The following is a 43,392-nucleotide window of genomic DNA, read 5'->3' as shown; positions in this document are numbered from 1 at the left end:
ATGATGGGAAACCATCACGTACGGTGTGATGTGGGGGAAAAGGCGGAGATAATATCAAACCCTTACCTATCACAATAAATTGTTACTGAGGCTGATGAAACAGAAACGATTTTGTATGGAACGTTAGATATAAAGAAAATTTCTGAAGTGCGTAAAGGGATTCCTGTTTTTTTTGATCGTCGTCCAGAATTGTATGCGACAAAAAAATGTTGACAAACAAATTTTATTCTTGGTATAGTCAGAAACGAAAATAATAAATTCAGACAACTGTATATACTCTTATCAAGAGCAGGTGGAGGGATTTGGCCCGATGAAACCCAGCAACCGACCGTAATACCATTGTGAAATGGGGCGCATGATTGGCGCCTAGTAAGGCACGGTGCTAATTCCAACAGAAAGAAACTTTCTGGTAGATAAGAGGGGAGAAGTGAATCTTCAAACCTCTTTCGGTGTAGAAAGAGGTTTTTCTTATGGTGAAAAGCCCTAATATATTAGGGGGAATCAAAGTGGGATACAAGCAGCTAACAGAAAAAACGGCCGTAACATATGCGAAAGAGAATGGTTATTTTTCAGAAGAGGCAGTTGTTACTTGTGAAGAAATTGGTGATGGGAATTTAAATTATGTGTTTCGTTTGCATGATGGGAAGAAGGGGCTCATTCTTAAGCAGGCTCTTCCATATGCGAAGGTAGTAGGAGAAAGTTGGCCGCTATCTTTACGCCGTGCAACAATTGAAAGTGATGCATTGCAAATTTTTGCGAAATATGTTCCAGAATATGTTCCGAAAGTATATGGACACGATGAAACGTTAGCAATCATTGTTATGGAAGATTTATCAGCATTAACGATAACAAGAAAAGGATTAATAGCCGGAGAAGATTATCCGTTATTATCTCGGCATATTGGCTGTTTTTTGGCCCGTGTTCTTTTCTATACATCAGATTTTGGATTGCAAGCAGAAGAAAAAAGATTGTTAGATAGTCAATTTGTAAATCCAGATTTATGTAAGATTACAGAAGACCTTGTATTTACTGATCCATTTGCAAATTATGAAACAAACGAATATGAAGAAGAATTACAAGATATTATTGACGAACTTTGGTGTGATAAAAATTTGAAGCTACAAGTAGCACAGTATAAATATAAATTTTTAACAAGAAAAGAAGCGTTAATTCACGGTGATTTACATACGGGAAGTATATTTTCTTCCTCTTCCGAAACGAAAGTGATTGATCCAGAATTTGCGACATTTGGTCCGCTTGGATTTGATTTAGGTCAATTTATTGCGAATTTATTAGTAAATGCGTTGTCGCGTGAAGAGAATAAACGCAGTGTATTATTTTACCACATCGAACAAACATGGAGCGTTTTCGTAGAAATATTTACAAAACTATGGATGCTTGAAGGGATAGAGCCATACACGCGAGAAAAACAATGGTTACCAATTGTACTGAAAAATATATTCGCTGATGCAGTTGGGTTTGCGGGATGTGAGATGATACGCCGGACAATCGGGTTAGCTCATGTTGCTGATTTAGATGGGATTTCTCAAAGTGAAGCAAGGTTACTAGCGAAACGGCATGCATTACGTTTAGGAAGAAAGCTACTTCTACATGAAACAGAAAATGCGGATGCTCGTTTATTCCGTATACAATTTGAATCTATTGTTTTTGAAAAGGAAGTGAGGGTATGAGTAGTAGTAGTCCCACCCTCTGTTATGTGGAAGAATGTGTATAGTGGTATTTGCAGATATTTTGAAAAACAGTTGAAATGATTTAGTTTGTTTTAGTTACCACTTTTCTGTCTCTCCGCTTATTTATAATAAGAAGGGAGGAGACAACGATGGAGGAATGGATATCAGTTATTGGCAATGTTGGCTTTCCGATTGTTGTTACGCTATACTTGCTTCATAGAATTGAAAGTAAGTTAGATAGCGTTATTGTTGCGATTGAGAAGCTACCAAAACAAATGCAAAGATATGAATCTCCAAAAGAAAATATGTAACGGAAACGGATTGTGTGGAATAAGCACAATCCGTTTCTTATATTGATATAGAAGAAAAATAGTTTGTTGAATTTTACTGTGCCGTATAACCACCGTCAATGACAACTGCTTGTCCTGTAATCCCTTTTGCTTTTTCGCTTGCTAAAAATAAGGCGTAGTTTGAAATTTCTTCTGTATGTAATAATCGTTGTTGCGGTACAAGCGGGTAAATAATATCTTCTAGTACATGTTCAAGCGGGACATTTCTTGTTGTGGCTAAATCTTGAAGTTGATTACGAACAAGAGGGGTATCAACATATCCGGGACAAAGTGCATTTACGGTAATACCATATTCAGCGCCTTCTAGTGCAGCGACTTTGGTAAGGCCAATTACTCCGTGCTTGGCGCTATTATATGCAGATTTGCCTGCAAAGCCAACGAGACCATTAATAGAAGCAATGTTAATGATGCGACCGTATCGTTGTTTTTTCATAATAGGAAATGCATGTTTTATTGCAACAAACGGTGCAATTTGCATAATTTTAATAAGCATTTCAAACTTTTTAGTAGGGAAATCTTCAATTGGAGAAACGTATTGCATACCTGCATTATTAATTAATACATCAAGTGAACCAAATCGTGTAACAGTTTCAGAAATAGCTTGTTCAATCTCATGTTCTACTGTTACATCACACTGCATTCCCAATACTTTATATCCTTCGTTCTGTAATTGTTTCACTGCCTCTTGTACTCGGACCTCTAACCGATCCGTAATTATAACAGTTGCGCCCTCTTTTGCAAAGGACTTTCCCATTTCGTATCCAATTCCGCTTGCTGCACCTGTTAAAAATACAACGCGACTTCTAAACATGTTTTATTCCATCTCCTCTATGAATATAGTTAACTCTAATGCTCTATTTATAGAAACGAAGTGGGAAATCCTGCAATCTTTTTGGGAAAATACGCAAGCTATCTTGCTTTGTAAGATACTTATACTTATCTATCTTGTAAAACAAGATAGAGGGAGGATTTGAATGATGTCGACGAGTCAAATGCTAAAAGGTATTTTGGAAGGATGTTTACTTGCCATTATTTCTGAAGGAGAAATATATGGATATGAAATGAGTGAAAAATTGGCGCAGTATGGTTTTACGATGGCAAGTGAAGGAAGTATTTATCTGCTATTAATTCGCATGCAAAAAGAAGGATTGATTACAAGTACGATGAAGGAATCGCCATCTGGTCCAAAGTGAAAATATTACACATTAACAGAAAAAGGTGAAGATGCACTAGGTGACTTCATGGAACGATGGGAAGTAATGCAAAGTAGTGTACAGCGCTTGTTGGAGGGAAAAGGAAGGAAACGATAACGCTGACTTGATGAGGGGAATCAAATGCAAGTTTCTAAAGAAGGAGAAAAATTTTTAGTTGATATGAAAGTGTATTTGAATATTTTAAAATTAATAATACGGGATGGGGAAATTTAGAGCCAATTGTGTTGTATGGAAGCTTAGTACTGCTTATGATGCGGGATTCTAAACGTCAAAATATTGTACAGAGATAGTTAAGATAGAGGCTTTCAAGGGAATCAAAGCAGAAGACATAAAATCTTTTTTAGAAGAAACTACAGCACTTACTTACGTAATAAAGGACTTTGTAAAGATAATTCTCTTTGGGTATTTGTTAATAAGGAATCTATTTGTGATTTATGAGGGGTAGGAACGATATAATGCATAAGATTCGTAGGAGAAGGATGGTGCTCGGAACCGTTTGGACATTCGGGATCTGCATTTGTAAGCTTATCTTGTACACGGCGTGTGAATAAAATGTGACCAATTTCGTGTGCAAGGGTGTAGATGTTCTTCGAAGCTGAAGCTGCATTTGTTAATACAATGTAACCTTTAATTTGTTTACGAATTGATATGGAATAAGCACAAGCGATCACAGATTGTTCTTGAAAATAATCACTGCCGATATAACAAATATAAATATCACAGTGTGCTGCACGCTTAGAACATTCAGCAAATAAAGAAGTCAATTTTGGTTGTGATTTTAACGAAGATACGTAACTAATTTCACAATCATGAAAACGATAGGATTCATCTAGTACACTGACATCTTCAATTTTAAATACGATAGGATGCCAAATATATTTAGCAATTGCAATATCTTGAGCAATTCGTTGGTTGTCAATATGAGATCCAGGAGTAATGCAAATACATAAATTAATGTAAGGACACATAGGAGACACCTCAAATATTATGGATTTTTCTATCTTAATAGAAATGAAATGTACTTAACGATTGAAAAAAGGAGGAATAAATGTTTTTAATGTATCGACATTGTTTTTTTGCCGAATCCTGTACGGGGAATATTCTTTATTTGATAAGAGCTGCGGAGGTATAGCGTCCTCTTTGTTTAGCAAACTGTTAAAATTAGTTATCATATGAGTGAACTGTTCATCCGTAATCATACCGCTCGTATGCCAATAACACATCATCGCATAGGCAATAGAGCTTGTATCGACGTTTACGGTTATATTCACATTAGAGTTTCCGCTGTTTGAAATATTGGAGCTATTTCGCCGCATCATAAAAATCCTCCTTACAAAAATAGGCTACTGTTTAGTAGCCTATTCCTTTTTGGTTATTGTGGTTTTGATTTTGGTGATTTTGGTGATTTTGGTGATTTAGATGATTTTGATTATTTTGCGGAGGTTGAGCAGCATTATTTAATACGTTTGTTAAAAATGGGAGCAGGGCCGCTAATAATTGGTTTGTAACATCTGTATTCAATTGCCCTTGTCCTTGTACCTGTCCTTGCCCCTGCCCCTGCCCTTGTCCTTGTGGCTGCCCCTGCCCTACATCAGTAGACTGCTGATTAGTAGCAGTTGTATCAGTATCAGTATCTATATCAGAGTCTACGTTTAAATTCACCTGAGAATTTCCACTATCTGAAATCTGAGCAACGTTATGATTATGTGTATGATTCTTTTTATGTTCTTCCTGTGATTCAGATTGATCGTTCTGATCATACTGATTATTTTGATCATACTGGACTTTTCTTCGGCAGCGATCATAATAATAATAAGACAACAAAATCCTCTCCTTTAATAACTACAGAAAATGTCTATACCATACTTTATGTGAAAAGAGAGAATGTGTATGGACAAATGAACTATCGTTTAGAGCGGTTTTTAATCCTGTTACAGCCTAAGTTATTAATAATGTATTTTATTTACATGAATTTGTGAGCAGTTTTAATAATTAAATATGTTTGTTCATGTTTTTATTACGTAAAAATAGTGGGATAATAATTTTGGAAAAGAAGTCGGAAAATAGTCAAATTTTGACACAATTATATACCCATTTTTTGTTATAGTAAAAGAAAAAGGGGGGGAAAACATGTATACATTAAAAATTGTTTCAGATCGTGAAGCTGTTTATCAATTTGCAAGTTATGTTCAAGTTATACAAGGGGTAGAAAATGTATATGTGGAAGTGAGCGAAGCATTGTATGAACATCCACTTATGAAATTTTATGTTCATGTCTCAATCGAAGAAAAGTATGAACAAGGAAAAGCATTGCGGGAAATTGCACGTTTAGTAGAGTTAGGACGTTTTACATATGTCCATTACCGAGATGAAGAGATTGAAAAAGCATTCGAGGACGTAAAATACGAAAGCCATATTGGCTAGATAATAAGCAATGAAGAGGCTAATGTGAGTTAGCCTCTTTTTGTGTATGAAAATATTTTATAGGTGTCAAACAAATAAATAAAGAATTTTGCTATTATAGGAGAAGGATAGAAAGGGGAGTTATATAATGGGGTATATACAGGAACTAAGAAAATTAGTTGGAACAAAACCACTTATAATAGTAGGATCAGCAATAATTGTTTTAAATGAAAAGAATGAAGTATTATTACAACTTCGTTCTGATACATATGATTGGGGATTGCCAGGGGGAGCAATGGAGTTAGGAGAAACAATTGAACAAACCGCAGAGAGAGAATTAAGAGAAGAAACTGGTTTACAAGCAGATTATTTACAGTTTCTCGGTGTGCTTTCTGGTCAAGACTTATATTATCGGTATCCGCATGGAGACGAAATTTATAATGTAATCAATGTATTTCAAGCGCATCGTGTGTACGGTGAAATACAATGTGATGAAGAAGGATTGGATATGCGGTATTTTCCAATTGATAAATTGCCAAAATTGAATACAACAACAGAAAAAATTCTTCAAAAATATTTATTGGCATTAACTGAATAAGAGGGGACGAGAGTATCTGGATACGCATAGAAACGGCCAGGGCCTGTTCCTGCTACATACAAGGTTTAAAATGAAAGAAGAAAGTGAGTACAGGTCACGCTGTATCTTTCATAGCAGTGACTTATATACGAAAAGTTTAAATGAATATATGTATCTTACTTTATTAAATATTTTGATTTTTTAGTTACTTCCTAATATAATTGACATAGATATGCATCTTGCGGTATTTCATCCGAAATTTACTAGGATACATAAGAGAGGAGAAAGTACACGATGCGTAATGTAGTCGTCACAGCTGCAGTTCGTTCACCGATTGGAACATTTGGAGGAGTTTTCAAAAATGTAAAACCAACTGAACTTATAGTTCCTGTATTACAGGAAGCTGTAAAAAGAGGTGGTGTGTCGCCTAATGAAATAGATGAAGTGATTTTAGGTCACTGTATTCAGCGAACAGATGAGGCAAATACAGCAAGAACAGCAGCTCTTATGGCGGGATTTCCTGATACAGTTACTGGCTATACAATTCAGCGTCAATGTGCTTCAGGTATGCAGGCGCTAATTTCAGCAGCAATGCAAATTCAATTAGGTGTAAGCGATGTTGTTGTTGCAGGGGGAGTAGAAGCGATGAGTTCTAGTCCGTATGTATTAAAAGAGAACCGCTGGGGACAGCGACTACAACATGGAGAAATTCGTGATATGGTGTGGGAAGTGCTAGAAGATCCAATCCATCGTATTATGATGGGAGAAACCGCGGAAAATCTTGCAGAGCAATATGAAATTTCTCGCGAAGAACAAGATGAAGTAGCGTTGTTAAGTCATCAACGTGCTCTTCATGCAATCGAAGCGGGTTATTTTGATGAGCAAATTGTTCCGATTACGAAAAAGGAACGTAGAAAAGAGATTGTCGTTTCCAAAGATGAACATCCTCGTGCAGATATTACGTTAGAAAAACTTTCGAGTTTAAAAGCAGCTTTTCGTAAGGATGGAACAGTAACTGCCGGAAACGCATCGGGTATTAATGACGGAAGTGCAGCGTTAGTCTTAATGAGTGAAGAAAAAGCGAAAGAGAAAGGGCTTCAACCAATAGCGAGAATTGTTGGACACTCTGTAGCAGGTGTAGATCCTAAATTTATGGGGATAGGGCCAGTGCCAGCGATTCAAAAAGGGCTGCAAAAAGTCAATTGGTCAGTAAATGATGCGGATTTATTCGAAATTAATGAAGCATTTGCTGCACAATATTTAGCGGTAGAGAAAGAATTAGGTTTAAGTCGCGAAAAGGTAAACGTAAACGGTAGTGGAATTGGTCTTGGCCATCCGGTTGGGTGTACAGGAGCACGTATTACAGTAAGCTTGATTCATGAATTAAGAAGACGAGGATTGGAAAAGGGAATTGCTTCTCTTTGTGTCGGCGGCGGTATGGGAGTAGCGTTATTTATAGAAGCATTATAATAAACAAAACCAGCTAATGTGTCCACTAGCTGGTTTTGTTTATGGACGGAATAAATGATGGAATAGTCTTTCGCGATCTTCAAAAAAGAGTTTCGGGGTATGTATAGTATAATAGTACATGAAATGATAATTTCATAGAATGTAATGACAGGAGAAAGATTATGAAAATCAGGAATGTATTTTATATGTTATGCAGCATTCTTATAATTTTAAGTGGGTGTGCTCAGCAAGAAAAAGTGAAGCAGCCAAAGAAACAGGCTATTCCTGAGACAAATGAATATGGCGGTTTACAACTAACAAAAGTGGGCCGAGAGATTAAGCAAAAAAACTGGGGGACTTTAAAATTAGAACAAATCAAACATGTAAATGAAACATTTACAGTTGGAACGATGAAAATTTATGTAGATAATCTCAGAGTTATTACATTATCAAATATGGAAACTGACACAAAAGAAACGCTTAAAATGTATACAAAATTAACTCCAGAAGAAGTGCAACATCGCTTAGGTGAGACATTGGAGCAAACGGAAGCAGAATTGTATGCATCATTAAGTGGACAAGATATTGGTGATACCGCTAAATATATTGAAATTACATATAAGGTTGAAAATGCAGGCGACAAAGAGATGAAGTTCTTTTCAATGAATGATGTAACTGTAAATGAAACGCAATCATTTCATGTACCAGCGAAAAACTTTTTATATGCAGAAGATACGCTTGTTGGTACAAAAAGTGTATCGAGAGAGGGGTATAGTCCTGGTGAAAAAAGGGATGGCTTAATTGGACTTTTACTAAGTGATCCTAATGAAAAAGTAAAAACAGTTTCTTTTACAACAGATATATTGGCGGTAGGAGACTCACATGAAAAAATAGCGGAACCACAAACATTTACCATTTCACTATAATAGTGAAATGGTTTTTCATTGTTATATAAGTTAAAAAATAACATGAAAACTCTTTTCTTTTGAGTAGGACGAGAGCGAACAAGGCCTAATTTTGCCACATGCAATGTTAAAACAAAGAGAGCGAGTATAGGTTATGTTGTATCGCACCCATATGTCGAAAAATAAAAATGGATTTATAGAGTAGGAGAGGAAATATGTCGGTTTATAGAGAATGTATATTTATATAATGATTAGCAGGGAGAGAAAAAATGTATATTATCAAAGCCGATATAAATGATGCAAAAGAACTCGCACGTGTTCATGTTGATAGTTGGAGAGAAACATATGAAGGGATAATGCCGAAAGAAGTATTAGATAAAAAGTCGTATGAGAAACGAGAAGCATTATGGTTAAAAATATTACAGGAACAGCAGTCGCATGTCTATGTTGCCAAAACAACTGACGGGAAAATCATCGGTTTTGCAGATGGTGGGAAAGAAAGAACGGGTAGTTATGGATATGATGGAGAGTTATATGCGATATATATTTTAAGCGAATATCAGCGGAATCAACTTGGAAAAAGATTAATAAAAGCGGTAGCTGCGGATTTATATGAGAATGGCTGTTGTTCTATGCTTGTATGGGTAGTGACAAGTAATCCTTCTAAATATTTTTATGAAGCATTACAAGGCTCTTTTGTAGATAAGAAACAAATTGAAGACCTACACGTAGAAGAAATTGCATACGGCTGGAAAGATATAAAAACTCTTCTTAAGTAGTACAACCTCCCGCTCGTTTTATTACTTCGTGAATATAATGAAGTGAATCGAGTGAAAGGGGAGACAATCCGTGAGGGGATTCACGGTGTTGATCGGAATTATATTAGCGATTTGTTTTCAAATAGGCTTATTATATATGTTACAAAGAATTGAGCAACTATCACTTATTTATCTTCTATGTGAAATTGTATATATAGGAGTACTATTTGGAGTTGGAATGAGTATTGCACATTATTTTTATAAACACAAAATTTATATATTTATATTGATATTTGTTTTTTTCTACGGATGTGGATACTATAACGGTGAGATTGTTCAAGACATTTTGCGATTGCATATTGTATTGATTCAACGGGCATTCATATTATTATTTTGTATTATGTTTGGAACGATTGTTTATGGAATGTTGTTTTATAAAGAAAATAATGACAAAAAGGTCAAATGACACATTTGACCTTTTTAAGATTCTTGTTTTTTAAAGTAAGTTTTCACGTTTTGTAATTGCAATTGTTCTGAGATACGAAATTCGTGTTTTTGTTCTTCAAATTGTTTTTTTGTATAGGGACCGAATCGACGGTTATTTTTTAAATCAATAATCCAATAATTTTCTTTCGCTTGATTAGTAATAGAAGCGTCAGGGTTATTAGGGTCATCTGTTTGTTCTATTTGCTTTGCTAAAATATAAGCGTCGTTCCAAGCAACTTCTACAATTTTTGATGGAATATATTGAGAAGCATACAAGGCGTCTGATTTTGGGAAAAGTTCTAGTGCGTCACCGGTAACATTCATGAGCTCATATTCATCGCTAACATTGTAATGAGAGTGCTTAGAATCTGTTGAACAACTAGCTAAAAGTATGAAAGAGCAAAAGATGATGAATCGTTTCAATATGAGCTCCTCCTTCCGAAATGTGATTGATACATATTGTACAGGAAAAGAGAGTAAAACACCAATTTATGAGTTGTTTACATCTGTTTTTAGACATGATACGATGAAACAGTTAATAAAGGATAGAAAAAGGAGACGACACAACATGAACCTGAAAATACATCGTCCTGCGATTGTTATGAATCGCATCGGGGCTGCAATTATTGATATGTTTTTCATTTCTGTTCTGTACGGTGCTGTTGTCGCAATTACAACAGGAAACTATAAAGCAATCTTGAATCGTTTTAATGTAAGTTCAGGAGACATCCGTTATGACCTTGGGCTTGTATGTTTATTAATGGCGCTTTATTTTATTGTTCTACCATTCATTTGGAATGGATATACACCAGGGAAAAAATTTACACGTACAAAGCTTGTATCACTTACACATGAAAAGTTAACGTTAGGAATATTAACAATGAGGTTTTTGGTATTGTTAATACCAAATATTTTATTTCTTGGGATTCCACTGATATGTAATGTATATATGATGCTGTTTAGAAGTGATAATAGCGGTTTCCATGATCTTATAGTAAAAACAAAAGTTATGAGTGTCGTATAGAGAAAGAGAAGCAGCCGCTTCTCTTTTTATTAGTAATATTTTTGTAAAGAGGGAACAATTCAATAAAAATTTTAATGAAGTCTAAATTTTTACAAAATTCGATATTTTTAATTGGTATAATAGAATTTATATAGGACGGGCATCTCCTATATAGTACCCTCCATATTGATGGCGCGTCACGGAAAGGCGCGCTTTTTTCATTTCATTTAGATTAGATTGAAAATTAACAAAAATTATATATTTATAATAAAGAGTAATAAATTTATATTAGGAGGAGCGAAATGATGGGAGGAAGTTTATTATTTTTGGGGTTCTTATTTTTGTCGGTTTAGCTTTTGACCAGTATAATAGTAAGAAAAAAGAGAAAGTTCAAAAGTAAACGATTACATCTTATATATCTATCTTTTTCTGCTTGCGGATGCTTTGAAAAAAGGAGTATACTGTGACGGTAAGACTAACCAGAAGGAGTAATGGCGATGAAGCTAGCAGAAAAAATTGTCGTTGTAACAGGTGGTGGCATCGGTATTGGGCGTAGCACGGCTCTTTTGTTGGCAGGGCAAGGTGCAAAAGTAATTGTGACAGATATTGATGAGGAAAGTGGACAAGCAACAGTTGATGAAATTGTAGAATTAGGTGGAGATGCAATTTTTGTTATTCACGATATGAGTAAGCGAAGTGATTGGCGACATGTTATAGAAGTTGCACTTGAAGTCTATAATAGAGTTGATATGTTGTTTAATAATGCTGGATTATATAAAATAGATCCAATATTTTCTCATGAAAAAGAGAACGATTCCACTACACTTTGTATAAATGACGTCTGGATAGAGATAAAACAATTGACGTCATCTTTTATGAAGCAGCAAGACGAAATGATGTTAACAGATTTACCGATTTCTGGTGTTATAGGAGCAAGGCAACAATTATTTCATACAGCAGAAGTAGTATAGTATTATAATGGAAAACCGCCCATGTATATGGACGGTTTCTTTGTATTTAGCGAATGCGTTTTTCAGTTTTTACATCAAAGAAGTGCGCTTTATTCATATCAAAAGCAAGCTGGATTTGATCACCGTTTGTAAACATATGTCTCGCATCGACACGTGCTGCAAAATCTTGATTTCCAAGTTTCATATATAAAATAGATTCTGCACCTAATAGTTCAGCAACATCAATTTTTGTTGTAAATGTTGTATCTTGTGAAGCTTCTAAAAATAAGAGTTCATCATGAATATCTTCTGGACGAATTCCTAAAATAATTTCTTGGTTAATGTAGCCTTGTTCACTCAGTAGTTTCATTTTTCCTTCAGATACTGTAATTTTTATCTTATTGTCTATTACAAAGTGATTTTCTGTTAATTTACCACGGAAGAAGTTCATCGCAGGAGAGCCGATAAATCCGCCTACGAAAATATTTTCGGGTGTTTCATATACTTCTTTTGGCGTTCCAATCTGCTGTATTTTCCCATCTTTCATAACAACAAGGCGTGATGCCATTGTCATAGCTTCTGTTTGGTCATGTGTTACATAAATAGTTGTTGTTCCTAGTTTTTGATGAAGCTTAGAAATCTCTGATCGCATTGTTACACGTAATTTTGCATCAAGATTTGATAACGGTTCATCCATTAAGAAGACTTTTGCATCACGAACAATGGCACGTCCTAATGCTACACGTTGCCTTTGACCTCCGGATAATGCTTTTGGTTTTCGATTTAAATATTCTTCTAGTCCTAAAATACGAGCTGCATCTTTCACTCGGCGATCAATTTCTTCTTTTGGAATTTTACGAAGTTTTAAGCCAAATGCCATGTTATCATAAACACTCATATGCGGATAGAGTGCATAGTTTTGAAAGACCATTGCGATATCACGATCTTTTGGAGGAACATCATTCATTATCTTGCCATCAATTGAGAATTCACCTTTTGAAATATCTTCTAAACCAGCGACCATTCGTAATGTCGTTGATTTCCCGCACCCAGATGGACCAACAAACACGATAAATTCTTTATCTTGTATGTGTAAATTAAAGTCTGTTACCGCTGTTACATTGTTATCGTATATTTTATAAATATTTTCTAATTTTAGTTCTGCCATGATTTTTCCTCCTAGCAAAATTGTGCAAACGTTTTCTTTGGATTTATTATAAACGAATGCATGAAAAAAATAAATAAAAAAATTAAAACGTTTTCATTTTTTAAAAGAGGTGTAGTTTAAGTATTGTATATTTAATGTTAATCGAGGAAGAAGTTTATATTTTTTGATGATAAAAAATGTAAGTCTATTTTCATTTTTTTTTAAATCTGTTATCATTCACTCATGAAAACGTTTGCGCCTGTTCTGTAATTAAATAATGAAATGGGGGAGCAAGATGGAGAAACAGTGGTGGAAAGAAAGTGTTGTATATCAAATTTATCCGCGTAGCTTTATGGATAGTAATGGTGATGGAATCGGTGATCTTCGTGGAATTATTTCAAAGCTTGATTATTTACAAGAACTAGGTATAGATGTCATTTGGTTATCACCAGTTTACGAATCTCCAAACGATGATAATGGTTATGATATTAGCGATTATCGTAAGATTATGGATGAATTTGGGACGATGAATGATTGGGATGAATTATTAAGTGAAATGCATAAACGTAATATGAAATTAATGATGGATTTAGTTGTTAATCATACTTCAGATGAACATCATTGGTTTGTTGAATCTCGGAAATCCAAAGATAGTCCATATCGAGATTACTATATTTGGCGTAAAGGGAAAGATGGAAAAGAGCCAAATAATTGGGGAGCTGCTTTTAGTGGATCGGCTTGGCGCTATGATGAAACGACGGACGAATATTATTTACATTTATTTTCAAAAAAGCAACCTGATTTAAATTGGGACAATGAAAATGTACGTAAAGAGATTTATGACATGATGAAATTTTGGCTTGATAAGGGAATTGATGGTTTCCGTATGGATGTCATTAATTTTATTTCAAAAACAGAGGGGCTTCCAGCTGTTGATACCGAAACGGAAGGGTATGTATCCGGGCATCAATACTTTATGAATGGACCTAATATTCATACGTATTTACATGAAATGAATCAAGAAGTGCTGTCTAAATATGACATTATGACAGTTGGTGAAATGCCGGGTGTAACAACGGAAGAAGCTAAACTTTATACAGGTGAAGAGCGTCAGGAATTACAGATGGTATTTCAATTTGAACATATGGATTTAGATTCTGGAGAAAGTGGTAAATGGGATGTGATACCATGTTCTCTCCATACACTAAAGCAGAATTTAACAAAGTGGCAAAAAGCATTGGAGCATACAGGATGGAATAGTTTGTATTGGAATAATCATGATCAGCCGCGTGTTGTTTCTCGCTTTGGTAACGATAAATCTTATCGTATTCCGTCAGCGAAAATGTTAGCGACGGTACTTCATATGATGAAAGGAACTCCTTATATTTATCAAGGGGAAGAGATTGGAATGACGAATGTCCAATTTGCTTCAATTGATGAGTACCGTGATATTGAAACGTTGAATATGTACCATGAAAAAGTAATGGAACGTGGTGAAAATCATGAAATGGTGATGCAATCTATTTATGCGAAAGGACGCGATAATGCTCGGACACCGATGCAATGGGAAGACAGCGAACATGCTGGATTTACAACAGGTAAGCCGTGGCTACAAGTAAATCCTAATTATAAAGAGATTAATGCGTGGCAGGCATTACATGACCCAAAATCAATTTTTTATTATTACAAGAAATTGATTGAACTTCGTAAAAAGCATGAGATTATTGTATATGGTACATATGATTTAATTCTAGAAGATCATCCATCAATTTTTGCTTATGTGAGAACATGGAAAGATGAGAAATTACTTGCTATTGCAAACTTTACTGAGGAAACATGTGTCTTTGAGTTGCCAGAAGAGATAACATATAGTAGTTCAGAGTTATTAATACACAATTATGATGTGCAGAGTGAATTAATTGAAAATATTACTTTACAGCCTTATGAAGCGAGGGTGTATAAACTGAAATGAGCAGATAGAAATTATAGAATATAACACATCTCAAGCGACTAGCGAAAAAGCCTTGTATAAAAAACAAGGCTTTTTCTATTTACCATGTTAAAATGGAAAATCCGTATGGTGGAAGTGTAACTTGTAGTGAGTTTGTTTCGGCAGAAAACTCTTCTTTTGTATATAAGTTTGTAATCTTTTTACCAGCGATATCATAAGGAAGAGGAACTGAAACTTTACGATTTGTTGGATTTAAAACAAAAAAGATTGTTTTCTGCTTGTATGTTTTTATATAAGAAATATAATTGTGTTTGTCGTTTGCCTCAATCCAATGAAATGAACCGTGTCCACTAAAGGCTTTATGTTGCTTTCGTAGTGAAATTAATGTATGTATATGCTGAAATAATCCTCTATCTTGTTTATCTTCCTCCCAAATCATACATTTTCGGCAGGCTGGATCCATTCCACCCTCCATTCCAATTTCATCACCGTAATAAATACATGGCGAACCGATGAAGGAGAGCTGAAATACATAAAGTAATTTCATTTTTTCTTTATTACCATTGCAGGTTGTTAAAATTCGTGGTGTATCATGACTATCTAATAGGTGAAAAGCAGCTTCGTTTACATTCATGGAATATGAATGTAAAGATGATGTAATTTGTTCCATAAATTCACTAGCTTTAATTGTTTCGTGTGCAAAATAAGAAAGAAGGGCATTTGTAACAGGGTAACTCATAACAGCGTCAAATTGATCACCTTGTAACCATGGCAATGCATCATGCCAAATTTCTCCTAAAATATATACATCAGGGTTAATTACTTTTATTTCACTGCGGAATTCTCTCCAAAAGCTATGATCGATTTCGTTAGCAACATCAAGTCGCCAACCGTCTATGTGAAACTCTCGTACCCAATAACGTCCTACTTCTAGTAAGTATTCTTTTACATCTGGATGAGAAGTATTTAGTTTTGGCATATCGGGTGTAAACGCGAATGTATCATAATTAGGAACAGGTTCTGTTTTAATTGGGAATTCATGAATGTGAAACCAATCTTTATAAGGAGAGCGTTCTCCTTTTTTTAGAACATCTTGGAATTTATCAAAAAAGTATCCGCTATGATTAAATACGGCATCTAGCATAATCTTTATACCGCGTTGATGACATGCTTCGACAAGCTTTTGAAATGTTTCTTTCGTTCCGAATTGCGGATCGATTTCCATATAGTCGATTGTGTCGTATTTATGATTCGAATGTGCCGTAAAGATTGGAGTAAAATAAATCCCGGAAATACCAAGTGCTTCAAGATAATCAAGGTGCTGTATAATGCCGGCAAAATCCCCGCCGAAAAAATTTGTTGCAGTTGGCTCTGCGCTACCCCAAGGAAGAGTATTCGCTGGATTACATGTATCATCTCCGTTCGCAAAACGTTCCGGGAAAATTTGATACCACACTGTATCTTTTACCCATGAAGGAGCTGTAAAAACATCCTTTTCATGTATAAATGGAAAGCAAAAGTAATGGCCGACGTCATCGGTAGGTGCTTCAGAGAAAAATCCTCTTTCTGTATAAATGATAGTTTCTGTGCTGTTTTTTAGTTCAAATCCATATCGTAAGCGCTTAAATTTCGGTTCAATTGAAACAAACCAATAATCGAATAAATCCGTCGAACCGCTTTTTTTCATTGTTAGGTTTGCTGTGAGCCACTTCCCGTTCTGCCATTCATATGGATCCCCATAAATGAAGGACACTACATCTACATCGTTTTTTTTCGTGCGTAGCCGAATATGAAGTGTTTTTTCATCGTAAGCATATGCGTAATTATCTTTTGGTCTATGGTATATTGCTTCCTGTAACATGAAAAAAATCCTCCTTTACTATTTTGAAAAATAAAGATATATCGCAAACGATTGCTTTTTATATAACTTTAATATTGTTTATAAGAGTAGTACTCATTTTATGTAAAGTCAATGAATATAAAGAATGACCACATAAATTTTTTGAAAAATAATATTTGCAAAATCTATAAAAGAATGTATAATGATAGACAAATAGCGCAAACGTTTTCATAGATTAGAAAGTCGTTTGTGCTTCTATTAAACTATTGTATGCAAACGTTTTCATTTTTGGTTATTATGTACATATTTTGGGAGGTATTTAGGGATGAAGAAGAAAGCGTTATCTTTATTAACAGTTTCAGCTTTGACAATCGGAATGCTGTCTGCATGTGGTCCGAAAGATTCAGGAAAAAAAGAAGCTAGCAAGGAGAAGAAAGATTATGATCTTCTTGTTTGGGAAGACCAGAAAAAAGGTGTTGGTTTAGACCCAGCAGTAAAAAGTTTTGAAAAGAAATATAATGTAAAGGTAAAAGTTGTAGAAGTTCAGATGACAGAACAAGTAAAAAAACTGCGTCTTGACGGTCCAGCTGGCACAGGACCAGATGTTGTAACATTACCACATGATCAAATCGGAAACGCGGCAACAGAGGGGCTTCTTTCTGAAATAAAAGTAGATGATTCTGTTAAGAGTAAGTTTACTGATTTATCACTAAAAGCACAAACATACGATGGGAAATTATACGGATTACCGAAAGCGATTGAAACACCTGTATTCATTTACAATAAAAAATTAATGCCAAAAGCACCAGAAACGATGGATGAACTATATAATTTTTCAAAAGAGTTTACAAAGGGCGGAAAATACGGATTTTTAGCATTAGGAGATAACTTCTACTTTGCGAATGCATTTATGTCAGGTATGGGTGGTTATGTATTTGGTGAGAAAGATGGTAAACCAAACCCGGCAGATATTGGATTAAACAATAGCGGTGCAGTACAAGGTGCAGAATTTATTCAAAAATGGTATAAAGAAAAACTATTCCCAGAAGGAATTATCGGTGAGTCTGGCGGATCAGCTGCAGATGGATTATTTAATGAAGGAAAAGCAGCGTCTATTATGAACGGTCCATGGGCATTTCAAGCGATTGAAAAAGCAAAGATTGACTATGGTGTAGCTCCAATGCCAAAATTACCAAATGGTCAACCGATGAAAACGTTTGTTGGTGTAAAAGGATGGCATGTAACAAGCTTCTCAAAAAATAAAGATTTAGCAACAAAATTCAATGATTGGGTAACAAATGAAGAAAATGCAAAAATTCGTTTCGAAAAAACAAAAGAAGTTCCTCCAGTGAAATCAGTGATGGAAGATCCAGTTATTAAAGATAACGAAGCTGCAAAAGCAGTAGTAGCACAAGCAGAAAATGGTGTTCCAATGCCGAATATTCCAGAAATGCAAGAAGTTTGGAAACCAGCGGGTGATGCGTTGCAATTAGTTGTAACAAACAAGCAAGATCCAAAAGCAGCACTTGATGGGGCTGTGAAACAAATTAAAGGAAACATTGAAGCAAATCATAGTAAGAAAAAATAATATAGAATTCGTGTCTTTTGTATGCAAAAGACACGAATTCTCCTCCTTCCAAGGGGAAGAAAAAAAGGGGGAAGAACCATGCAGACATCCTTTGAACCAGCTCATGCAGGAAACGGTTCCAAACACCGAAAAGCAGCGGCAACGTTGTCGATTATTCCAGGTATTGGTCAACTGTACAATAAACAATATGTAAAAGGTATTATTTTTCTAATATTAACTGGTTCGTTTTTTGTAGCATTTGCTGACTTATTAAATATTGGGTTGTGGGGGATTGTAACACTCGGTACAGAAGTTCCTCGTGATCATTCTATCTTTCTATTAGTAAAAGGTATTTTAGCGCTGATCGTTACTGCATTTGGACTGGGTATATATGCTTTTAATATATATGATGCGTATCAAAATGGGAAAAAGCGTGATGAAGGAATACCGTTACACTCTGTAAAAGAGCAGTACCATCATTTATTAGACCAAGGTTTTCCATATATGATGGTTTCGCCAGGATTTCTGTTATTAATCTTTGTTGTTGTACTTCCAATTATTTTCGTCATACTCATTGCATTTACAAACTATGATTTATATCATTCTCCTCCTGCGAAACTTGTAGATTGGGTTGGTTTTAAAAATTTTGTTGATATTTTCACATTACCAATGTGGCGAAACACATTTATAAGTGTATTTTCTTGGACAATTATTTGGACGTTTTTGGCAACAACATTGCAAGTGTCACTAGGAATTTTCTTGGCAATTTTAGTGAATCAACCAGGAATTAAAGGGAAAGCTGTAATTCGTACAATCTTTATTTTGCCTTGGGCCGTTCCAGCATTCGTATCGATCCTCGTATTTGCTGGTATGTTTAACGAATCATTTGGAGCAATTAATAATCAAGTGTTGGCTCTATTTGGAATTAAAGAAATTGCTTGGATGACAGATCCATTTTGGACGAAAGTCGCTTTGATCTTCATTCAAACATGGCTCGGTTTTCCTTTTATCTTTGCGATGACGACAGGTATACTGCAATCGATTCCGGGTGAATTGTATGAGGCTGCGACGGTAGATGGTGCGACAGCTTGGCAACAATTTCGTAAAATTACATTGCCGCTCGTTTTATATGCGACTGCTCCTATTTTAATTACGCAATATACGTTCAACTTTAACAATTTCAGTATTATTTATCTGTTTAACGGCGGCGGTCCAGCTGTAGCGGGACAAGATGCAGGAGGGACGGATATTTTAATTTCTTGGATTTATAAGTTGACGATGACATCGGCTCAATATGGGAAAGCAGCAGCACTTACGATGATTTTATCGTTAATTGTTATATCAGTTGCTTTATGGCAATTTAAAAGAACAAAATCATTCCAAGAAGAGGATATGATGTAAATGAACATAAAACGACAGAAGATATTACGTCTTTCATTAAGTTATTTTGTAATTTTCATGATGTGTGTGATTATTTTCTATCCGCTATTATGGATTGTAGGATCATCATTTAACCCAGGAGATAGTCTCTCTGGATCAAGTATAATTCCTAAAAATGCAACGCTGGATCATTACAAAAAACTACTTGATATTTCGCAAAGTAACTATGTACTTTGGTATAAAAATACGTTGAAAGTTAGTATTTTGACAATGATTTTCTCTGTATTGTCAATTAGTTTTACAGCATATGCATTTTCGAGATATCGTTTTGTTGGAAGAAAGAATGGGTTACTAACATTTTTAATTCTTCAAATGATCCCAAACTTTTCAGCATTAATTGCATTGTATATTTTAGCTCAGCTGACAGGATTAATGGATACACATCTAGCGTTGATTTTAATTTATGTTGGCGGTGCAATTCCGATGAATACGTGGCTCATGAAAGGATACTTTGATACGATTCCAAAAGAATTAGACGAATCAGCCCGTATGGACGGGGCAGGGCATTTTCGGATTTTTTGGCAAATTATTATGCCTTTAGCAAAACCAATTGTTGCGGTTGTAGCGTTATTTACTTTTATTGGTCCATTTACTGATTTTATTTTAGCGAGTATCATTTTACGTACACCAGAAAATTATACATTAGCTGTTGGATTATATGAAATGGTAGCAAAAAAATTCGGTAATGAATTTACAACATTTGCGGCAGGTTCGGTATTAATTGCGATACCAATTTCAATTTTGTTCTTATCTTTGCAAAAATATTTTATTTCTGGTTTAACTGCTGGAGGAACGAAGGGATAAATGGGACGCTATGTCCCATTTTTCTTTTTTTATCCCGCTATTGGGGGCAGTAAGACACCAAACTCAAGATTGAGAGAGAAGCAAAGAAGAAAGGTGATGGAAGTTTCACTTTATCGAAGAATCGATTTAGAAAGTATAGGAACAAAGAAAAATTCAAAAAAATAGTGTATGGTATAGGAAAATAATCATCTATCCATTACAATACATGAAGAGGGAAAATATAGATTGACATTAATAAAGGTTTCTGTGAATGGAATAAAGCATATATATCCAAGTTGAAAAAACGACATAAAAACCTCTTTTTTTAGGGAGGGACAAGAACACCTGGCCGTGCATAGAAGCGGTCAGAGCATTCTTCTTCCGCATGCTAGGTTTAAACCAAAGGGAGCAAGCGAGTAAAGGTCGTGTTGTATTCTGCGTAGGATCGATTTATATGTCGAAAATTTATAATGAATTTATATCGAATATCTATTTTCTTTGTTTTCTCTGAATGTTAAGGTAGAAATCGTACTGCCCGCAAATGCGTAATGAAAATAGAAGCAACTAGTAAAAATTATATAAGTCAAAGAAGAGAGGGGGAACAAATTTATGACAGTTACAATTAAAGATGTAGCAAAAAAAGCAAATGTCGCTCCTTCTACAGTTTCACGTGTAATTGCTGATAATCCGAGCATTAGTGAGAAAACAAAACGACGTGTTCGTAAAGTAATGGCTGAATTAGGTTATCATCCGAATTTAAATGCGAGAAGCCTTGCAAATCAAACACCTAAAACGATTGGGCTTGTTATGCCGAGTTCTGCAAATAAATCGTTTCAAAATCCGTTTTTCCCAGAGGTTATTCGAGGAATTAGCTCATTTGCACACGGAGAAGAATACTCATTGTATATGTCGACTGGAGAGACGGAAGAAGAGATTTTTAATGGTGTTGTGAAAATGGTGCAAGGAAGACAAATTGGCGGTATTATTCTCTTGTATTCCCGTATGAATGACCGTATCTTAGAATATTTACAGGGACAAAATTTTCCGTTTGTTCTTATTGGTAAACCATATGACCGAAAAGAAGAGATTACATATATTGATAATGATAACTATGCAGCGGCGCGAGAAGTAACGGAATATTTAGTTTCACTTGGACATAAACGAATTGCGTTTATCGGTGGTGATTCAGATTTACTCGTTACGAAAGATCGTCTTGCTGGGATGACAGATGCATTAAAATTAGCTGATATTTCTCTGCCAGCTGAGTATGTTTTAAATCTTGGTTTTTTACAAGAAAGTGGTCAAAAAGCAGTGGGAAAACTTATGACACTAAGTGAACAGCCAACAGCTATTATGGCAACGGATGATTTGATTGGATTAGGTGTATTAAGTGCTTTATCAGAAAAGGGAATATCTGTACCGAAAGATATTTCTATTGTTAGTTTTAATAACGTATTGTTATCTGAAATGGCAAATCCTCCATTAACAACGATAGATGTAAATATTTATCAGCTAGGTTACGAGGCAGCAAGATATTTAGTTGATAAAGTTGAACATTGTGAAACTTCACCAAAGTGTATAATTATTCCTCATAAATTGGTGAAACGTCAAACTTGTAGTAAAAATGAAAAAAACTAAGAGAAGAATTTTCTCTTAGTTTTTTTGTTGTATAAATGTTTCTAAGCGATCACAGCCTGCTTTCAGCATTTCCATGCTGTAAGCATAAGAAATACGAATGTACCCTTCACCGTATTCAGAAAATGCTGAGCCAGGAACAACAGCAAGTTTAGCTTCTTTCACAAGTTCGATTGCAAAATTAAAAGAAGAGGAAGATAAATGGCCAATGTAAGGAAAGAGATAAAATGCGCCTGTTGGTTTTTCTACAGTTAGTCCCATTTGTACAAGACGGTTGTATACATAATTAAGGCGCTTTTTGTATTGGTGACGCATCATACGGGGAGCGTCTTTTGCTATTGTTAATGCTTCAATTGCCGCATACTGAGCAATTGAAGTTGCACATGTAACGTTATATTGATGAACTTTTAGGATCTGACTTGCCAAGAAGTTTGGTGCAAATAAAAAACCGATGCGCCATCCTGTCATAGAATGAGATTTTGATAAACCGTTAATGACAATTGTTTTGTCGCGCATTTCTGGGAAATTTGCAATAGATATATGTTTATCCTGATATACAAGTTCACTGTAAATTTCATCGGAAAGTACGAAAATATCTTTATCCTTTAATACTGCTACAATTTCTTCGAGTTCTTCTTTAGATAACGTTACACCAGTTGGGTTTGATGGATATGGTAGTACGATGCAACGTGTTTTGTCTGTAATTGCTTCTTCAAGTGCTTTTGCTGTTAAGCGAAATCCAGTTTTACGAACGTCTACGAAAACAGGTTTTGCACCGCAAAGGTGGATAATCGGTTCATACCCTGGGTAGATAGGAGCTGGTAAAATTACTTCTGTTCCTTCTTCCAAAATCGTACGAAAGGCGATATCGATTGCTTCACTTGCCCCGATAGTAACAATTGTTTCATTCTCAGGAGAATATACTAAATCATAGCGTTCTTTTAAAAAGTTACAAGCTGCTTGCCGAAGCTGTAATAAACCGGCATTATGTGTATAGCTTGTAAAGTTTTCTGTAATGGCCCGTTTAGCAGCTTCTTTCACTAAAGAAGGTGTTGGAAAGTCGGGTTGTCCAATTGTGAGTGAAATAAGATCATCATAATGTTGAATCATGTTAGAAAATTGGCGAATTCCAGAAATTTGAATATCCTTTACGCGAGGGTTAATAAATTGTTCCATTTTGTCTCCCTTTCTTCCGTTGCAAAATTTATTTTATTTTATCATATTTATTATATAATCGCTTTGAAAAGCTACAAATAAAAAAGGCCGCTAAGGCGACCTTTTACTTAATAACCGTATTCCCAATCGATTTCGTCTTCACTCCAAAGAACAGAAGAAACTTTTCCTAAATGTACTACTGAGTTGTTTATAGAGCATGTGCAATCATTTGTACCTGTTCGCTCTTGTAATTCTTCATACACCGATTTCTCAACATTTTCTAATACAACCAGATTTTCCTCATTTAAGACGAGCGCAGTTCCTGTCATTTTCTCTTCCTCCAATCGAATTCTTATCCTGTATTTATTGTATATGGCACGTGAGCGATTTGATACATGGTTTACAATCATTTCGAAAAGTTGTAACACTTGTGAATTAATCTTCACAAATTATTTACGGAAATGTTTAGAATGATCAAAAAAATAAAACAAATTTGTCAATAAAATGGTATAATCATATCAAAATGAATATAGGGGATGAGGGGATGAGGGGATGGGACTTATCCGTGATTTAATGATTCAAGTAGCTATCATCATTTTGCCGCTATTTTTGTATGAAGCAATTCGTTTAAATCGTTATCAAAGTATGAATCAAAAGCCCAATCGCTATTTTATTGTATTATTATCAACAATTACGCTTATCCTTTCGATGACATATCCGATTTGTGTTTGGGAAACTTGTAATTATGATTTTCATCAAATTTCAATTATTAGCGCACTTTTGTATGGTGGTATAGTTGGTATCATTCCAGCTATAATTGCTATTTTATACGATGGATTTCTCAATGGTTTAAGTTGGTTGCGGGTACTAGAAGTTATTTTTATCTCTATCATTCCTTTATTATTGTCTAAAAAGTGGAGTGCATTTTCGAGACATAAAAAAATAGTTTTATCTTTTATATTGGCATCTTTTTATACTCTAATTTCTTTAGGATTTGAAATGTTTGGTTTGTTATTTGGGAAGGGATTTACACCAATGATATCTTATTTATATAGCGAATACATATTTGCATCCTTTATTATGATCATGACGATGACCTTCCAAGTTTATTTAACAGAATATTTATATGAAAATGCAATGTTACGAACAGAAATGCAAAAGTCTGAGAAATTAAATATTGTTAGCGAGCTAGCAGCGAGCGTAGCTCATGAAGTTCGTAATCCACTTACAGTTGTACGCGGGTTTATCCAATTACTAGAAAGTACAGAAGATGTGAGAAATAAAGAATACATGCAGCTTGTTTTAGCTGAATTAGACCGGGCAGAACAAATTATTTCAGACTATTTAAATTTAGCAAGGCCACAAATTGATAAGAAAGAACAGATTTGTTTATCAGCACAACTGATTGAAATGACTACGTTAATGTCTTCATTTGCTGCAATGAGAGGCGTATATTTACAAGTTGAAATTGCGGAAAATTTATATACGATAGGTGATAAAACAAAATTAAAACAAGCGATTATGAATGTCGTGAAGAATGGGATTGAAGCAATTCAAGAAAATAAAGGATATTTAAAGGTAACTGCATGGCAGAAAGATGAATCTATCGTTATCCGTGTCAAGGATAGTGGTGTCGGAATGACGAAAGAGCAGCTGGAAAGACTTGGACAACCATATTATTCATTGAAAGAAAAAGGAACAGGGCTTGGATTAATGGTTACATTTAGTATTTTGCAAGCTCATAGTGGTACACTTGTATATAAAAGTGAGATAGGAAAAGGAACGGAAGCGATTATTACCTTACCAGATGCAATGCAAAACATTATACATAAAGATTAAAAGTTACCAAGGTATGGTAACTTTTATTTATTTATTTATTTATTTCTCCTGTTTTTTCAGATTTAAAGCGGACGAATAAACTTTTAAACGATTTAAAGAAACTTTGTTCTTGCGACGCGGCAATTAATCGTTTTGTTTCTTGAATTTCTCGAATTACTTGCATGAGTTGGACATCACGATTGCTTTCTTTATTATAAACTTGATTCATAAGTTTGTTCATTTTTTCTTCTTGTTTGGATTCCCGTTTATACATATGATTCATGAGTAAATCCATTTTTTCTTTTTGCAGCGCATCAGTTTCTGCGGCATGATCCACAAGATTTTGCAGCATTTCCTCTTGTTTTACCTCTTTTACATATACTTGGTGTATTAATTCATTTAGCTTTTCATCTTTTAAACGATTTTGCGTAATAAGGGTGGAATTTTGATGAATAATGGCTTCGTTTAATTGGGCGAGCATATCTAATTTGTGCATGAATTCTTCAAATTTTTTGCTTTGTTCACTCAGTTGCAAATCGTTATTTTCTTCTACAATAGCAGGAGATTCTGCTGGAGATTCTTCCTCTTTTAGTATGGAAGTAATTGTTTCCATAATGTCTTCTTTCAATGTAGCGGCTCGTTCATGAATCAATTTTAATATCCGTAAGTCACCCATTTTATACGTACGAGATTGAGATGTTTTATCAATAAAATAGCCATGTTCTTCTAAAAGTTGGCTATATTTGCGAACTACATTTTTGGGGATTCCCGTTTTATTTGTGACATCTTTCGTTTTATATGTTCCCTTCATGACATTTCCTCCCTAAAAAGTATCATGTATATCAATTCCATTTCTTGTTTTGTACTTCCTTTGAAAAAAAATGTCGGAAGGTTGAAAGTTTTCTACACGATTAGTGGAATGCTGCATGAAACAGCAGGTTTTTGCTGGAAAAGAAGATAGGAATATAGAATAATGTCTGAAAACATAAGAATATGAAATTTGTTATAATGACAGAAAGAGAAGGAGAATCGTTCCATATTTACGGCAAGAAAATGGAGGACTTAGTCTAGATGAAACAAGTTAAAGGTACTTTAATTACAATCGTTGCAATCCTTTCGTTATTAATTGGTATATACGAAATTTTGATAGAACCGGAATCAGGAAATAAGAAAGACGTAGCATACGACCAAGTTATTGAGTTTCCGGAAAAGCAGTATCCTGAAACAGGAAAACATATTGCAAATGCAATACAAGAAGGTCATTCGCAAATTTGTACGATTGATCGAAAGGGTGCTGCGGATAGAAGAAAGCAATCACTAGCTCCATATCCATCAAAAAAGGGCTATGATCGTGATGAATGGCCAATGGCGATGTGTAAAGAAGGCGGAAAAGGAGCACACATTGAATATATTAGTCCTACAGATAACCGAGGTGCAGGTTCGTGGGTTGGGAATCAACTTGATCAATATCCAGATGGAACACGTGTGAAATTTATTGTGAAGTAAAAAGTTACCTTGTATCAAAGGAGTGAAAGAGATGGAATTAACAATTTCCTATTCGCAATTCATGGTGATGAATCAAGATATGACACCTCCACATGTAGATTGGACGGATAAGGATTTTGAAAGGGGCTATGCAGAGGCTGGAGGATCAATTGTATTTGAAGCATTATCTGATTATACATGTGAGATAATGGTGTATACTCGGAAATTTGCAGAAAACAAAGGAGCAGTGCGAATCGTATCAGCTCCGTTTACAGTGTTACAAGAAAGAGTGTTTATAAGTAGTGTATTAACAGGTAAACTTCAATTCTTTGTTCCTTCAGGGGCTTACATAGTAACTATGCAAGCAATTCCGCTAGAAGAACCTTCAGCAGATGACTTGTATAAAGTAAAATATGAATTGTTTTTTGAAGAGAACTAATATAAATTAAAAAAATGATATCAAACCCACTTTTTAGGTGATCGAGAGATTCTAGGCATACGTATCAGCGACTTATAAGTTGAAAACTTTATATGGTGAAATAAGAAAACTACTGTCCAAGAGACAGTAGTTTTCTATTTTATTACAATATTAGTAGATAGTAAGCTTACACTGAGGGAAGTTTCACTTTATCATCGCGCACCTGTTTGTAGAAGTTGACGTGCTTTTACAGCTGCTTTTACCATATGTTCTAGTGCAGGAATAACTTCTTCTGTTTTTCTTGTTTTTAAACCGCAATCTGGATTAATCCAGAAATACTTTGGATCACACACCTTTAATGATTGTTCTACAATTACATACATTTCATCTATACTTGGCACACGCGGACTATGAATGTCATATACACCAAGGCCAATTCCTTTTTCATATGGGTGTTCTTTTAATGTATGAATAAACTCCCCGTGGCTTCTTGATGTTTCAATAGAAATAACATCTGCATCAAGTTGACGGATTGCTTCAACAATATCTCCAAAATTACTGTAACACATATGTGTATGAATTTGTGTTTCATTTTCCACTGAAGAAGTAGAAAGGCGGAATGCTTGGACAGCCCACGTTAAATATGTTTCCCAATCTTTTTCTTTTAACGGCATTCCTTCGCGTAATGCAGGCTCATCAACTTGAATGACACGAATACCGGATGATTCAAGTAATTTAATTTCATTGCGAAGTGCCAGGGCAATTTGATAAGCAACTTCTTTTCTAGAAATATCATTTCTAACGAAAGACCAATTCAAAATTGTGACAGGACCAGTTAACATACCTTTCACAACTTTATTCGTACAACTTTGTGCATATGCTGTTTCTTTTACTGTCATACCATTAATAAACGCAACATCACCATAAATAACAGGAGGTTTCACGCAGCGAGAACCGTACGATTGGACCCAACCGTTTTTCGTAAAGGAGAAACCAGCAAGCTTTTCACCGAAATATTCTACCATATCTGTTCGTTCAAATTCGCCGTGAACAAGGACATCAAGACCAATTTCTTCTTGATATTGAATCCATTTCTTTGTTTCTTCTTCAATAAATCTTTCGTATTGCTCATTTGAAATATCACCGCTGCGCCATTGTTTTCTAGTTTGACGAACTTCATGTGTTTGCGGGAAGCTACCGATTGTTGTTGTTGGAAGTAATGGTAGATTCAGAGCTTTTTGTTGTAAGTTATAGCGATTTTCAAATGAAAGAGGACGAGAAAAGTCTTCCGCTTGTAATGTTGAGAGTATAGATTGTACATCTTTACGATTACGAACTGCCGAAGTACGAATTGCTTCATGCATATGTCGATACGTTTGTAATTCATGAGAAATACTTTCTATTCCATGTACGAGAGCTTTTTGTAAAATAGTAAGTTCGTCTAATTTTTGATTTGCAAAAGCGAGCACATCGTATAATTCGTCTGCAAGGTGTGTTTCATTTGTCTTGTCAATAGGAGTATGAAGTAAACTACAAGACGGTTGTAAAATCCATCCTTTCGGTTGTACGGCTTCTTGCAATGTATGGAAAAGAGTGAGAGTTTCGTCAAGGTTTGATCTCCAAATGTTACGGCCATCAATACAACCGAATCCTAATACCTTATCGGATGGGAATCCATGTTGTAGTAGTGCGCGCAAGTTACCTTCTTTACCGTGTACAAAATCAAGTCCAATCCCAGTGACCGGGAATGAAATAACCTCTGCATAGTTTTCTTCTATGCTATCAAAGTACGTTTGAAGCATAATAGATAGATTTGGAACAGCTTTACGGATTGTTTCATATAATTTTTTTGCAATATTAACTTCTTGTTTTGATAGAGAAGTTAATATTGGTTCATCAATTTGAACCCAGCGTACACCAGCATCTTGTAATTCTTGTAACAATTGAATGTATGGTTTTGTTAATTTTTTCAAAATGGTTGTGAATTGTTCTTTTTTATAACCTTTGGCTAAACTTAAAAATGTATAAGGTCCTAATATAACAGGCTTACCATCAATTCCTAGTTCTTGTTTTGCTTCTTCATATAAACGAAGTGGTCGATTCTCTTTAAGAGAAATATGCAAATCTTCCTCATATTCTGGAACGATATAATGATAATTTGTATTAAACCATTTCGTCATTTCAGAAGCGACGTGATCTTTTGAACCGCGTGCCATGCCAAAGTATACGTCAAGTTCTGATGTATACTTTGAAAAACGAGAAGGGATAAACCCGAGCATATATGCTGTATCAAGGACGTGGTCATAATATGTAAAATCACTGATTGGAATGAAATCGATTCCTTTTTCTTGTTGTACTTTTAGATGCTGAAGGCGAATCTCTTTCATTTGTTTCACAAATTGTTGTTCATCCACTTTGTTTGCCCAAAAAGCTTCTAAAGTTTTTTTCCATTCGCGTTGTAATCCAATTCGTGGATACCCTAAGTTACTTGTTAAAAGTGTCATTGTAAATTCCTCCCTAAATATAAGTAAGCATTTCCGTATACTCGGAAATGCTTTTAACGAAAAGTAATCATAGAAGCAGAAAACACTTCTCTTTCGTTAAAAACACCTCCTCATCATCCGTGAGTCTATCAGTGCCGTTAAAATAGGCAGGTCTCCTGACTCATGCATCAGCGATTTCGATCACCTTCCCGTTTTCACAGTGGTATATAGAAAGAAATCTTTGCACTTACAGTGGCGGGACCGCGTTGGCTTTTCACCAAACTTCCCTTTTAAACACGAAAATAATTTTTCGTGTACCTATTTCCTTTTGGAAAGGAATGTAACTAGCGGATATGATATTGAAACAGATTTTATCATAAATTTTCGAAAAATGTCCACTATTTTTAAAAATAAGATATTTGATTTATTAAAACAAAAAATTTTCTAAATGCCACCACCAATGTGATCGTGGATATGTATGTGAAAAAATAGAGTAGGAACACTGTATTCGTTTATATATATCGCGAGCGTGATGAAAGAGTAATCGGTCATAGGATAGTAGTTCAAGTTGCTCATTGGGGTGTAATGAATGGGACTGAAAAGCGATTTCGCTTCGAAGCATTAGTATGTATAAACTTTGCTTTTGTAAATTGGAATGGTAGTATACGGAGAATCCGTATTGTTTAATTAAATGACCTTTCATAAGATCTCGCCTCCTTTATATATTTGTATTGTAATGAAAAAGGAGAGAGGTTACAAAAAAGAAAAATGGGAAAAACCGCTTCAGAAAATCCGTTTTTATAAATAGAAAAAACAGTCACTCTCGGTGACTGTTTATATATTTATTAGTCTGATTCTGGATTGATTTCTGAAAGTTTTCCTACTTTTGCATCCTTATATAGTTGTTTTAGCTATTAAAGTGGAGTAGAAGCATGATCAATAACATTTTACAAATACGAGGAATGTTAACTCACTTGTTTTTGTTTCTTGTTTGTTGGTGCAACTAATCGGTCTTTTCCCATAAATAAGATGCATATAATGCTAAGCGATGCAGGAATAAGTGCCCATAAAAATGTGTCAGCGATAGAGTTTGCTAGCGCATCTTTAATGCCATGTAAAATTTCTGTTGGTATTTTTTCAGTAGCATTTGGAGATAATAAGAAACTTGTATCGCCGCCTTTTGGAGCCATTTTTGCTAATTCTGGCGGGAAAATAGATTTTAGTTTATCTGTAAATGCATGATTTTGAATGGTACCAAAAATTGTTATGCCAAGCGTCATACCAAGTGAACGGAAGAAAGAGTTTGTTGATGTTGCAGAGCCGCGTTCTCTCATACTTAAATTATGAATAGAAGCCATACTTAGGACAGAGAAGGAAAATCCAACGCCAAATCCAGCTAAAATCATAAAGACTGTTACCATTGTCCGTGAGGTATCTATTGTTAATGTACTTAATAAATACATACCAAGAATAAAGAAAATACCAGAGATCGTCATTATGTTACGATAGCTTGTACGCGTTGTTAACTGTCCGCCTATTTGGCTTCCGATAACAGATCCTACCATCATTGGCGTTAAAATAAGTCCAGCGTTTGCTGCAGATCCACCAAGAACACCTTGTACGAAAATTGGAATATAGACTGTACAAATAATAAACGTTGCACCATAGAAGAAAGCAACGCCTTGACTTGCTGCAAATAAACGTTTTCGGAATAAATGGAAGGAAATAATCGGTTCCGCCACTTTTCGTTCAATAAAGAAAAAGATAATAAGCATAACAGCAAATGTAGCAAATAGGCTAATAATTACACTTGAATCCCAGTCGTATTTTTTACCACCAAGTTCTAAAGCAAACATGAGAGAAACGATACCAATAATTAAAGTAATGGCACCTGCCCAATCAATTTTTTGTTTATTATATTGTAGAGATTCTTTGTAGTATTTTGTAATAAAAAATAGCGAAACAATCCCTAATGGAATATTAATATAAAATACCCAGTGCCAACTAATATAGTCGGTAATATACGCACCTAGAAGCGGTCCAAACACGCTTGATGTTCCAAAAACAGCTCCAAATAGTCCTGTCATTTTACCTCGTTTTTCTGCTGGGAAAATATCATACATAATTGTAAAGGCAATTGGCATAAGAGCGCCTCCGCCAATACCTTGAATGGCGCGGTATATACTTAATTGTTCAATACTATTGGCAGTGCCGCAAAGCATTGAACCAATTAAAAAGAGAAGCAATCCTCCTATGTAAAAACGTTTACGTCCGTACATATCTGATAGTTTTCCAAAAATAGGCATCCCAGCCATAGTAGCTACCATATAGGCAGAAGTAACCCATACAAACTTATCAAATCCGCCTAAATCACCTACAATGGTAGCCATTGCAGTAGCAACAATTGTATTATCCATTGCTGCTAATAATATTCCAAGTAACAATCCAGTTACAACGAACTTTGTATTACTTGCTTGCTTTTGAGTTATTTGTTCCTCCAAGCATAGCCCTCCTTTGTACACCAATAATAAAGTGAAACTTCTATTAGTATGTTCTCATCCCTTCTGATGGCTAGAACGGGATAAATTATATTATAGTCAAAATTGACTAAATCACAAATAATTTCATTTAGTAAAATTATTTTGCCGTCTGTATGAATCTTTTAGTCGAAGATTACATATTTTTATCAATAGGAGAGTTTTTACTTGGAGTTAGTAGAGAATAAAGAAATACAAGAAAAAGCTGTACATAATGTGCAGCTTTTTTAGAATGTTTTTTTCCTTTGTTTATCGAATACTATATAAAGTAAAGAGTATAAAGTGAAACTTTAATCAGTGGGGTCTTATTGCCCACGAATAGTGGGATGAATTTTTGGTACTGTTAATGGCAGAAGTAAGAGAGCTATACATTTAATATGAGAATGAGGTGAATTTGTATGGTGAAAGATTGTGGTGAGTTAGAAAAACAAAATAAGTTTACTTTGAGTATACAACCTACTTTATGGTCAGGGAGTACGGACAAAGATTTAGTTTATAAGCAATATATCCCTCGTATAGAAGCAACACTTACCGTGTGCGATATGAAACAACACTCTTCGTTTTCAAACACTGTTTATTATGAAATTCAAGATATAATTGCAATTCAAATTGAGATAGATAATCAGGGGGAAGAGGCTGTTTCTCGCATATTTGTCAGTCATATGATTAGAGATCAGTTATCGTATGTACCAAATACTTTAACATCCAATAATGGGGAAAATGAATTTCTGTTTCAGCTTGTTCGGTGGCGTATAGATAACTTATTACCGAAAGAAAAAGTACGTTTAGTATGGCGAGTAAAAGCTGAGCGTAACAGTTTACCATCTTCTTTGCCTCTTTGTGCCACGTATACATTTCAACATAATAACCAAGTGTATGGACCATTGCAAACAAAGGAGGCTATGCTGATAAAAGCGACATGAAGATGTTTTCTTTTTAGGTGGACGAGAACATTTCATTATGTATGGAAGCGGTTAGGATCTTCACATCTAGCTGCAAGGGTGAATAAAAGTACAGGTCATGTTTTCTTTTGTATAGTATGTGGGGAAATTAAAGTGTATTTATATATAAGTATAAATAGGTGAAGAAGGAAATTGTCCATGTATAATGGATAATTCCCTTCTTTTATGACGATCTAACATGTTTTCAGTTTTCTCTTATAGGGAGGTTCTAAAATCTATCCTATGAGTATGAAGAACAGTTTTTAGTAAAAGCGTCCCTTCATTAGTGGAGTTTGTGTTTTTTCAAAAGTTCTTTTTGTTTGAGTCCTTTTTTTCCTAAATAGTTATTTTTGTATCCGAAGTATAAGATAAATAAAAAAGAGGCAACATTGACAATTGCATCGATTTGTCCATTTGAAATGAAATGTAACCCAAATGATTCAAATAATAGCTTTAATGATAAAAGAAACCCAGTAAGAAAACGGATAATGTCGGAGAAGTTTTCTGTTTTCATGATATGTCCCTCCTTATGTTATATGTTTTATATAATATGTATATGAAAATAGAAATGAAAGAAATACAAGCTTATAGTATTTGTAGGCACATTTTTTGAAACAACTCAGCCATACATGTCATTTAGAAGTTTGGTAAGGGGGATTATTCCAGTGAAAATACGCCTCTTTATTATAGAAAGTTATTTTCATTTTTCAGCGTATAGGTTGCTGCCATGAAGATAAAAATGGACTTACATCTTGCTATCTTTCTTTGTTTTCAAACTTTGTGCGTGGCAGGAAAAAGCCCTGACCGCTCCTATACATAGCCAGTCTCTCTCGACCATTTAAAAAAATGCTTTTCTATCGTTTTTTCATAGAGTGACTGAGTAGTTACCATTTTTTATTTAATAGAAAAGCAACAGTTACATAGTGACACATAATAATTGAAGAGTAGTATTTTAGAATCAAAACTGGAGTAAATCATTTTAAGGATAGAACAAACATTAGTGCGAAAAACGGATGTTATAACATACTGAAAAGAAAATAAATATGTAATAACTGCAGGGAGATATGAAGAATCGGCATTAATGAATCGAATTACTAAAAATTTTACAAATGTGTGGCAAGTTGATATTGTGCACATCACATTTATGTTTGGTAGCGCAATATATCCATTAGAAGGAGATTCATTTGAGGAGCTGTTAGAACTAGTGTAAACGAGGTTATATTAAAATAGAGACATACAAATAAGAGGGATTAAAACATTATTATTTCGAAACATTTTTTGCAATTTTGTTACAATATATTGTGTATTTTGTAACAACCCCCTTTAAAAATATAGTTAATCATCATATAATTAATGATGGACGTATCAGTACATTTTGCACAATGATTTCTTATTAAAAGTGTAGAGTTGGAAAGACCTCTACACTTTTCCTTTTGAAGACGTTTTGAAAATAAACGGCATGTATTATATAAATTCATTTTGAGTTTTCAACATATAAGCCGCTGCCAATGGCTAGATGCTCTTGTCAATATAAAAAGAATGGGTTTTTTATGTCGTTCTTCAATTTGCATTTATATATTGCGTCGATTTATTTATGCTGTGTAAAATGAAAAAAGTAAAGATGTATAGAAAAATAGAAAGGAAATGATAGAATGGTAGACGTTACGAACCGTCGCTCTACAATGATTAAACGGTTGGGTATTGCTATTATTGCAATTTGTGTTGTAGCGGCAGGGTTTTTTATGTTTCAATCCATTACTTCTCCTGCAAAAGCAGTTGCGAATCAAGAAAATACTGTTCAGTTTGCAAGTGAACAACCTAAAGTAGAGATGAAAAAAGAAGTGCCAGAAAAGTATAACGGTCAAATGCGTAAAATAGTATACTTAACATTTGATGATGGTCCAAGTGAATATCAAAAGGAACTATTAGATATTTTAAAGAAGAATAATATAAAGGCAACATTCTTTATGATTGGTGGGAATATTCCAGCTCATAAGGATAGTGTAAAGCGTTTAGTAAAAGAGGGGCATTATCCGGGTGTTCATAGTATGACGCATAATTATAACAAACTGTATAAAGAAGGTAAGTTTGTTGAGGAAATGAAACAGGCTCAGGATATTATGAAAGAGGTAACAGGTATTCATCCGAATCTTGTTCGTTGTCCATATGGAAGTATGCCGGGTCTTACTCAAGCTTTGCGTGATCAAATGACTTCTGTTGGTATGAAAGAATGGGATTGGACAGTTGATTCTTTAGATTGGAAGTTACCAGGAAATCCTAATGGGGTCATTCAAAATGTTGTTCCTCATGTTAATAAAGAACGAGAAGTCGTTTTAATGCATGAAAAGAAGCAAACAGTGGAAGCTTTGCAAACAATCATTGATGATCTTCGTAAAAAAGGATACGACTTTGAAGTATACGATGAAGCAAATCATTTTTCATTAAATTTTTGGCATGATAATCGTATATAAAATAGGAGGAATTGAAGTTGAAATATAAAAAAGTAGCAATAGTAACAGCTATATCAATGAGTTTACTTGCAGGTTGCTTCGGACCTAAACCAGAAGAAGAGTTGTATGTAGCATTTGAGAATGCTGCAAAAAAAGAAAAAACAATTTTTGAAGATGCGAAAACATTAGAAACATTAGAAAAGCAAGGGCAAGAATTATATAACCAGGTTGTAAAAGACGGAAAAGATAACAATCAAGTGGTAAAAGAGAAGGTAGATCAAGCAGTAAAAAGCGTTACTGACCGTGAAAAAGTGTTAGATAAAGAGAAAGAAACGTTAGATAAAGCGCAAGCAGAAACAAAAGATGTTGATAAATATGTAAAGGATCTTAAAGATAAAAAGTTACAAGAACAAGCAAAGAAAGTACAAGATTCATATAAAGGCCGTTATGATGCTTTTAAAAAGATGTATGATAGTTATAAAAAATCCTTAAAACTAGAAAAAGAATTATATACGATGTTGCAATCGAAGGATGAAAAATTGAAAGCGATTAGTGAAAAAGTAAAAGCTGTAAATCAATCTTATCAAGAGATTGATGCTCCGAAAAATAAATTTAATGAATATACAAAGCAATATAATGATGAAAAACTAGCTTTCTATAAGCAAGCAAACATTAAATTAAAAGAAGATAAAAAATAAAGAAGCTTTGGCCGTTTGGGCCAAAGCTTCTTTATTTTTTTGTGTAAGTCCGACGATACCAAGGGGTTGGTTCGCTTAACTTTTTTTCTTGTTGAAATGCTTCTTTTCCAATATACTGCTGGAGCATTTTTTTGGCAGAGGTTAAGGATAGATGGGTTTTTGGGTTTCGATATGCACAATCAAGGTTGCCGAGATGTGGAAGGCTACGAAAATCGTCTTTCGTAGGAGGGATATGGAAGTAATAATTACCTGCTCGGACAAGGACGTCAGATTGTTGCTGACTAAACCGTGGATTTTTAGAAAAATGTAAACCTTCTTTCGTAGCTTGTTTTTCTACAATTAATCGTTCTAAAGCTGTTTTTTTTAACCAGTATAAATATTTCGGATCTGTAGCAGATTTTGCATGTCGGTTGACACTGAAAATTGCTTCAGCAAGTTGATGAACCGAAAATTGGTTATAGGAACGAGACTGGGGTTGTGAAGATTTCATCTTAGCACTCCTTTCCTGTCTACATTATCATAATTCAATAAAAGTTAGCAATTTTTCTATGTAGAAAGCTAATTTTTGTATTTTCAATATTAAAGCAATGTTGTGACAAAAAACAACTATTCTGTATAATAGATAAATACAAATTGAAAAATGAAAAAGAATTTATATAGTTATATCTTTTTTTAGTAAGTCAATACTTTTATTTAATTGAGAGAAAAAATGGGAAGGCTTTTTTATGAATTCATTTAGGAGCTCTTATACCACTGTGGAAGAGTATTGTAATGTAAATTAACAATATAATGATACGAAGAAAAGGATGACGAGAGTGTTGAAAAACCAATATGGAATTATTGATATCGGATCGAACACAATGAGATTAGTTATTTATGAAAAACAAAGTGGTGGCTTTTATAAAGAGATTGAAAATACAAAGGTAGCTGCTCGTTTACGGAATTATTTAGTAGATGGTGTCCTAAACGAAGAAGGAATTCAAATATTATTACATACTTTGTTACAATTTCAAGAAAGCACGCGGTTTCATCAGTTACATAAAGTATTGTGCGTAGCAACGGCAACAGTTCGGCAGGCTGAAAATCAAATGGAAATTAAACGTCTTGTTGAAAGGTATACTGATTTTAAGCTTCGAGTATTGTCAGAATATGAAGAAGCGCGGTATGGATATATAACTGTTACAAACTCTACCTCTTTCACGGAAGGGATTACTGTTGATATTGGAGGAGGAAGTACAGAAATTACGTATTTTCAAAATCGAGAAATTGTAAACTATCATAGTTTTCCGTTCGGCGCGCTGTCGTTAAAACAACAATTTTTTCGAAATGATACACCAACTTCAGAAGAACTTGAAGAATTAAGAAGCTATTTATGGTATCAGTTTCAATCTCTTTCGTGGCTTAAAAGTAAAAAATTACCGTTAATTGCAATTGGAGGTAGTGCACGGAATATGGTGAATATTCACCAGAATCTAATTTCTTATCCAATTTCTGGATTGCATTTATATAAGATGAAGCCAACTGATATTGAATATGTGCATGAACATTTATTAAGACTGTCCTTTATAGAATTGCAAAAGTTAGAGGGGCTTGCTAAAGATCGCGCAGATACTATTATTCCGGCATTAGAAGTGTTTAGGATGTTAACAACTATCGTAGAAGCCCCGTCCTTTGTATTAAGTAGAAAGGGACTACGCGAAGGTGTATTTTATGAAGAATTAGTTCGTTCACTTGGAATTACTTATTATCCAAATGTAGTGGAAGAAAGCTTACACTTACTTGCTCATGAATATGAGATGGACATGAGCATTGTGATACAGCTTATAAAAAATGCGACGATAATTTGTAAAGAGTTAGAAAAAAATGGGGTTATTTCTTTCGAGAAAGAAGATTGGACTGCGCTACATAGAGCGGCAAAAGTATTTAATATTGGAAAATATATTGATGAAGAGTCAAGCAGACAGCATACGTTTTATTTATTAGCAAATAAAACGATAGATGGCATGATGCATAAAGAACGAATTAAATTAGCATTAATTGCATCTTATAAATCGAAATTGTTGTTTAAACAATGCATCGAACCGTTCGTAGGTTGGTTTGAAAAAGACGAACAAAGAAAAATCCGATTATTAGGGTCAGTTTTGCAATTTTCAGCAGCGTTAAATGTAACGAATCGCAATCTTATCGAATCCGTCCGTATTGTAAAAAGAGAAGGTGGGCTTGATTTTTATACTTACTGTAAGCGGTCAGCTCTATCTGAAAAAGTACAAGCAGAAAAGCAGAAAAAGCAAATAGAGAAAATTTTAAAGATGAACATTGATCTGTATTTTAAAGAAGAATGTTAAGTTGTACGAACTTCTTTACAAAAAATTTACATTTATCCCAGTAAAAATTTGTTAAAATAAATATAACTAAATTATATTGAGAAAGCTTTAGAGGGAAGTGTGAGGGGAATATGGAAGCGATGAAAAATAGTCTTATAAATTTGAATGATACAGCTTATTATAACAATCGTGAATTAAGCTGGCTTGCCTTTAATGAACGAGTATTACAAGAAGCACAAGATGACAGTAATCCATTATTAGAGAGATTAAAGTTTATTAGTATCTTCAGCTCAAATTTAGATGAATTTTTCATGGTGCGTGTTGCGGGGCTAAAAGATCAGGTGAAAGCTGGATTTAATCAACCAGAAAATAAGGCGGGACTAACACCGAAAAAACAATTGGGGAAAATTTCATCTAAGGCACATGAATTAATGCAAGTGCAGTATGATACTTATCGAAATGTTTTACTTCCTGCACTACAGGAAGAAGGAATTGAGCAGTTGTCTTTTCATGATTTAACGAAAGAACAACGAGAATTTATTGAAGAATATTTTGATGAGCAAATTTTCCCCGTGTTAACACCTGTAGCAATTGATGCGTATCGACCGTTTCCTATGTTATTAAATAAAAGCTTAAATTTAGCTGCTATTTTATATGACGACAGACAAACAGTAGAAGAAAATCGGACAAAGCTTGGCATCGTCCAAGTTCCATCATTATTAGAACGTTTTATTTTTTTACCAAATGAAGATAATAAGCAAAAATTTATTTTATTAGAAGATGTGATTAGTAACTTCACTCATAAATTATTTACCGGATACACAGTATCCTCTGTTACGCGTTTTCGAATTACGCGTAATGCAGATTTAACAATTCATGAGGAAGGTGCACGTGATTTATTGAAAGTCATTGAGAAAGAATTAAAAAAGCGAAAATGGGGAGCCGCGGTTCGTTTAGAAGTAGGAACAGATAATTTAGATGAAAGAGTATTGTCTCTATTATACGAAGCGTTAGAAGTGAGAGATGAAGATGTATACATGATTGAGGGACCGCTTGATTTAACGTGCTTATTTGCGCTTTATAAGAAGTTAGCATCTACATATGAGCATCTCATCTATCCTGCATTTATTCCTCAGCCACCTCAAGATTTAGATGACGAAGAAGATATATTTGAAAAAGTGTTAGAAGAAGATGTGTTATTACATCATCCATTTGAGTCATTTCATCCTGTCATTGATTTTGTAGCAGACGCAGCTGAAGATCCGGATGTATTAGCAATCAAACAAACACTATACCGTGTAAGCGGAGATTCACCCGTTATTCAAGCTTTAAAAACAGCAGCAGAAAATGGAAAGCAAGTGACAGTACTTGTGGAATTAAAGGCCCGTTTTGATGAAGAAAATAATGTTCAGTGGGCAAAAGAATTGGAAAAAGCAGGTTGTCATGTAATTTATGGTGTTAGCCATTTGAAAACACATAGTAAAATTACGCTTGTTGTAAGGCGAAAGCATGGGAAAATTGAAAGATTTGTTCATTTAGGCACAGGGAACTATAATGATGCGACAGCGAAGTTATATACTGACTTTGGGTATATTACATCGCGCAAAGATTTCGGAATTGATGCAACAAACTTTTTTAATTATTTAAGCGGTTATACAATGAAACCACATTTTCACCGTATATCAGTTGCTCCGTTTGATATTCGTCTGCAATTTATTGAACTCATTGATGAAGAGATTCGTTATCATAAACAATATGGAAATGGCTACATTATAGCGAAAATGAATTCGTTAACAGATAAGCCGCTTATTCAAAAATTATACGAAGCATCGCAAGCAGGTGTAAAAATTGATCTCATTGTAAGAGGAATTTGTTGTTTGCGCCCTCAAATTTCAGGTGTAAGTGATAATATTCGTGTGATTAGTGTGGTAGGTCGTTATTTAGAACATAGTCGAATTTATTATTTTCACCATAATGGAGAGGAAAAAATATTTTTATCTTCAGCTGATTGGATGACGCGTAATATGGAAAAACGTGTAGAAATTTCATTTCCTATTTTAGGATTTGATATGAAAACGCGAATTAAAGATGTTTTGCAACTTATTTTAGATGATAATGTAAAAGCGCGTGAACAAAATGAACATGGAGAATATTATTATGTGGTAAGGGATCTTATAGAAAATATTGAAAGTCAAGTACAGCTCTTTCAAATGGCATATACACATACTGAAGAAGAATAAACTCTATAAATATAAATTGAAAAAAAGAAATAAAAACCCCTTTCCTTTTATGGGAGAGCATCTGGACATGCATAGCGGTGATTTACATGTCGAAAAAATGAAAATAGATGTATTTGCATGTAGTGGAATAAGATATATGTATAGAAAAAAGGCCTCGATTTGAGGCCTTTTTTCTATAGTTGGTTCAACTTACATTAGTAAAAAAATGGTGTTGGACAAGGAGGGCCGTAGCAAGGATAAAATGGAGGTGGATAGTATGGTCTAGGCCCAAATGCCAATGCCCCGCCGAGTAAACCTCCTGCAAGACCGGCTAAAAAAGGAAATCCAAGAAATGGTATGAATCGTGAATCTCCGATTGGACCAACTGGAACTGAACGGAATGGAATTGGCTGATATTGTGGATACATGTCAAAACCTCCTTCAATGAACTCATTGTTATCATATGGGAAAATAACATGGATGAGCGAGTACAAGAGAAAATGATGCAGAAAATAGGCGAAACACAGTTCTATATTATGTCGATTGTAATGTGAAGAGTGTAATTTCCGGTTTTGCTAAAAATCGAAATGGTACACGTGTTGTTCCAATGCCTCGATTTACATACAATAATAATTCATACTTTTTCTTAATAGGATAAAAACCTTCAATATAGTGTTTTGCAAATGTAGGAGTAATAATGGCGCCAAAGAAAGGGAGCTGTACTTGTCCACCGTGACTGTGGCCAGAAAGTTGTAAATTAATAGGGAAATTTGCAATATGGGGTGCAACATCGGGTTCATGTACGAGAACAATTGTATAAAGATGATCTTGCGCTTGTTTTAAGATACCATGTATGTCAGGGTTTCCGAGCATGATATCGTCAATACCAAAAATAGAAATTTCACTTCCATCTAGTAGACGAATGCGTTTTTCTGCATTTTGTAATATTTCAAATCCAGATTGCTTCATGATGTGACCGTAGTATTCTGTCCCATATCCACCGTGATCGTGATTACCGAAAATAGCAAATTTACCGAGCGGAGCATGAATTGTTTGTAAAATTGATGAGACAAATGGAGTACCTTCATATGTTTGATAATTGTCGATTAGATCCCCAGTAAAAAATACGATGTCAGGTTTTTTTTCATTTATTTTTGCAACTACTTTAGAAAGTTGTTGCAGTGAGTAATAATATCCTAAATGTAAATCGCTAAATTGAACAATTTTAATGCCGTTAAATCCATGTGGAATGAGTGGAGAGTGAAGTGTATGATTTGTAAAAGAGAGAAGTGATGGTTCTATAAACTTTGCATAATAGTAACCTGTACCAGTCGTTATACAAGTATATAATAGTGTGCGAATGCCTTTTTTAATAAAATTTCTTCTTGTTATTTGATTCATATTTATATGAGCGAGATGATAGAAAATGATAATAGTAGAAAGATGTGATTCGTTAGAATGAGTCGCTGCATATCTTCTCTCCTTTCGTTATTAAATATTGTATTTTATTAAAAGATATCAGAAAAATTTAAATTTATAAAGAATTCTGTCGTGTAAAATGATAAAATGAATATGTATTCATTTTAGGGAGGGAAAAATATGAAAGAAAAGGTAGTTGTAATTACAGGTGGTTCAAGTGGAATGGGAAAAGGAATGGCAACTCGTTTTGCAAAAGAAGGAGCGCGAGTTGTAATTACAGGACGTACATTAGAAAAGTTAGAAGAGACGAAGAAAGAAATTGAACAATTTGAAGGACAAGTATTACCTGTACAAATGGATGTGCGCAATATTGAGGACATAAAAGGAATGATTGAAAAAATCGATAAAGAATTTGGACGCATCGATGTACTTGTAAATAATGCTGCGGGAAATTTTCTTTCTCCTGCTGAAGATTTATCGCCAAATGGTTGGAATGCTGTTATTAACATCGTGTTAAACGGTACATTTTATTGCAGTCAAGCTATTGGTAAATACTGGATTGAAAAAGAGATAAAAGGAACAATTATTAATATGGTTGCAACTTATGCATGGGATGCAGGTCCTGGTGTTATTCATTCCGCAGCAGCAAAAGCGGGTGTATTAGCGATGACGAGAACACTTGCTGTTGAGTGGGGACGTAAATATGGAATTCGTGTGAATGCAATTGCTCCAGGGCCAATTGAACGTACTGGGGGAGCTGATAAGCTTTGGATATCTGAAGAAGCAGCGAAGCGCACATTACACAGCGTGCCACTTGGCAGGCTTGGTACACCGGAAGAAATTGCTGGTCTTGCTTTTTATTTATGCTCTGAAGAAGCAGCGTACATAAATGGAGCTTGTATTACAATGGATGGTGGTCAACATTTGCATCAATATCCGTTTTAAAAGAGAGGGAATTTGTGACAGATTTGTGACATTTAGAAAGAGGACCTTTACAGAAAATTGTTTATAAGGTATATTTAAGACCTCTTTTTTCTTCATAGTAGAATTGCTAATTCCCCTTAGCATTTTACCCCTCTAATCCCTTCAGGAGAACTGAAGGGATTTTTTTATTATTTTTTCCACATAACGTGTTATAATCTTGAAAAGTAAAGGGGGGAGCACTATGGTAGATGCATTAGATGTGATGAGTAATTTGGATAAAGTCCTTCCTTATTATCAAGCTATTTTTAGTGCCGATGAACATACTGTAATTGGATATGAAGTAGTAGGACGTATACAAACAGAAGAAGGGAT

At 34.6% G+C, this 43,392-nt stretch carries 42 protein-coding genes, 3 pseudogenes and 2 riboswitches (1 of these 47 cut by a window edge); of the genes and pseudogenes, 29 read left to right on the top strand and 16 right to left on the bottom strand.

Annotated features, from left to right (window positions below):
* Positions 1–78 precede the first annotated feature (78 nt).
* From PLX19_RS26165 to PLX19_RS09900, 3 genes and pseudogenes are all read left to right on the top strand, one after another.
* Positions 79–213: pseudogene (locus tag PLX19_RS26165) on the top strand (carbon-nitrogen family hydrolase); the annotation flags it as partial.
* Between the two features lie 63 nt (positions 214–276).
* A riboswitch (SAM riboswitch) is annotated at positions 277–420 on the top strand.
* An 86-nt stretch (positions 421–506) separates the two neighbouring features.
* A complete protein-coding gene (gene mtnK, locus PLX19_RS09905) occupies positions 507–1,691 on the top strand; it encodes an S-methyl-5-thioribose kinase (RefSeq protein WP_272188340.1) in 1,185 nt (394 codons plus the stop codon).
* 149 nt (positions 1,692–1,840) lie between these two features.
* Positions 1,841–2,002, top strand: coding sequence for a YvrJ family protein (locus tag PLX19_RS09900; protein WP_272188339.1), 162 nt, complete (start codon positions 1,841–1,843; stop codon positions 2,000–2,002).
* A gap of 73 nt (positions 2,003–2,075) precedes the next feature.
* Here the strand turns inward: PLX19_RS09900 and PLX19_RS09895 are convergent, their stop codons facing one another.
* Positions 2,076–2,852 carry a 3-hydroxybutyrate dehydrogenase gene (locus PLX19_RS09895; RefSeq protein WP_272188338.1) on the bottom strand — a complete coding sequence of 259 codons (777 nt, stop codon included), beginning with the start codon at positions 2,850–2,852 and terminating at the stop codon, positions 2,076–2,078.
* 166 nt (positions 2,853–3,018) lie between these two features.
* Between PLX19_RS09895 and PLX19_RS09890 the strand changes: the two are divergent.
* Positions 3,019–3,351 (top strand): annotated as a pseudogene (locus PLX19_RS09890) (PadR family transcriptional regulator).
* A gap of 263 nt (positions 3,352–3,614) precedes the next feature.
* Here PLX19_RS09890 and PLX19_RS09885 read toward each other — a convergent pair.
* From PLX19_RS09885 to PLX19_RS09875, 3 genes are read right to left on the bottom strand one after another with little or no spacing between them, the layout of a single operon-like run.
* Positions 3,615–4,223: an ImmA/IrrE family metallo-endopeptidase gene (locus PLX19_RS09885; protein WP_272188337.1), complete on the bottom strand. Its 609-nt coding sequence runs from the start codon at positions 4,221–4,223 to the stop codon at positions 3,615–3,617.
* A 54-nt stretch (positions 4,224–4,277) separates the two neighbouring features.
* The gene (locus PLX19_RS09880; protein WP_272188336.1) at positions 4,278–4,574 is read right to left on the bottom strand and encodes a hypothetical protein; all 297 of its coding nucleotides are present in this window, start codon (positions 4,572–4,574) and stop codon (positions 4,278–4,280) included.
* Between the two features lie 31 nt (positions 4,575–4,605).
* Complete coding sequence (locus tag PLX19_RS09875; protein ID WP_272188335.1) at positions 4,606–5,076, bottom strand: hypothetical protein; 471 nt, start codon at positions 5,074–5,076, stop codon at positions 4,606–4,608.
* Between the two features lie 309 nt (positions 5,077–5,385).
* Between PLX19_RS09875 and PLX19_RS09870 the strand changes: the two genes are divergently transcribed.
* The 6 genes from PLX19_RS09870 (at position 5,386) to PLX19_RS09845 (ending at position 9,813) form a co-directional block, all read left to right on the top strand.
* On the top strand, positions 5,386–5,679 hold the full coding sequence (locus tag PLX19_RS09870; RefSeq protein WP_272188334.1) for a DUF3928 family protein: 294 nt from the start codon (positions 5,386–5,388) through the stop codon (positions 5,677–5,679).
* Between the two features lie 127 nt (positions 5,680–5,806).
* Entirely contained in the window at positions 5,807–6,256 is a 450-nt protein-coding gene (locus PLX19_RS09865) for an NUDIX hydrolase (protein ID WP_272188332.1), read from the top strand.
* 273 nt (positions 6,257–6,529) lie between these two features.
* Positions 6,530–7,705 carry an acetyl-CoA C-acetyltransferase gene (locus tag PLX19_RS09860; RefSeq protein WP_272188331.1) on the top strand — a complete coding sequence of 392 codons (1,176 nt, stop codon included), beginning with the start codon at positions 6,530–6,532 and terminating at the stop codon, positions 7,703–7,705.
* Positions 7,706–7,866: 161 nt separating this feature from the next.
* Positions 7,867–8,610: a hypothetical protein gene (locus tag PLX19_RS09855; protein WP_272188330.1), complete on the top strand. Its 744-nt coding sequence runs from the start codon at positions 7,867–7,869 to the stop codon at positions 8,608–8,610.
* A gap of 248 nt (positions 8,611–8,858) precedes the next feature.
* Complete coding sequence (locus PLX19_RS09850; protein ID WP_272188329.1) at positions 8,859–9,368, top strand: GNAT family N-acetyltransferase; 510 nt, start codon at positions 8,859–8,861, stop codon at positions 9,366–9,368.
* An 85-nt stretch (positions 9,369–9,453) separates the two neighbouring features.
* On the top strand, positions 9,454–9,813 hold the full coding sequence (locus PLX19_RS09845; protein WP_272188328.1) for a hypothetical protein: 360 nt from the start codon (positions 9,454–9,456) through the stop codon (positions 9,811–9,813).
* 14 nt (positions 9,814–9,827) lie between these two features.
* Here the strand turns inward: PLX19_RS09845 and PLX19_RS09840 are convergent, their stop codons facing one another.
* Positions 9,828–10,256 carry a DUF3997 domain-containing protein gene (locus tag PLX19_RS09840; RefSeq protein WP_272188327.1) on the bottom strand — a complete coding sequence of 143 codons (429 nt, stop codon included), beginning with the start codon at positions 10,254–10,256 and terminating at the stop codon, positions 9,828–9,830.
* Between the two features lie 145 nt (positions 10,257–10,401).
* Between PLX19_RS09840 and PLX19_RS09835 the strand changes: the two genes are divergently transcribed.
* The 3 genes and pseudogenes from PLX19_RS09835 (at position 10,402) to PLX19_RS09825 (ending at position 11,807) form a co-directional block, all read left to right on the top strand.
* Complete coding sequence (locus PLX19_RS09835) at positions 10,402–10,857, top strand: RDD family protein (RefSeq protein WP_272188326.1); 456 nt, start codon at positions 10,402–10,404, stop codon at positions 10,855–10,857.
* A gap of 281 nt (positions 10,858–11,138) precedes the next feature.
* Positions 11,139–11,236, top strand: a pseudogene (locus tag PLX19_RS09830) (flagellar motor protein).
* Positions 11,237–11,333: 97 nt separating this feature from the next.
* A complete protein-coding gene (locus PLX19_RS09825) occupies positions 11,334–11,807 on the top strand; it encodes an SDR family NAD(P)-dependent oxidoreductase (protein WP_334313760.1) in 474 nt (157 codons plus the stop codon).
* Between the two features lie 46 nt (positions 11,808–11,853).
* Here PLX19_RS09825 and PLX19_RS09820 read toward each other — a convergent pair whose 3' ends face one another.
* Entirely contained in the window at positions 11,854–12,954 is a 1,101-nt protein-coding gene (locus PLX19_RS09820) for an ABC transporter ATP-binding protein (RefSeq protein ID WP_272188324.1), read from the bottom strand.
* Between the two features lie 274 nt (positions 12,955–13,228).
* Here PLX19_RS09820 and PLX19_RS09815 point away from each other — a divergent pair, with 274 nt between their 5' ends.
* Positions 13,229–14,905, top strand: coding sequence for a glycoside hydrolase family 13 protein (locus tag PLX19_RS09815; protein WP_272188323.1), 1,677 nt, complete (start codon positions 13,229–13,231; stop codon positions 14,903–14,905).
* 79 nt (positions 14,906–14,984) lie between these two features.
* On the opposite strand, the gene PLX19_RS09810 is transcribed toward PLX19_RS09815, so the two are convergent.
* On the bottom strand, positions 14,985–16,745 hold the full coding sequence (locus PLX19_RS09810) for an alpha-glycosidase (protein WP_272188322.1): 1,761 nt from the start codon (positions 16,743–16,745) through the stop codon (positions 14,985–14,987).
* 304 nt (positions 16,746–17,049) lie between these two features.
* On the opposite strand from PLX19_RS09810, the gene PLX19_RS09805 reads away from it, so the two are divergent.
* The 4 genes from PLX19_RS09805 (at position 17,050) to PLX19_RS09790 (ending at position 22,152) form a co-directional block, all read left to right on the top strand.
* Positions 17,050–18,312 (top strand): sugar ABC transporter substrate-binding protein, encoded by a 1,263-nt coding sequence (locus tag PLX19_RS09805; protein WP_272188321.1) that lies wholly within the window; start codon positions 17,050–17,052, stop codon positions 18,310–18,312.
* Positions 18,313–18,390: 78 nt separating this feature from the next.
* Positions 18,391–19,692, top strand: a complete 1,302-nt coding sequence (locus tag PLX19_RS09800) for a carbohydrate ABC transporter permease (protein ID WP_272188320.1) — start codon at positions 18,391–18,393, stop codon at positions 19,690–19,692.
* Complete coding sequence (malD, locus tag PLX19_RS09795; RefSeq protein WP_272188319.1) at positions 19,693–20,535, top strand: maltosaccharide ABC transporter permease MalD; 843 nt, start codon at positions 19,693–19,695, stop codon at positions 20,533–20,535.
* 588 nt (positions 20,536–21,123) lie between these two features.
* Positions 21,124–22,152, top strand: a complete 1,029-nt coding sequence (locus PLX19_RS09790) for a LacI family DNA-binding transcriptional regulator (RefSeq protein ID WP_272188318.1) — start codon at positions 21,124–21,126, stop codon at positions 22,150–22,152.
* 15 nt (positions 22,153–22,167) lie between these two features.
* Here the strand turns inward: PLX19_RS09790 and PLX19_RS09785 are convergent, their stop codons facing one another.
* Both PLX19_RS09785 and PLX19_RS09780 read right to left on the bottom strand, forming a co-directional pair.
* Positions 22,168–23,325 (bottom strand): aminotransferase A, encoded by a 1,158-nt coding sequence (locus PLX19_RS09785; protein WP_272188317.1) that lies wholly within the window; start codon positions 23,323–23,325, stop codon positions 22,168–22,170.
* A gap of 107 nt (positions 23,326–23,432) precedes the next feature.
* Complete coding sequence (locus PLX19_RS09780) at positions 23,433–23,633, bottom strand: hypothetical protein (protein ID WP_272188359.1); 201 nt, start codon at positions 23,631–23,633, stop codon at positions 23,433–23,435.
* 223 nt (positions 23,634–23,856) lie between these two features.
* On the opposite strand from PLX19_RS09780, the gene PLX19_RS09775 reads away from it, so the two are divergent.
* Entirely contained in the window at positions 23,857–25,143 is a 1,287-nt protein-coding gene (locus PLX19_RS09775) for an ATP-binding protein (RefSeq protein ID WP_272188316.1), read from the top strand.
* Positions 25,144–25,174: 31 nt separating this feature from the next.
* Here the strand turns inward: PLX19_RS09775 and PLX19_RS09770 are convergent, their stop codons facing one another.
* Positions 25,175–25,933 (bottom strand): DUF3967 domain-containing protein, encoded by a 759-nt coding sequence (locus PLX19_RS09770; protein WP_272188315.1) that lies wholly within the window; start codon positions 25,931–25,933, stop codon positions 25,175–25,177.
* 260 nt (positions 25,934–26,193) lie between these two features.
* Between PLX19_RS09770 and PLX19_RS09765 the strand changes: the two genes are divergently transcribed.
* Entirely contained in the window at positions 26,194–26,628 is a 435-nt protein-coding gene (locus PLX19_RS09765) for a NucA/NucB deoxyribonuclease domain-containing protein (RefSeq protein ID WP_272188314.1), read from the top strand.
* A gap of 31 nt (positions 26,629–26,659) precedes the next feature.
* Positions 26,660–27,046, top strand: coding sequence for a competence protein ComJ (gene comJ / locus PLX19_RS09760; protein ID WP_272188313.1), 387 nt, complete (start codon positions 26,660–26,662; stop codon positions 27,044–27,046).
* A gap of 191 nt (positions 27,047–27,237) precedes the next feature.
* Here comJ and metE read toward each other — a convergent pair whose 3' ends face one another.
* Positions 27,238–29,529, bottom strand: coding sequence for a 5-methyltetrahydropteroyltriglutamate--homocysteine S-methyltransferase (gene metE / locus PLX19_RS09755; protein WP_272188312.1), 2,292 nt, complete (start codon positions 29,527–29,529; stop codon positions 27,238–27,240).
* Positions 29,530–29,657: 128 nt separating this feature from the next.
* Positions 29,658–29,845: riboswitch (cobalamin riboswitch) on the bottom strand.
* Between the two features lie 628 nt (positions 29,846–30,473).
* Positions 30,474–32,009 (bottom strand): MDR family MFS transporter, encoded by a 1,536-nt coding sequence (locus PLX19_RS09750; RefSeq protein ID WP_272188311.1) that lies wholly within the window; start codon positions 32,007–32,009, stop codon positions 30,474–30,476.
* A gap of 434 nt (positions 32,010–32,443) precedes the next feature.
* Between PLX19_RS09750 and PLX19_RS09745 the strand changes: the two genes are divergently transcribed.
* Positions 32,444–32,968 carry a hypothetical protein gene (locus PLX19_RS09745; protein WP_272188310.1) on the top strand — a complete coding sequence of 175 codons (525 nt, stop codon included), beginning with the start codon at positions 32,444–32,446 and terminating at the stop codon, positions 32,966–32,968.
* 301 nt (positions 32,969–33,269) lie between these two features.
* Here PLX19_RS09745 and PLX19_RS09740 read toward each other — a convergent pair whose 3' ends face one another.
* The gene (locus PLX19_RS09740) at positions 33,270–33,500 is read right to left on the bottom strand and encodes a phage holin (RefSeq protein WP_442869036.1); all 231 of its coding nucleotides are present in this window, start codon (positions 33,498–33,500) and stop codon (positions 33,270–33,272) included.
* A 567-nt stretch (positions 33,501–34,067) separates the two neighbouring features.
* Between PLX19_RS09740 and PLX19_RS09735 the strand changes: the two genes are divergently transcribed.
* The 3 genes from PLX19_RS09735 (at position 34,068) to PLX19_RS09725 (ending at position 36,134) form a co-directional block, all read left to right on the top strand.
* Complete coding sequence (locus PLX19_RS09735; protein WP_272188309.1) at positions 34,068–34,196, top strand: hypothetical protein; 129 nt, start codon at positions 34,068–34,070, stop codon at positions 34,194–34,196.
* 472 nt (positions 34,197–34,668) lie between these two features.
* Complete coding sequence (locus tag PLX19_RS09730) at positions 34,669–35,457, top strand: peptidoglycan-N-acetylglucosamine deacetylase (RefSeq protein WP_272188356.1); 789 nt, start codon at positions 34,669–34,671, stop codon at positions 35,455–35,457.
* Positions 35,458–35,513: 56 nt separating this feature from the next.
* Entirely contained in the window at positions 35,514–36,134 is a 621-nt protein-coding gene (locus tag PLX19_RS09725) for a YkyA family protein (RefSeq protein WP_272188355.1), read from the top strand.
* 31 nt (positions 36,135–36,165) lie between these two features.
* Here the strand turns inward: PLX19_RS09725 and PLX19_RS09720 are convergent, their stop codons facing one another.
* The gene (locus PLX19_RS09720; protein WP_272188308.1) at positions 36,166–36,624 is read right to left on the bottom strand and encodes a YkyB family protein; all 459 of its coding nucleotides are present in this window, start codon (positions 36,622–36,624) and stop codon (positions 36,166–36,168) included.
* A gap of 316 nt (positions 36,625–36,940) precedes the next feature.
* On the opposite strand from PLX19_RS09720, the gene PLX19_RS09715 reads away from it, so the two are divergent.
* Entirely contained in the window at positions 36,941–38,479 is a 1,539-nt protein-coding gene (locus PLX19_RS09715; protein ID WP_272188307.1) for a Ppx/GppA family phosphatase, read from the top strand.
* Positions 38,480–38,589: 110 nt separating this feature from the next.
* A complete protein-coding gene (locus PLX19_RS09710; RefSeq protein WP_272188306.1) occupies positions 38,590–40,698 on the top strand; it encodes an RNA degradosome polyphosphate kinase in 2,109 nt (702 codons plus the stop codon).
* Between the two features lie 194 nt (positions 40,699–40,892).
* Here PLX19_RS09710 and PLX19_RS09705 read toward each other — a convergent pair whose 3' ends face one another.
* On the bottom strand, positions 40,893–41,105 hold the full coding sequence (locus PLX19_RS09705; protein ID WP_272188305.1) for a hypothetical protein: 213 nt from the start codon (positions 41,103–41,105) through the stop codon (positions 40,893–40,895).
* 106 nt (positions 41,106–41,211) lie between these two features.
* Entirely contained in the window at positions 41,212–42,078 is an 867-nt protein-coding gene (locus tag PLX19_RS09700) for a metallophosphoesterase (RefSeq protein WP_272188304.1), read from the bottom strand.
* 198 nt (positions 42,079–42,276) lie between these two features.
* On the opposite strand from PLX19_RS09700, the gene fadH reads away from it, so the two are divergent.
* Positions 42,277–43,041 (top strand): 2,4-dienoyl-CoA reductase, encoded by a 765-nt coding sequence (fadH, locus tag PLX19_RS09695; protein WP_272188303.1) that lies wholly within the window; start codon positions 42,277–42,279, stop codon positions 43,039–43,041.
* Positions 43,042–43,261: 220 nt separating this feature from the next.
* Positions 43,262–43,392: the 5' portion of an EAL domain-containing protein gene (locus PLX19_RS09690; protein WP_272188302.1), read on the top strand. It continues 1,087 nt past the right edge of the window; 131 of the gene's 1,218 nt are visible here — the first part of the coding sequence; its start codon is at positions 43,262–43,264; the stop codon falls past the right edge of the window.

Origin of the sequence: Bacillus sp. BP-3, assembly GCF_028401955.1 — a bacterium.
Taxonomy (GTDB): Bacteria; Bacillota; Bacilli; order Bacillales; family Bacillaceae_G; genus Bacillus_A.
Note: the sequence above shows the minus strand (reverse complement) of the source record. Positions and strands in the feature narration are given on the sequence as shown.

What these genes read in the sequence shown, in the direction of transcription:
- PLX19_RS09725 (WP_272188355.1), top strand. Translation starts at nt 35,514, where the DNA reads ATGAGTTTACTTGCAGGTTGCTTCGGACCTAAACCAGAAGAAGAGTTG.
- PLX19_RS09900 (WP_272188339.1), top strand. Translation starts at nt 1,841, where the DNA reads ATGGAGGAATGGATATCAGTTATTGGCAATGTTGGCTTTCCGATTGTT.
- PLX19_RS09800 (WP_272188320.1), top strand. Translation starts at nt 18,391, where the DNA reads ATGCAGACATCCTTTGAACCAGCTCATGCAGGAAACGGTTCCAAACAC.
- PLX19_RS09870 (WP_272188334.1), top strand. Translation starts at nt 5,386, where the DNA reads ATGTATACATTAAAAATTGTTTCAGATCGTGAAGCTGTTTATCAATTT.
- PLX19_RS09745 (WP_272188310.1), top strand. Translation starts at nt 32,444, where the DNA reads ATGGTGAAAGATTGTGGTGAGTTAGAAAAACAAAATAAGTTTACTTTG.
- PLX19_RS09785 (WP_272188317.1), bottom strand. Translation starts at nt 23,325, where the DNA reads ATGGAACAATTTATTAACCCTCGCGTAAAGGATATTCAAATTTCTGGA.
- PLX19_RS09790 (WP_272188318.1), top strand. Translation starts at nt 21,124, where the DNA reads ATGACAGTTACAATTAAAGATGTAGCAAAAAAAGCAAATGTCGCTCCT.
- PLX19_RS09775 (WP_272188316.1), top strand. Translation starts at nt 23,857, where the DNA reads ATGGGACTTATCCGTGATTTAATGATTCAAGTAGCTATCATCATTTTG.
- PLX19_RS09860 (WP_272188331.1), top strand. Translation starts at nt 6,530, where the DNA reads ATGCGTAATGTAGTCGTCACAGCTGCAGTTCGTTCACCGATTGGAACA.
- metE (WP_272188312.1), bottom strand. Translation starts at nt 29,529, where the DNA reads ATGACACTTTTAACAAGTAACTTAGGGTATCCACGAATTGGATTACAA.
- PLX19_RS09765 (WP_272188314.1), top strand. Translation starts at nt 26,194, where the DNA reads ATGAAACAAGTTAAAGGTACTTTAATTACAATCGTTGCAATCCTTTCG.
- PLX19_RS09865 (WP_272188332.1), top strand. Translation starts at nt 5,807, where the DNA reads ATGGGGTATATACAGGAACTAAGAAAATTAGTTGGAACAAAACCACTT.
- PLX19_RS09710 (WP_272188306.1), top strand. Translation starts at nt 38,590, where the DNA reads ATGGAAGCGATGAAAAATAGTCTTATAAATTTGAATGATACAGCTTAT.
- PLX19_RS09815 (WP_272188323.1), top strand. Translation starts at nt 13,229, where the DNA reads ATGGAGAAACAGTGGTGGAAAGAAAGTGTTGTATATCAAATTTATCCG.
- malD (WP_272188319.1), top strand. Translation starts at nt 19,693, where the DNA reads ATGAACATAAAACGACAGAAGATATTACGTCTTTCATTAAGTTATTTT.
- PLX19_RS09770 (WP_272188315.1), bottom strand. Translation starts at nt 25,933, where the DNA reads ATGAAGGGAACATATAAAACGAAAGATGTCACAAATAAAACGGGAATC.
- PLX19_RS09740 (WP_442869036.1), bottom strand. Translation starts at nt 33,500, where the DNA reads ATGAAAACAGAAAACTTCTCCGACATTATCCGTTTTCTTACTGGGTTT.
- PLX19_RS09780 (WP_272188359.1), bottom strand. Translation starts at nt 23,633, where the DNA reads ATGACAGGAACTGCGCTCGTCTTAAATGAGGAAAATCTGGTTGTATTA.
- PLX19_RS09735 (WP_272188309.1), top strand. Translation starts at nt 34,068, where the DNA reads ATGAATCGAATTACTAAAAATTTTACAAATGTGTGGCAAGTTGATATT.
- PLX19_RS09700 (WP_272188304.1), bottom strand. Translation starts at nt 42,078, where the DNA reads ATGAATCAAATAACAAGAAGAAATTTTATTAAAAAAGGCATTCGCACA.
- PLX19_RS09705 (WP_272188305.1), bottom strand. Translation starts at nt 41,105, where the DNA reads ATGTATCCACAATATCAGCCAATTCCATTCCGTTCAGTTCCAGTTGGT.
- PLX19_RS09825 (WP_334313760.1), top strand. Translation starts at nt 11,334, where the DNA reads ATGAAGCTAGCAGAAAAAATTGTCGTTGTAACAGGTGGTGGCATCGGT.
- PLX19_RS09895 (WP_272188338.1), bottom strand. Translation starts at nt 2,852, where the DNA reads ATGTTTAGAAGTCGCGTTGTATTTTTAACAGGTGCAGCAAGCGGAATT.
- PLX19_RS09835 (WP_272188326.1), top strand. Translation starts at nt 10,402, where the DNA reads ATGAACCTGAAAATACATCGTCCTGCGATTGTTATGAATCGCATCGGG.
- PLX19_RS09850 (WP_272188329.1), top strand. Translation starts at nt 8,859, where the DNA reads ATGTATATTATCAAAGCCGATATAAATGATGCAAAAGAACTCGCACGT.
- PLX19_RS09730 (WP_272188356.1), top strand. Translation starts at nt 34,669, where the DNA reads ATGATTAAACGGTTGGGTATTGCTATTATTGCAATTTGTGTTGTAGCG.
- PLX19_RS09715 (WP_272188307.1), top strand. Translation starts at nt 36,941, where the DNA reads ATGACGAGAGTGTTGAAAAACCAATATGGAATTATTGATATCGGATCG.
- PLX19_RS09885 (WP_272188337.1), bottom strand. Translation starts at nt 4,223, where the DNA reads ATGTGTCCTTACATTAATTTATGTATTTGCATTACTCCTGGATCTCAT.
- PLX19_RS09810 (WP_272188322.1), bottom strand. Translation starts at nt 16,745, where the DNA reads ATGTTACAGGAAGCAATATACCATAGACCAAAAGATAATTACGCATAT.
- comJ (WP_272188313.1), top strand. Translation starts at nt 26,660, where the DNA reads ATGGAATTAACAATTTCCTATTCGCAATTCATGGTGATGAATCAAGAT.
- PLX19_RS09820 (WP_272188324.1), bottom strand. Translation starts at nt 12,954, where the DNA reads ATGGCAGAACTAAAATTAGAAAATATTTATAAAATATACGATAACAAT.
- fadH (WP_272188303.1), top strand. Translation starts at nt 42,277, where the DNA reads ATGAAAGAAAAGGTAGTTGTAATTACAGGTGGTTCAAGTGGAATGGGA.
- PLX19_RS09720 (WP_272188308.1), bottom strand. Translation starts at nt 36,624, where the DNA reads ATGAAATCTTCACAACCCCAGTCTCGTTCCTATAACCAATTTTCGGTT.
- PLX19_RS09880 (WP_272188336.1), bottom strand. Translation starts at nt 4,574, where the DNA reads ATGATGCGGCGAAATAGCTCCAATATTTCAAACAGCGGAAACTCTAAT.
- PLX19_RS09855 (WP_272188330.1), top strand. Translation starts at nt 7,867, where the DNA reads ATGAAAATCAGGAATGTATTTTATATGTTATGCAGCATTCTTATAATT.
- PLX19_RS09805 (WP_272188321.1), top strand. Translation starts at nt 17,050, where the DNA reads ATGAAGAAGAAAGCGTTATCTTTATTAACAGTTTCAGCTTTGACAATC.